This is a genomic window from Anabaena sp. FACHB-1237, from assembly GCF_014696225.1.
Classification (GTDB): Bacteria; Cyanobacteriota; Cyanobacteriia; order Cyanobacteriales; family Nostocaceae; genus FACHB-1237.
The window spans coordinates 1-57,671 of record NZ_JACJPV010000014.1 but is presented as its reverse complement, the minus strand read 5'-3'; the positions used below and the strand labels follow the sequence as shown (position 1 = coordinate 57,671).

The 57,671-nt window shown below is 35.5% G+C and carries 46 protein-coding genes, 2 tRNA genes and 1 pseudogene; 28 read left to right on the top strand and 21 right to left on the bottom strand.

Annotated features, from left to right (window positions below; all coding sequences use genetic code 11):
* Positions 1-632: 632 nt before the first annotated feature.
* The gene (locus tag H6F32_RS09560; protein WP_190369137.1) at positions 633-1,616 is read left to right on the top strand and encodes a sucrase ferredoxin; all 984 of its coding nucleotides are present in this window, start codon (positions 633-635) and stop codon (positions 1,614-1,616) included.
* A 126-nt stretch (positions 1,617-1,742) separates the two neighbouring features.
* Here H6F32_RS09560 and H6F32_RS09555 read toward each other — a convergent pair whose 3' ends face one another.
* Complete coding sequence (locus H6F32_RS09555; RefSeq protein ID WP_190369099.1) at positions 1,743-3,326, bottom strand: helix-turn-helix domain-containing protein; 1,584 nt, start codon at positions 3,324-3,326, stop codon at positions 1,743-1,745.
* Between the two features lie 1,028 nt (positions 3,327-4,354).
* On the opposite strand from H6F32_RS09555, the gene fdxB reads away from it, so the two are divergent.
* From fdxB to H6F32_RS09535, 4 genes are all read left to right on the top strand, one after another.
* A complete protein-coding gene (gene fdxB / locus H6F32_RS09550) occupies positions 4,355-4,648 on the top strand; it encodes a ferredoxin III, nif-specific (RefSeq protein ID WP_190369098.1) in 294 nt (97 codons plus the stop codon).
* Between the two features lie 394 nt (positions 4,649-5,042).
* Positions 5,043-5,975, top strand: coding sequence for a cytochrome c oxidase subunit II (locus H6F32_RS09545; protein ID WP_190369097.1), 933 nt, complete (start codon positions 5,043-5,045; stop codon positions 5,973-5,975).
* 7 nt (positions 5,976-5,982) lie between these two features.
* The gene (gene ctaD / locus H6F32_RS09540) at positions 5,983-7,623 is read left to right on the top strand and encodes a cytochrome c oxidase subunit I (RefSeq protein WP_190369096.1); all 1,641 of its coding nucleotides are present in this window, start codon (positions 5,983-5,985) and stop codon (positions 7,621-7,623) included.
* A 314-nt stretch (positions 7,624-7,937) separates the two neighbouring features.
* Positions 7,938-8,525 (top strand): heme-copper oxidase subunit III, encoded by a 588-nt coding sequence (locus tag H6F32_RS09535; protein ID WP_190369095.1) that lies wholly within the window; start codon positions 7,938-7,940, stop codon positions 8,523-8,525.
* Between the two features lie 435 nt (positions 8,526-8,960).
* Here the strand turns inward: H6F32_RS09535 and H6F32_RS09530 are convergent.
* From H6F32_RS09530 to grpE, 3 genes and pseudogenes are all read right to left on the bottom strand, one after another.
* Positions 8,961-9,034: transfer RNA gene (locus H6F32_RS09530), tRNA-Pro, on the bottom strand.
* Positions 9,035-9,183: 149 nt separating this feature from the next.
* Positions 9,184-9,549, bottom strand: coding sequence for a DUF1818 family protein (locus H6F32_RS09525; protein WP_190369094.1), 366 nt, complete (start codon positions 9,547-9,549; stop codon positions 9,184-9,186).
* A gap of 439 nt (positions 9,550-9,988) precedes the next feature.
* Positions 9,989-10,660, bottom strand: a pseudogene (gene grpE / locus H6F32_RS09520) (nucleotide exchange factor GrpE).
* A 312-nt stretch (positions 10,661-10,972) separates the two neighbouring features.
* Between grpE and H6F32_RS09515 the strand changes: the two are divergent.
* The 5 genes from H6F32_RS09515 to H6F32_RS09495 all read left to right on the top strand — a co-directional run bounded on the left by H6F32_RS09515 (position 10,973) and on the right by H6F32_RS09495 (position 19,645).
* Positions 10,973-11,770, top strand: coding sequence for a DUF928 domain-containing protein (locus H6F32_RS09515; protein WP_190369092.1), 798 nt, complete (start codon positions 10,973-10,975; stop codon positions 11,768-11,770).
* Between the two features lie 31 nt (positions 11,771-11,801).
* The gene (locus H6F32_RS09510) at positions 11,802-14,030 is read left to right on the top strand and encodes a CHASE2 domain-containing protein (RefSeq protein WP_190369091.1); all 2,229 of its coding nucleotides are present in this window, start codon (positions 11,802-11,804) and stop codon (positions 14,028-14,030) included.
* A 60-nt stretch (positions 14,031-14,090) separates the two neighbouring features.
* Positions 14,091-14,903: an MBL fold metallo-hydrolase gene (locus H6F32_RS09505; protein ID WP_190369090.1), complete on the top strand. Its 813-nt coding sequence runs from the start codon at positions 14,091-14,093 to the stop codon at positions 14,901-14,903.
* Positions 14,904-15,880: 977 nt separating this feature from the next.
* Positions 15,881-17,599: a diflavin flavoprotein gene (locus H6F32_RS09500; RefSeq protein ID WP_190369089.1), complete on the top strand. Its 1,719-nt coding sequence runs from the start codon at positions 15,881-15,883 to the stop codon at positions 17,597-17,599.
* Between the two features lie 333 nt (positions 17,600-17,932).
* Positions 17,933-19,645, top strand: a complete 1,713-nt coding sequence (locus H6F32_RS09495; RefSeq protein WP_190369136.1) for a diflavin flavoprotein — start codon at positions 17,933-17,935, stop codon at positions 19,643-19,645.
* Between the two features lie 233 nt (positions 19,646-19,878).
* Here the strand turns inward: H6F32_RS09495 and H6F32_RS09490 are convergent, their stop codons facing one another.
* Positions 19,879-20,673 carry an SDR family oxidoreductase gene (locus tag H6F32_RS09490; RefSeq protein WP_190369088.1) on the bottom strand — a complete coding sequence of 265 codons (795 nt, stop codon included), beginning with the start codon at positions 20,671-20,673 and terminating at the stop codon, positions 19,879-19,881.
* A gap of 687 nt (positions 20,674-21,360) precedes the next feature.
* Here H6F32_RS09490 and H6F32_RS09485 point away from each other — a divergent pair.
* On the top strand, positions 21,361-22,809 hold the full coding sequence (locus H6F32_RS09485; RefSeq protein ID WP_190369087.1) for a glycoside hydrolase family 13 protein: 1,449 nt from the start codon (positions 21,361-21,363) through the stop codon (positions 22,807-22,809).
* Between the two features lie 47 nt (positions 22,810-22,856).
* Here H6F32_RS09485 and H6F32_RS09480 read toward each other — a convergent pair whose 3' ends face one another.
* The 3 genes from H6F32_RS09480 to H6F32_RS09470 form a co-directional block, all read right to left on the bottom strand.
* Positions 22,857-23,102, bottom strand: a complete 246-nt coding sequence (locus H6F32_RS09480) for an HNH endonuclease (protein ID WP_190369086.1) — start codon at positions 23,100-23,102, stop codon at positions 22,857-22,859.
* Between the two features lie 34 nt (positions 23,103-23,136).
* Positions 23,137-23,490 carry a KGK domain-containing protein gene (locus H6F32_RS09475; protein WP_190369085.1) on the bottom strand — a complete coding sequence of 118 codons (354 nt, stop codon included), beginning with the start codon at positions 23,488-23,490 and terminating at the stop codon, positions 23,137-23,139.
* Between the two features lie 89 nt (positions 23,491-23,579).
* A complete protein-coding gene (locus H6F32_RS09470) occupies positions 23,580-25,964 on the bottom strand; it encodes a dynamin-like GTPase family protein (protein WP_190369084.1) in 2,385 nt (794 codons plus the stop codon).
* Between the two features lie 530 nt (positions 25,965-26,494).
* On the opposite strand from H6F32_RS09470, the gene H6F32_RS09465 reads away from it, so the two are divergent.
* From H6F32_RS09465 to opcA, 4 genes are all read left to right on the top strand, one after another.
* Positions 26,495-27,346, top strand: coding sequence for an alpha/beta fold hydrolase (locus H6F32_RS09465; protein WP_190369083.1), 852 nt, complete (start codon positions 26,495-26,497; stop codon positions 27,344-27,346).
* Positions 27,347-27,446: 100 nt separating this feature from the next.
* A complete protein-coding gene (fbp, locus tag H6F32_RS09460; protein WP_190369082.1) occupies positions 27,447-28,505 on the top strand; it encodes a class 1 fructose-bisphosphatase in 1,059 nt (352 codons plus the stop codon).
* A gap of 550 nt (positions 28,506-29,055) precedes the next feature.
* Positions 29,056-30,585 carry a glucose-6-phosphate dehydrogenase gene (gene zwf / locus H6F32_RS09455; protein WP_190369081.1) on the top strand — a complete coding sequence of 510 codons (1,530 nt, stop codon included), beginning with the start codon at positions 29,056-29,058 and terminating at the stop codon, positions 30,583-30,585.
* A gap of 127 nt (positions 30,586-30,712) precedes the next feature.
* The gene (gene opcA / locus H6F32_RS09450; RefSeq protein ID WP_190369080.1) at positions 30,713-32,086 is read left to right on the top strand and encodes a glucose-6-phosphate dehydrogenase assembly protein OpcA; all 1,374 of its coding nucleotides are present in this window, start codon (positions 30,713-30,715) and stop codon (positions 32,084-32,086) included.
* A gap of 110 nt (positions 32,087-32,196) precedes the next feature.
* Here opcA and H6F32_RS09445 read toward each other — a convergent pair whose 3' ends face one another.
* The 4 genes from H6F32_RS09445 to H6F32_RS09430 form a co-directional block, all read right to left on the bottom strand.
* Entirely contained in the window at positions 32,197-32,670 is a 474-nt protein-coding gene (locus tag H6F32_RS09445) for a plasmid segregation centromere-binding protein ParR (protein ID WP_190369079.1), read from the bottom strand.
* A gap of 15 nt (positions 32,671-32,685) precedes the next feature.
* Complete coding sequence (locus tag H6F32_RS09440; protein ID WP_190369078.1) at positions 32,686-33,843, bottom strand: ParM/StbA family protein; 1,158 nt, start codon at positions 33,841-33,843, stop codon at positions 32,686-32,688.
* Between the two features lie 105 nt (positions 33,844-33,948).
* On the bottom strand, positions 33,949-34,563 hold the full coding sequence (locus H6F32_RS09435; protein ID WP_190369077.1) for a DedA family protein: 615 nt from the start codon (positions 34,561-34,563) through the stop codon (positions 33,949-33,951).
* A 641-nt stretch (positions 34,564-35,204) separates the two neighbouring features.
* Positions 35,205-36,275 (bottom strand): Gfo/Idh/MocA family protein, encoded by a 1,071-nt coding sequence (locus H6F32_RS09430; RefSeq protein ID WP_242031096.1) that lies wholly within the window; start codon positions 36,273-36,275, stop codon positions 35,205-35,207.
* Between the two features lie 572 nt (positions 36,276-36,847).
* On the opposite strand from H6F32_RS09430, the gene queC reads away from it, so the two are divergent.
* Entirely contained in the window at positions 36,848-37,522 is a 675-nt protein-coding gene (gene queC, locus H6F32_RS09425) for a 7-cyano-7-deazaguanine synthase QueC (RefSeq protein ID WP_190369076.1), read from the top strand.
* A gap of 601 nt (positions 37,523-38,123) precedes the next feature.
* On the opposite strand, the gene gatC is transcribed toward queC, so the two are convergent.
* A complete protein-coding gene (gene gatC / locus H6F32_RS09420; protein ID WP_190369075.1) occupies positions 38,124-38,414 on the bottom strand; it encodes an Asp-tRNA(Asn)/Glu-tRNA(Gln) amidotransferase subunit GatC in 291 nt (96 codons plus the stop codon).
* 107 nt (positions 38,415-38,521) lie between these two features.
* A complete protein-coding gene (locus H6F32_RS09415; protein ID WP_190369074.1) occupies positions 38,522-39,043 on the bottom strand; it encodes a photosystem I assembly protein Ycf3 in 522 nt (173 codons plus the stop codon).
* Positions 39,044-39,303: 260 nt separating this feature from the next.
* On the opposite strand from H6F32_RS09415, the gene H6F32_RS09410 reads away from it, so the two are divergent.
* The 7 genes from H6F32_RS09410 (at position 39,304) to H6F32_RS09380 (ending at position 43,202) form a co-directional block, all read left to right on the top strand.
* Positions 39,304-40,032: an HAD family phosphatase gene (locus H6F32_RS09410; RefSeq protein WP_190369073.1), complete on the top strand. Its 729-nt coding sequence runs from the start codon at positions 39,304-39,306 to the stop codon at positions 40,030-40,032.
* Between the two features lie 32 nt (positions 40,033-40,064).
* Positions 40,065-40,137: transfer RNA gene (locus H6F32_RS09405), tRNA-Ala, on the top strand.
* An 822-nt stretch (positions 40,138-40,959) separates the two neighbouring features.
* Entirely contained in the window at positions 40,960-41,088 is a 129-nt protein-coding gene (locus H6F32_RS20905; RefSeq protein WP_277875060.1) for a hypothetical protein, read from the top strand.
* Between the two features lie 5 nt (positions 41,089-41,093).
* Complete coding sequence (locus tag H6F32_RS09395; protein WP_190369072.1) at positions 41,094-41,768, top strand: restriction endonuclease subunit S; 675 nt, start codon at positions 41,094-41,096, stop codon at positions 41,766-41,768.
* Positions 41,769-41,776: 8 nt separating this feature from the next.
* Complete coding sequence (locus H6F32_RS09390) at positions 41,777-42,262, top strand: PIN domain-containing protein (RefSeq protein WP_190369071.1); 486 nt, start codon at positions 41,777-41,779, stop codon at positions 42,260-42,262.
* The gene (locus H6F32_RS09385) at positions 42,246-42,470 is read left to right on the top strand and encodes a hypothetical protein (RefSeq protein ID WP_190369134.1); all 225 of its coding nucleotides are present in this window, start codon (positions 42,246-42,248) and stop codon (positions 42,468-42,470) included. The genes H6F32_RS09390 and H6F32_RS09385 overlap by 17 nt, the downstream gene beginning before the upstream one ends.
* A gap of 297 nt (positions 42,471-42,767) precedes the next feature.
* A complete protein-coding gene (locus tag H6F32_RS09380; RefSeq protein ID WP_190369070.1) occupies positions 42,768-43,202 on the top strand; it encodes a M48 family metallopeptidase in 435 nt (144 codons plus the stop codon).
* Between the two features lie 350 nt (positions 43,203-43,552).
* On the opposite strand, the gene H6F32_RS09375 is transcribed toward H6F32_RS09380, so the two are convergent.
* The 3 genes from H6F32_RS09375 to H6F32_RS09365 form a co-directional block, all read right to left on the bottom strand.
* The gene (locus tag H6F32_RS09375; RefSeq protein ID WP_190369069.1) at positions 43,553-44,725 is read right to left on the bottom strand and encodes a Fic family protein; all 1,173 of its coding nucleotides are present in this window, start codon (positions 44,723-44,725) and stop codon (positions 43,553-43,555) included.
* A 72-nt stretch (positions 44,726-44,797) separates the two neighbouring features.
* A complete protein-coding gene (locus tag H6F32_RS09370; protein WP_190369068.1) occupies positions 44,798-46,321 on the bottom strand; it encodes a hypothetical protein in 1,524 nt (507 codons plus the stop codon).
* 622 nt (positions 46,322-46,943) lie between these two features.
* Entirely contained in the window at positions 46,944-48,599 is a 1,656-nt protein-coding gene (locus H6F32_RS09365) for a Mu transposase C-terminal domain-containing protein (protein WP_190369067.1), read from the bottom strand.
* Between the two features lie 203 nt (positions 48,600-48,802).
* Between H6F32_RS09365 and H6F32_RS09360 the strand changes: the two genes are divergently transcribed.
* Together H6F32_RS09360 and H6F32_RS09355 are read left to right on the top strand one after the other, a co-directional pair.
* On the top strand, positions 48,803-49,027 hold the full coding sequence (locus H6F32_RS09360; RefSeq protein WP_395939591.1) for a DUF6883 domain-containing protein: 225 nt from the start codon (positions 48,803-48,805) through the stop codon (positions 49,025-49,027).
* 22 nt (positions 49,028-49,049) lie between these two features.
* Entirely contained in the window at positions 49,050-49,301 is a 252-nt protein-coding gene (locus tag H6F32_RS09355) for a DUF4926 domain-containing protein (protein ID WP_190369066.1), read from the top strand.
* A 65-nt stretch (positions 49,302-49,366) separates the two neighbouring features.
* On the opposite strand, the gene mtnA is transcribed toward H6F32_RS09355, so the two are convergent.
* The gene (gene mtnA / locus H6F32_RS09350; RefSeq protein WP_242031094.1) at positions 49,367-50,428 is read right to left on the bottom strand and encodes an S-methyl-5-thioribose-1-phosphate isomerase; all 1,062 of its coding nucleotides are present in this window, start codon (positions 50,426-50,428) and stop codon (positions 49,367-49,369) included.
* 227 nt (positions 50,429-50,655) lie between these two features.
* Here mtnA and H6F32_RS09345 point away from each other — a divergent pair, with 227 nt between their 5' ends.
* Complete coding sequence (locus tag H6F32_RS09345) at positions 50,656-51,600, top strand: aldo/keto reductase (RefSeq protein ID WP_190369065.1); 945 nt, start codon at positions 50,656-50,658, stop codon at positions 51,598-51,600.
* Between the two features lie 18 nt (positions 51,601-51,618).
* Here H6F32_RS09345 and H6F32_RS09340 read toward each other — a convergent pair whose 3' ends face one another.
* From H6F32_RS09340 to H6F32_RS09330, 3 genes are all read right to left on the bottom strand, one after another.
* Positions 51,619-52,269: a DUF2834 domain-containing protein gene (locus H6F32_RS09340; protein ID WP_190369064.1), complete on the bottom strand. Its 651-nt coding sequence runs from the start codon at positions 52,267-52,269 to the stop codon at positions 51,619-51,621.
* A 44-nt stretch (positions 52,270-52,313) separates the two neighbouring features.
* Positions 52,314-53,390, bottom strand: coding sequence for a heat-inducible transcriptional repressor HrcA (gene hrcA, locus H6F32_RS09335; RefSeq protein WP_190369063.1), 1,077 nt, complete (start codon positions 53,388-53,390; stop codon positions 52,314-52,316).
* Between the two features lie 426 nt (positions 53,391-53,816).
* Positions 53,817-54,164, bottom strand: coding sequence for a rhodanese-like domain-containing protein (locus H6F32_RS09330; RefSeq protein WP_190369062.1), 348 nt, complete (start codon positions 54,162-54,164; stop codon positions 53,817-53,819).
* 295 nt (positions 54,165-54,459) lie between these two features.
* Between H6F32_RS09330 and H6F32_RS09325 the strand changes: the two genes are divergently transcribed.
* Both H6F32_RS09325 and cysE read left to right on the top strand, forming a co-directional pair.
* A complete protein-coding gene (locus H6F32_RS09325) occupies positions 54,460-56,157 on the top strand; it encodes a DUF3352 domain-containing protein (protein ID WP_190369061.1) in 1,698 nt (565 codons plus the stop codon).
* 403 nt (positions 56,158-56,560) lie between these two features.
* A complete protein-coding gene (gene cysE / locus H6F32_RS09320; RefSeq protein ID WP_190369060.1) occupies positions 56,561-57,337 on the top strand; it encodes a serine O-acetyltransferase in 777 nt (258 codons plus the stop codon).
* Positions 57,338-57,671 lie beyond the last annotated feature (334 nt).

The following is a 57,671-nucleotide window of genomic DNA, read 5'->3' as shown; positions in this document are numbered from 1 at the left end:
TACATCAGGAAATTCAATCGTAAAATTGCTAAAATTAATTTTTGTAAAGCAATTATTAAGATTACAATATATGGCACTAAGCTATTAGCATTCAGCTATCAGCCGTCAGCTATCAGATTAAAATCAAAGAAACTGACCACTAATTACTAATTACTGATAACATACTGATAAAATTAGGACTTACCCAAGTGTCACACTAAAAAATCTGTTGTAGGGTGCTGGTTGGTGAGCTTGTCGAACCACACCCTACCAATGTGCCGGTTGCGTAAGTCCTGAAAATGAGAAGAATAAAGTTTATATATCTTTACTCTTTTTATTTTTTCTCAAATTATTGAGAATTTTTTGCAATTAGTAAATAGAATAAATTTAACCTTAATCAAAGCTGAAATTTTTTTTAAGGATAATTTATTGACCGGAAAAACTGTAAAAAAATCTGAATTTAAACAAGTAGATACATTTACCTATTTATAATTGATTAAATTTAATTAAAATAGATAATTGTATAACTTTATTACTTTTATGACAGAATCATAAATTGTTAATGACAATACAACAATGATTTTGTATGATTGTAGTATAAAAACCCATAAAAATCCCTAAGAATTATACTTGAGTAACTGTAAATGAATGCAATGAATAAATTTTTCTGTGCTAACAATTCCAGAGAATTAGAAGAGGATATGATTGGTACTGCTACCAAATATGAAACGTATATTTTAGTAGAATGTCCAACTCCTTGGGGGTATGAAGCATTTAATTCTAAATGGGTACCGGATAATTTAAAAGTGTTAGTTACAGAAGTAGAAAAGAAAAAATTACCGATGAGGTTTTTATTAATAGCGAATGACGAAACTCATCGGGTTAAGGAAACTACTTTGTTAATTTATCAGCAGCAGGAAGGTTTAAGTAGTGGTTACAAAAAGCAGGAGTTTAAACTACCAAATATAGAATTAGTAGCGGGAGTGATCAACAAATGGTTAGCAGGTATTACTAGTAATTATGAAGTAGAAAATCACATCACTAGAGATATTTTAATCTGTACTCATGGTAGTCATGATCAATGTTGTGCTAGATATGGTAATCCCTTTTATTTTCATGGTCAAAAAAGTATAGATGATTTACAATTAGAAAATGTGAGAATGTGGAGATCAAGCCATTTTGGTGGTCATAGATTTGCCCCAACAATGATAGATTTACCCCAGGGAAGATATTATGGAAGATTAGATCAAAATAGTTTCATGGCGATTTTAACTCATCAAGGAAATATAGAGGAATTACTGAAGGTATATAGAGGTTGCGGGATATTACCAAATTCTTTACAGGTGTTAGAAAGAGAGTTAATGTTACAGTTAGGATGGGATTGGTTTAATTATCAATTAAAGGGCAAAATTTTAGAACAAAGTTTAGATAATAATACGATTTTAAGTGAATTAAGTTTTGGTAAACCGGGGGAAGATTTATATACTTATCAAGCGAAATTGATTAAGGATAATTTAAAAACTAAAAGTCTTAAAAGTTCCTGTAATGCAGAAAGAGAAGTGGTTTTTGTTAAATATACTGTAGCGAATTTGTGGTTAATTTCGCATAAAGTAGTAACTACAAGTAGCTTGGTTTGAAAACGCAACCTACCATTACATTACGCAAAACTTACGCAAAACATCACTAAAGTAGGGGTAATTCATGAATTACCCCTACACAATAATCAGGGTTTTCCTAACATCGTGCGTAACTCCTAATTAGGATTAAATATCTAATAATTGTCTCAATAGCATTTGATCATCTAATTTAGCCTTTAAACGACCATTTTCTACATCTCTAATCCAACTTTGACTTTTGCCGATCAACCTAGCAAGATCACGTTGCGAAAGATTCATTTTTTTTCTGGCTTGCATGATTTGTTCCCCTAATAAATTGCCACTTTGTTGATGATTCGTTTTAGTTTTAGAAATACGACGTTGTTGTTTTGATGCTTCTGTACGATTTTCCCAATCTGGAGGTAATTCAAAAGATAAAATTCGCGCATTTAATAGTAAATTCCATTTACCGCGCGGTCCTGCATCTGTTAAACGATTTTCTCCTCCACCATCATTGATCCAAAATTCTAATGCTTCATCGGGATCTTCAGGAATATCTGCTAATTTTGCCCATAGGGGTTGAATTTGTGGAGGGTAGGTAATGGGATCAAAATTTGATTTAATTCCATAATGATTCAATACCTCTAAATCATTTTCATAAGTTTTTAATAGACGTTTCCGATCTTCTCGATGACGGTTAGCTTGGATGACTTTTTCTTCTCCATACGCAACACGCAATAAAGTAGGAACTGTAATTCTTTGTTCTCTACCCATCTTGGTTTTAAATAATAACCATAACATTAATCTTACAGAACCTTCATGTTGTTGCCATAAACTCATTACTGTAGTTAATAAGGATTTTGGGAGACTACCATATTGATAAAATGCAGTTCTTTCTTTACATCCTTGTCTATTGAAAAAATGCTGTGTCCACATTCCTGCTTTGATTTTAAATGTTAAACCAATCAGATATTTACAACCTTGATCATCTTCTTGAAAATGGTGTTGAATATCCATTAAATGCCACAAACGACTATTTTGAATGGCAAAGCTGGGAACACGACCTTGTGATGGCCAGTCAATAGAAAGTATCAAGGAGCAAGCCTGATAAACTAGGTTTTTAATTAACCCTAATTTGGCATTTTTACTCAAGTCCTTACGTTTTTCTAAACCTAGATATTGTTCAATTTGTCGTTCATCAATGGTAAATTCTTCCTCCCAAGGTTGTTCTAAATTGGTAATATGGGCTGCGAAGATTAGATTTATGCAAGCAGCACGAATATCTAAATTTTCAATTACTTGTAGGTTAGTAGCGTGTTGACAAACATGAAGTTTATCTTGTATTTGAAAGGTAATAACTCCTCGACCTTGGTTTACTACACGACGATATTGTAGATTTCCTAATTCATTTGTTTGCCAAGGTAAAGATGATCTTTGTGCTAATAAGTTGCAAGCCTCCCAGATAACAATTGCTGATGCAAAAGGGTTATTTTTGCTATTAGAAAATAAGTCTGGACTGGTAGCATCTCGTGGTTCAATTTTGCATCTGCCTTTTTTTGCTTGTGAAGGTATGGGGGCATTTGTAGGACATACAATTACACATTGTGGTTGTTGATAGTAACCTTCACAATTTTTACAAAGAGTAGGATCAATCCAATATTCATCATTTTCTATTTTAATTGCACCCGTAGGACATAGGGGGCGGCAGTTGTCACATCCCACGCAACTGTTGTTAGGAATTATATAGGTCATAGGAATTTTTCCTACTCTAATTGTTGAGATGTTTGGTTCAAGTTGCCCCTGTTCTTGTCCTGTTGATTCATAACTTGCTACCAAATTCCCTCTATAACAATCAGCTTTCAGCTATCAGTAATCAGATAAGAGAATGGTGGAGAGGTAAGATTTTTTTTCTCTTGTGATGGTGACTGGTAACTGTTTTTTACATACAGATAAGACCCACTTTGATATTTTGTAGGTTGTTTTTTTAGTTTTAATGAAGCTAAGTTATTAACCCAAGTTGCTAGTTATTAATTTTCGGATATTTTGTAGTCTGTAGGGTGCGTCAGACGGAATAACTTAGGTTAAAATTACCAATTTTAAGATTCTGACGCACCCTACTTTATATAACTGGCAACTTACGTTATTACTGAAAAACCCCCGGCTTCATTACTGCTTCATTAACTATAATTTTCATAAAGATTTGAATAAGATTGTTCAAAATGAGCTTGCCAATCTTTTTTTTTAAAATTCTAATATTTCTTAATATTTATGTGTGATTTATCTGACTTTTATAGACAATAATGTCTATTTTTAGCTGTTTCTATTTTCATCAATGTTATCTTTGCACATTTCTAATTTTTGAATAAGTTTTGTAATTGAAAATACAATTAATCTGACTTTATGGTAAATCTTAGTAAGATTTGCAAAATATTGGCAATTAGAGGGTTGATAATGGCAATAGTTGGGGTTGCTAGTTGCTGTTAATTCCTAATAATTTAGAAGAATGTAATTAATTAGTCTAGGTTTTATTGAGAATAATAATTGTTAATATATTTTAAAAATCAGATTAAATCAGGTTTGGAAGATTTTACTTGAGAAATATTTATTAATAATGAATATCATCTAATTATTTTAGGCACAGAAAAATAGATAATATTATTTATCACGTCATCAAAATTTGATAAAAATGTTAAGTTTTTTGATGGAAAATTATCAATATTAGGCTAGGATAAAGATGGAATAATTCACTAATATGTAGCGAAAATTGCTGAGGAATAATTATGGCAGCATTAACCGGATTGACTTTTGGTGGTGGTAGTTGGACTCCTAAATTTGCCCAAGAAATAGATAAGGATAAATGTATCGGTTGTGGCAGATGCATTAAAGTATGTGGCTACAATGTTTTAGGTTTGATGGCTTTAAATGAAGAAGGCGAATTTGTGGAAGATGAAGATGATGAGGAAATTGAACGTAAGGTAATGGTAGTTGCACATCCAGAAAATTGTATTGGTTGTGAAGCCTGTTCTCGTATTTGTCCTAAAAATTGTTATACCCATTCCACATTAGATAAATAATGTGGGTGAATGTTAAGTATTATTAGCTAATTTAGAGGGGAAACTGCATTTCTATATAAATTTAACATAATTGAATAACTGTTTTACTTACCATAAATATAAATGAAAAATTGTAATTATTGTACCAGATTCCCGACTTCTTGAAGAAGTCGGTGATCTGAAATTATAGATATGAAAAAATATGGAAGTTTCTGCTATTTTTGCACAAATATAAGTTAGAAATTTAATAGTACCAATTAATAGCACAAAAATGTCCTGTAGGTTGAAAAACTTGCAGAATACACAGAAGTGATGATCATGTTTAATCTGATTTTGGCTATCGCTAATGTTAACTAAATGCTGATAGCTGAATACTCAATGATCGTAATTACAATTTACACAGCAGGTAGTATTCATGGAAAAAATTCCTATTTCGCTGTGGACACTTTTAGCTGGTTTGATAGTAGCAGCTATTAGTATCTCGGTAGGGCAAAATCATCATTTATTGCCAGAAGCAGCATCTCTACAAGCACCTTTGGTAGATGATTTTTTTAATGTGATGTTAACAATAGCGATCGCTTTATTTCTCATCGTAGAAGGAACGATAGTTATTTTCTTAATTTTGTATCGTCGTAAAAAAGGAGATAATAGCGACGGTGTACCCATTGAAGGTAACATTGGTTTAGAAATTTTTTGGACTGCAATTCCCACTATTATTGTTATTGGTTTAGGCATTTATAGTGTGAACATTTTTAACGAAATGGGCGGTTTTGGTGTTAGCAGTCATAGTCATTCTATGACACAAATGGCGATGAATGTCAGTGATCATAGCAATGAAGCTAATATTGGTTTTGGCGAAAATCCCCAAACTAAAAATAAACCTGCTGACATTATTGTAGATGTTCAAGGAATGCAGTTTGCTTGGATTTTTAACTATCCTGATACGGGAATTTCCACAGGAGAATTACACATTCCTGTGGGTGCGGATGTACAGTTAAATTTATCAGCAAATGATGTGATTCATTCTTTTTGGGTTCCCCAATTTCGACTCAAGCAAGATGCTATTCCTGGTGTTCCTACACAATTAAGATTTGTAGCTACTAAACCAGGAACTTATCCTGTAGTTTGTGCGGAATTATGTGGTGGTTATCACGGTTCTATGAGAACAGAAGTCATAGTTCATGAACCCAAAGATTATCAAAATTGGATAGCAGAAAATCAACTAGCTACCCAACCAGAAGTTAATCATTTAGTAGCAGTTAATTCTGAACAATTTCTTGCACCATACGAACAAGAATTAGGCGTAAAAGCAGCCACAATTCACTCATTAGCTATGAGTCATCAGTGAATTTATTATGATATCCAATCAACATCAAGCACCAACATTATTAATTAATAATGTTCATCCTCCCGCGTGGAAATTACGAGACTATTTCACATTTAATACTGATCATAAAGTGATTGGTATTCAATATTTAGTTACAGCCTTTGTTTTTTACCTGATTGGTGGTTTAATGGCTGTGGCTATTCGCACTGAATTAGCAACTCCAGAGTCCGATTTTCTTGACCCCAATTTGTATAATGCTTTCATGACAAATCATGGTACAATCATGATTTTCTTATGGATTGTTCCTAGTGCAATTGGTGGATTTGGTAATTATTTAGTGCCCCTGATGGTGGGGGCTAGAGATATGGCATTTCCTAAGTTAAATGCTATAGCTTTCTGGTTAAATCCACCCGCAGGATTGTTACTATTATTAAGTTTTATCTTTGGTGGTTCTCAATCTGGTTGGACTGCTTATCCTCCTTTAAGTTTAGTGACTGCTAATTATGCCCAAAGTTTGTGGATTTTAGCAATTGTTTTAGTGGGTACTTCTTCAATTTTAGGTTCTATTAATTTCGTCATTACTATTTTAATGATGAAAGTTCCTAGTATGAAATGGGATCAAGTTCCCCTATTTTGTTGGGCAATTTTAGCAACTTCTATTCTGGCTTTGTTATCCACACCAGTATTAGCTGCTGGGTTAGTTTTGCTATTATTTGATATTAATTTTGGTACGTCTTTCTTTAAACCAGATGCGGGTGGTAATGTGGTTATTTACCAACATTTATTTTGGTTTTATTCCCATCCCGCAGTTTATTTAATGATCCTGCCAATTTTTGGCATTATGTCGGAAGTAATTCCTGTTCATGCACGAAAACCAATTTTTGGTTATAAAGCGATCGCCTATTCCACTGTTGCTATTTGTGTGGTTGGTTTATTCGTTTGGGTACACCATATGTTTACCAGTGGTACACCTGGATGGATGCGGATGTTTTTCACTATTTCCACTTTAATTGTTGCTGTACCTACGGGGGTAAAAATATTCGGTTGGGTAGCGACTTTATGGGGTGGAAAAATCCGTTTTACTACAGCAATGTTATTTGCCATTGGTTTATTATCAATGTTCGTTATGGGGGGTTTAAGTGGCGTAACTATGGGAACAGCACCCTTTGATGTTCACGTTCACGATACCTATTATGTAGTAGGACATTTCCACTATGTTTTATTTGGTGGATCAGTTTTTGGTATTTATGCAGGTATCTATCATTGGTATCCTAAAATTACAGGAAAAATGATGAATGAAACCTGGGGAAGAGTACATTTTGTCCTTACATTTATTGGTACAAATTTGACATTTTTACCCATGCACGAATTGGGTTTAAAAGGAATGCCTCGCCGAGTTGCTATGTATGATCCGCAATTTTCCCATCTTAATCAAATTTGTACCATTGGTGCGTTTTTTCTGGCAATTTCGGTAATTCCCTTTATTTTCAACATGATTAATAGTTGGAAAAAAGGTGCATCAGCAGGAGATAATCCTTGGGACGCGTTAACATTAGAATGGACTACATCTTCTCCACCAATTATTGAAAATTGGCACGTTTTACCTGTGGTTACTCATGGACCTTATGATTATGGTCATAAATCATCAGGAGTCACTAAACTACAATGATTGGAAAATGATTGTTGGGTTTCACTTCGTTCTACCCAACCTCCTTTAAGATACAAGGTTGGGTTAAGCGACAGCGAAACCCAACATTTACAGCAGTTTCCGTTATTATGAGGTACAGATGTTAATGATAAAACCCCTGTAACACAGGCATCTTGCCTGTTCACAGTGTACCTCCTGTATATCTTGTAACACAGGCATCTTGCTGTGTTCATAGTGTACCTCATATAGATGGAATGTGCTGTATCAACAGGACAACCCAACATCACCTAAGATGTATTGATTGTATCTCTTTATTAACTAATAGGAAAAATACCATGACTGCCATTACACCACATCAAAATGATCATAGTGAACATCCAGATTTACGAGTGTGGGGATTATTAACATTTCTCGCGTCTGAATCTTTAATGTTTGGGGGATTTTTTGCTACGTATTTATTTTTTAAAGGTACTACATCTGTCTGGCCACCTCAAGGTACAGAAGTAGAATTATATGTACCCACAATTAACAGTATTATTCTAGTTTCTAGTAGTTTTGTCATTCATTTTGGTGATATGGCAATTAAAAGAAATAGTATAGGTTGGATGCGTTTTTGGTATATTATTACTGCTATAATGGGAGCAACATTTTTAGCTGGACAAATTTACGAATATATCAATTTAGGTTATGGATTAACTACTAATATTTTTGCTAATTGCTTTTATTTAATGACAGGATTTCATGGACTTCATGTATTTGTAGGCTTGTTATTAATTTTAGGTGTTCTATGGCGTTCTTTTAAACCAGGACATTATTCTGCTAGTAAACACATTGGCGTGGAAATGGCAGAAATTTACTGGCATTTTGTGGATATTATTTGGATTATTCTCTTTACTTTGATTTACGTTCTTAGCATTTTTTAATCATGATATAGGACTCGTATTAAAATTTTGGGACTTGCTGAATTAGTATTGTAGGGTGCGTCAGACTCCATAAATTCCATCAATCAACAGATTTATAATACAGCACATTCCATCTATATGAGGTACACTGTGAACACAGCAAGATGCCTGTGTTACAAGGGTTTTATCATTAACATCTGTACCTCATAATAACGGGAATTGCTGTATCTGACGCACCCTACCTATCTTTCCATGAATCAAATATTACTCCTATATTGCCGAATGCTGTTTCAGCAACACTAATTTTATTAATAATTCGGGAATAAGCTGTTGTGCTTTTAATTTGGATAATAGATGCAAGCAAGATGCTTGCACATATTCCTACTATTTAAACCTAATACCAAAAATGTCTAACATAAACCGTAAAAACTAAACACAGTCAGGGTTTGAAATAAATCGGAGCGGCGGGATTCGAACCCACGACCTCCACTACCCCAAAGTGGCGCGCTACCAAGCTGCGCTACGCCCCGCTCACTCAATCTTAATTTAGGTTATACTTAACCTTTGGTTTGGGGATTTTGCCAAAGTATCTAACGTAAATCTGATCAAGTCACTTTTCTAAAGTTATCATAAGTTTAATCAATTGTCAAGAGGTTTATCAAAAAATCCCCAAAATGTTTCAGAAAACTGTTAACGTAGATAATGCTTGCCATAATTGAGGAACTGACTCAGGAAGCCATTCACCTTCCACACCACGCCCTGTAAGCAGAATAAATCGCAAACTGTAGGCATGAGAATAACCTTCCACTTCCATCCACAATAAGTCACTTTCCGCTTCACAAGCAATTTTCTCTTCATCCATTAATTCTGTAGATAAATGCTTTATACTATTTACAAGCTGTTGTAATAACCGAATAAAATCGTTTAATTCTGCTTCTGTTAATTCTATTGCCCAATCTTCCGTGCCAATTAATCCTTTAAATACTTGAGCATTTGGATTCCAGCCTACTCGCCAACCAGTACCGCTTTTAACTAATTGTTCCATTGGTTTTTGTTTAGTGAATTTTTTGATAAGAAAAAATATTTATTAATAGTTCTATAAGTATATTACGTTGAAGGCAATCAAGTTGACTAATATACCTGTGGTGAAAATTACATAAGCGTTTTGTAAAACCTTTGTAGAGACGTGATATAGAACGTTTTTACATTAATTAACACCAAATGTATAGTGACTTGGCGATCGCCTGCTAAAGGATGTTCTTGTAAACTTTCAGCAGCAGGATCAATTTCATCATCTTAGTTAGCTATGTGGTAGCGGAAATAAGTTAATTATTCCAGGTAGGCCATAATAGCCGAACCTGGTTGTGATCAGTAGACACCTACAATAATTAAAATTATCTGACAGTAGATAAGGCTTCTGACCTGATTTTTGGAGATGTCCAGTAATAATTAATCAGTAATTGATTAACTATGAATCGTGATTTTTATTCTTCTTGTGGATCTGAGTTTGAAGATACATCTTCTGGAGGTGCTGCTACTTTGACCATCGCATGACGTAATACGCGATCGCCAAAATAATAACCTCTGACTAATTCTTCTAAAACCGTTCCTTCTGGATGTTCATTGGTTGGTTCTCTCATCACCGCTTCATGCAAATTAGGGTCAAACACTTGACCTTCTGGACGCATTGGTGATACCCCTAAACGTTTCAAGGAATCTACTAATTGTTTATAAACTCCTTGATAACTTTTGTGAATTGCCATTTCACCTTCCTTTTGGGGTTTCAGATGCGCTCTAGCTCTTTCAAAATTATCCACTACAGGCAGCAATTCGATAATTGTATTGCGTTTTACCTGTATGTCTAATTCTTCTTTTTCTCTAGAAGTGCGTTTGCGATAATTTTCAAAATCTGCTGCAATACGCATATATTGAGTATTACGATCTTCTAATTGCATCTTGAGAGATTCAATTTCCTGGGCTAATTGTGCTAATACAGCAACATTAACTTCTTCTGACTGTACCGCAGTATCGCCACTGTCTTCTGTCAGCGTAGAATTTTCCTGTTCTTGAGATGTGGTCACTGTTTGCTGAGTAACCTCACTTTCAGGATGATTAAGTTTAATTTCAGACGTGGACTCACTATTCATTATTTACATCACCTTTGTTGGCTAACCCAATTCTTGGCTAATATAGTTTACCTGTTTATTTTCATTTATCACTATCTACTTATCCATATCCGATACTTTTTTACTAGATAGTTCTAATAAATACATTAGTTTTCATATTTTCCCGAATTATCAGTATAAATTAATTTCCGTAAACGGATTATTTGCGAGATATGATACCAGTTTGGATGGTTAGGACAGAAAGTTAAGAAACGTTACATAACTAATTTTTCAGTAAAGTGGTCAAAAAATCAAGAACCCTGATACAATAGGTCAAGAAAGTAAAAATTAAGAGACAGTGCCATGAAGTTACAAAAATATATTCAACCCCTGGGTAAGTTGCCCCTTGTACTTGTTCCCAGCTTAGTAATTTTATCAGCATTTCCGGCGCAATTATTAGCACAGTCATCGCCAATGCAAATAAGCCTCAAATTTCCCCAAGCAGAAGATAGGGGCGCACCTGACAAAACCATCGGCGGAGGACGAAGAGGTACTTCTTGTATAAAATTAGACCCAGGTAAGCCATCTTTAACAGCTTTGATGCCCAATAGAAAGAATACAGGTAATACCGCTAAGGATGGAACTAGCTTGTTTGTATACGTTCCTAAAAGTACAGCGAAAACTGCGGAGTTTCTCGTAATGGACGAAGAGGGAGAGGAAATATATAAACAAGAATTAAAGATGACTGGTACATCAGGAATTATGAAGGCATCAGTACCAGAAAAAGTACCGTTAAAAGTAGGCAAGAGCTACACATGGTATTTTACGATAGTTTGTAATCCCGAAGATTCCAATAGCAATGAGTCTGTAAAAGGGATGATCAATAGGGTAGCCTTAAAACCATCTGAACAAAAATTACTGCAAAATAAGGACTTGTATAAACAAGCAGAAATCTATGCCCAAAATAATTACTGGTATAACACTTTAGAGGCTATGATGGAAATACGGAAAGAAAAACCTAATGAATGGAGAGAATTATTATCATCAGTAGGATTGAAAGAACTAGCAGATGCACCAAATTTGAGTGAAACAACACCAAATAAACCAAATTTGAGTCAAACAACACCAAATAAACCAAATTTGAGCAAACCAAAACCTTAATTGTAAATTAATTCTCAGATGATATAAAAGTATGAAATCCCAAGAGTGGAAAAATTGGTTTTGGCAATGGCGGGGCGTATGGATGGCTACACCTGCGATCGCAGGTCTAGTGATCCTGCTCCGCTTTATTGGGTTATTGCAGGCATGGGAGTGGGGAGCTTTTGATCAATATATGCGTTGGCGATCGCCTGCAGGAAAGGATAATAGAGTAGTAATTGTAGGTATTACTGAATCTGACTTGCAAACATTAGAGCAATCTAGTGTGAACGATGCTAAACTAGCAGAACTGATTAATAAGCTTAAAGCTAGACAACCAAGAGCGATTGGTTTAGATGTATATCGTGATTTGCCAGTAGAACCAGGATCAAAAGAACTAGCAAAGGTATTTAACAGCACACCCTATTTAGTAGGGATTCAAAAAGTAGTCAAAGATGACTTAGGGAATGTAGTTGCGCCACCACCAATATTAAAAGCTAAAAATCAAGTAGGATCAAATGATTTAATATTAGATGCAGATAATAAAGTTAGAAGAGGGTTTTTCTATTTAAAAGATGTCAAAAACAATGAAACAGTATACAGTTTCGCCCTACATTTGGCCTTACTGTATTTGGATAAAGAAAAGATTAGTGCTAATGAGAAATGGCAAATAGGGAAAGCCAAATTTTCGCCTTTAGAAGAAAACGATGGTGGTTATATTAGAACCAACAACAGTGGCTATCAAATATTAATTAATTATCGTGGGGGTAGTAACTATTTTGAAACAGTCACCATGACAGATATTCTCCAAAATAAAAAACCTCAAGATTGGGGACGCGATCGCGTAATCTTAATTGGATATGCTGGAGATAGTTTCAAAGATTCCTTCTTTACACCCTATAGTAGTAGTTTAATTGGTTCACCATCGCCAATGAATGGAGTAGAAATCCATGCTAATCTAGCCAGTCAAATTATTAGCGCGGCCATGGAAGATCGTCCCTTATTTAAAAGTTGGACAGAGCCACAAGAATATTTATGGATCTTATTATGGAGTGCTATAGGAGCTACATTAAGCTGGTTATTAAGATCAGAAGAATTTTCCGTGAAAAAAACCAGTACCTTTCTACTAGCATTTATTATACTCATCGGCAGCACCTATATCGCCTTCCTGTATGGTTGGTGGTTGCCCATAGTGCCAGCATTTATAGCTACAAGTGGTTCTATGCTCACCATTACAGCTTACATTGCTCGCAGTGCAGGTGATATTAGAAAAATTTTCGGACGCTACCTTACAGATGCCGTAGTTTCTAACATCTTAGAAAACCCAGAAGGACTAAAATTAGGAGGAGAACGGAAAGAAATTACTATTTTTACCTCGGACTTACGTGGTTTCACAGCCACGTCAGAAAGACTTCAACCAGAAGAAGTTGTAAAAATACTTAACTTTTACCTAGAAAACATGGCCGATGTGATCACGAAATATCAAGGAACAATAGACGAATTTATGGGTGATGGTATTCTCGTACTTTTTGGCGCACCCACAACCAGAGAAGATGATGCTGTCAGAGCAGTAGCCTGTGGTATAGAAATGCAAATGGCCATGGTGAAAGTCAATGCCCAAATGAAAGAATGGGGTTTACTACCCTTAGAAATGGGAATTGGCATCAATACTGGTGCTGTAGTAGTAGGAAATATTGGTTCAGAAAAACGTACCAAATATGGTATAGTCGGAAGTCAAGTCAATCTGACCTATCGCATAGAATCTTACACCATTGGCGGACAAATATTTATTTCTGAATCTACATTTAAACAAGTAGAATCAATAGTGAAAATTAACAGTGAACGTCAAGTTACACCCAAAGGAGTTAAAGAACCAATTACAATTTATGAAGTGGGTGGTCTTGCCGGAGAATATAACCTGTTCTTATCACAAGAAGAAGAAGAATTATATACTCTTCCTGAACCAATTGCTTTCCAATATGCCAGTTTAGATGGTAAAGATATTAGCAATAAAGCGCATAAAGCCAGTGTAATTAAACTATCACTGCATGAAGCTGAGGTAATTATAGATAATTATCCAGAACAGTCTCCACCTCCAGGATTAACCAATCTAAAAATTAACCTTTTAGCAACCACACAACCAGGAGAAAATGAAGATATTTATGCCAAGGTGTTGGAGAAAAAATCAGACAGTGGTAAATTCTACATTTATTTTACACTCAAACCACCTGCCGTCACTAGCAAGTTTAATACCCTCATAGAATTAGCAAAAACAACCCACTAAAGCTAAATTTGATAGCTAAGAGATCATAGCTACTACATTAACAATTAACAAGTATTAAAGATGACAAAATTAATCTTCCTAGGTTCTGGTTCGGCGTTTACTGTAGGTACTGACAACTTTCAGTCCAATATTCTCATAGTCAATGAACAAAACCAAAAACTCCTGGTTGACTGCGGTACAGATATTAGGTTTTCACTACATCAAGCGGGTTTTTCCCATCTGGATATTACAGATATTTATATTAGTCATCTTCATGCTGATCATGTGGGTGGATTAGAATATATTGCCCTTAGTACATTTTTTGACCCTCGTTGTCAAAGACCAAGATTATATACCAGTAAAGATATTGCCAGTGATTTATGGGATAGAACCTTATCAGGGGGGTTAAGATTTATCAGTGGAGAAATTGCTGAATTGGAGAGCTTTTTCGCTATGGAAAAACTTAAATACGAAGGTTCTTTTTTCTGGCAAGGAATAGAATTTCAATTAGTGACAGTGACTCATGTTGATAGTGGTTATTATCTTATGCCATCCTATGGTTTATTTTTTGAAGTGGAAGGTGTGAAAATATTTCTCACGACGGATACCCAGTTAGTGCTACATCAAAATAGACGGTTTTATGAAGAAGCAGACCTCATTTTTCATGACTGCGAAACCTCCCTTTATCCTAGTCCAGTTCATGCTAGTTATAAACAGTTAACTAAATTACCTAACTCTTTGAAAAACAAAATGTGGCTCTATGGTTATCAACCTACAGTTTTACCTGACGCTGAAAAAGATGGCTTTTTAGGGTTTGTGAAACGTGGCCAGATTTTTGAATTTTCTGCTTTGGAATCTGTGGTTAGTTATCAACCTTCAGTTGTTAGTTATTAATTACTATCATTAATTACAAAATATCTTTTTATTTACTATATTTACTATTTTGGTCTATCGCTAATTTCCAGCCATATTAAGCTGTTGTGCCTTTAACTTGAATAATTAATACAAGCAAGATGCTTGTGCTACTGTAACTTCAGGTTTTTTATTTATACAGTGAGTGCTGCACATTAGCTTACTATTTTTTAATAGTTGTTTAATAGTTTGTAAATAGTTTTTAAAAACTATTTCTTCAGTATTTTCAAAGTATTTATAACTACCTACAACAAATAGTTAAAATAAATTATAATATCTTCCACATTGTACACTATAAAAATCATACAAAAAGAGGGGTTAAATGTCAAGAGTCTGAAACCCTTGAAAACTCGTAGGGATTATTGAGAATATTGTCAAGAATCTTGAGAATATACCCGACTTTTTCTCAATAAATTTCTTTATGTTTTTTTAATAATTATGGATAAATACTTAATTCAGTATTGTGATGGTATTTATGAATACGATGTTGTTTAGATTATTGTTATAGTAAAGCTCAAATTTTACACTATAAAAATCATACAAAAAGAGGGGCTAAATGTCAAGAGCCTGAAACCCTTGAAAACTCGTAGGAATTATTGAGAATATTGTCAAGAATCTTGAGAATATGATCAATAAGTTGTGAATAAATATTCTTTATATTTTTTTAATAATTAGGAGTGAGTAAGGGTTTAACATATTAAACCCCTACAATTAGTCTGGAGTAAGTAGTGATAAAATCAGTCCCTTAAAACCGACTTTTTAGATAAGGAATTTATTCCCTGGGTAATAAGTAACTAATATCAATCTGGCTAATAGTTGACCACTGATAGCAGATAGCATCATTAGCAACAAATATTAGTTTCATAAATCTATTATTAATTACAGCTTTATTAAAGATTTATCGAGAAAATGGGAGCAGAATAAACGACTATTAATTTTGAGACTAGGAAAGTATAATAATGGTAACGATCGCAGGAAATATCGAGCATCGGTTAACTATACAAACTGTAGAAATTGCCCCTAATACCACAGCAATTCGTTGTCTGGACTGGGACCGCGATCGCTTTGATATTGAATTTGGTTTGCAAAATGGTACAACCTATAATTCTTATTTAATTAGAGGAGAACAAACAGTTTTAATTGATACTTCTCATCAGAAATTTCGTCAACTTTATTTAGATACCCTCAAGGGTTTAATTAATCTCAAATCTATTGATTATATCATTGTTAGTCATACCGAACCTGATCATAGTGGTTTAGTGGAAGATGTGTTAAGATTAGCTCCTAGAGCCACTGTATTAGCTTCTAAAGTAGCATTACAGTTTTTAGAAGGATTAGTTCATGAACCTTTTTCTAAACGAATTGTCAAAAGTGGCGATCGCATAAATATTGGTAAAGGTCACGAAATTGAATTTGTCAGTGCGCCTAATTTACATTGGCCTGATACTATATTTAGTTACGACAAAAAAACAGAAGTAATTTATACTTGTGATGCTTTCGGAATGCACTTTTGTGATGATCGTACTTTCGATGAAAATTTAGAAGCAATTGAGACAGATTTTCGTTTCTATTATGATTGTTTAATGGGACCAAATGCTCGTTCATTATTAAATGCTATGAAAAAAATGAACGAATTAGGAAATATTAAAATCATAGCTAATGGTCATGGTCCTTTACTTTATCATCATTTAGAAGTATTAAAAGATTGTTATCATAATTGGAGTCAAAAACAGGCAAAATCAGAAACTACGGTAGGATTATTCTATGTTTTTGGTTATGGTTTTAGTGATCATCTAGCTCATGCTATTGGGGACGGGCTGCAAAAAGCTGGTGTGGGTGTAGAAGTATTAGATTTGAATACAGCAGACATTCAAGAAATCCAAGAATTAGCAGGCCGTGCCACAGGTTTAATTGTAGGTATGTCTCCTACCAGTGCATCCACAGCACAAGCTGCCATTAGTTCTTTATTAGCAGTGGCTAAAAATAAACAAGTGGTAGGTTTATTTGAATGCTATGGTGGTGATGATGAACCTATTGATACCCTAAGACGTAAATTTATAGATTTAGGCATAAAGGAAGCATTTACAGCAATTCGTATTAAGGAAACTCCCACGGCAAATACTTATAAATTATGTGAAGATGCAGGTCATGATTTAGGACAGTTGTTGATTAGAGAACGGAATATTAAGCAAATTAAGTCTCTTGATGTAAACATGGAGAAAGCATTAGGTAGACTTAGCAATGGTTTATATATAGTTACAGCTAAAAAAGGTGAAACTAATGGAGCAATGATCGCTTCTTGGGTAGTACAAGCTAGTTTACAGCCATTAGGTTTTACTATTGCTATAGCTAAAGATAGAGGGATAGATAGTTTGTTGCAATTAGGGGACAGGTTTGTTTTGAATGTTTTAGAAGAAAGTAACTATCAAGACCTGAAAAAGCATTTCCTCAAGCGTTTATTACCCGGTACAGATAGGTTTACAGGAGTGAGAACCCAAATTGCCAAAAACGGCTCACCTATCCTTACAGATGCGTTAGCCTACATAGAGTGTGAAGTAGTGAAAACTATGGAATGTAGCGATCATTGGATCTTATACTGCGTTGTTGAAGATGGCAAGGTATCCAACCCAGATGGACTTACAGCAGTGCGTCATCGCAAAGTAGGGAATTACTATTAACAGGAGATCGAGGAGTCAGGAGATAAAGAAGTCAGAATCAAGAGTTTTCTCCCTGTTTCTTGTTTGCTGCACTTATTTTTTAGAAAGTCCTAATTAGGGTTTTCTAAATAAAGCTAATACTATCAAAAACCTATTTCTCAGATGTGAAACTATTTTAATTCTTTCTTACAACTCCTAACTCCTTGATCTCCTGACTCCTCAAATTACTAAATTCTTTTCAAGAGTTAATAATTAATTATCATGCCAATTCCAGATTCATTTTCTCACGCTGTAACATCAGCTAAAAATTGGTTTTCTCAAGTTTTCTCTGCACCCCAAACATCCTCCAATTCTATGATAAATTCCAAACCAAGAGATGTACAAGTAGTCCCCATTGCTACAAATACTAAAGTTTTAAGATCCCGTAGTTGGTCGCGTTTACGGTTTGAAATAGAATATGCACTTTGCAGAGGAACTACTTCTAATAGTTATTTAATAGCAGGGGAAAAAATTGCTATTACCGATCCCCCACCAGAAACTTTTACGGAAATTTATCTCCCAACTTTACAACAAACAATTCCTATTTCTCAGTTAGATTATGTCATTTTAGGACATTTTAATCCTAATCGTGTTCCTACATTAAAAGCCTTATTAGGAATTGCTCCCCAAATTACTTTTGTTTGTTCTCTTCCCTGTGCAAATAATTTAAAAGCAGCTTTTCCTAACCAAGATATTAGAATTTTCACTATGCGAGGTAAGGAAACTTTAGACTTAGGAAAAGGTCATATTTTAAAGTTCTTTCCTACTCCTAGTCCTCGCTGGCCAGAAGCACTTTGCACTTATGATGAAAAAACCCAAATTCTTTACACAGATAAATTATTTGGTGCTCATATTTGTGGTGATGAAGCCTTTGATGAAAATTGGGAAACTTTCAAAGAGGATCAACGTTATTACTTTAATTGTTTAATGGCTTCCCATGCTACCCATGTAGAAACTGCTTTAGAAAAAATCTCTGATTTTCATGTGAGAATGTATGCAGTAGGTCATGGTCCAGTAGTACGTCATAGTTTACTAGATTTAACTAAGTCCTACGCTGAATGGAGTCACGCTCAAAAGTCCAGAGAAATATCTGTCGCTTTATTGTATGCTTCTGCCTATGGTAATACTGCTACATTAGCACAAGCAATATCTTTAGGATTAACAAAGGGTGGAGTAGCGGTTAAATCTATTAATTGTGAATTTGCACCTCCTGAAGAAATTCGTGAAACGTTAGAAAATTGCGATGGTTTTATCATAGGTACACCAACTATAGGGGGTCACGCACCCACACCTATTCATACCGCGTTAGGAATTGTCTTAGCAAGTGGCAATAATAGTAAACCTGTGGGAGTATTTGGTTCTTATGGTTGGAGTGGTGAAGCGTTAGATTTGGTAGAAGGTAAATTAAGAGATGCTGGTTATCGTTTTGGGTTTGAGACTTTAAAGGTTAAGTTTAAGCCTGATGGAGTTGCGCTGAAATACTGTGAGGAAGTGGGTACAGATTTTGCTCAAGCATTGAAGAAGGCTAGAAAAGTGCGAGTACCTCAACAAGCAGCTACACCAATGGAACAAGCGGTAGGCCGCATTATTGGTTCTGTGTGTGTTATTACTGCTAAACAGGGAGATTTTTCTACGGGAATGATGGGAGGTTGGGTGTCTCAAGCGACGTTCAACCCCCCAGGAATTACGATGGCGATCGCTAAAGATCGAGCCATAGAATCTTTACTCTACCCCGGCGGTAAATTCGCGCTGAATGTGCTTCCAGAGGGCATTCACACCGAGTATATGAAGCATTTCCGCAAAAACTTCGCTCCGGGAGAAAATCGCTTTGCTAACTTCTCTACAGCCGAAGCGGATAATGGTTGTATAATTCTTACTGACGCACTGGCATATTTAGAATGTACTGTACATGAACGAATGGAATGTGGTGATCATTGGGTAATATATGCCATTGTAGAAAATGGTAAGTTATTACAACCCGATGCTATCACAGCTATTAACTATCGCAAAACAGGGACGCATTATTAAGGACTGCTGTAGGGGCGAACGGCTGTTCGCCCCTATAGCAGTCAGGAGATCAAGAAGCCCGACTGGGAATGAATTCCTGTTGTTACAAGGGTTTTATCGTTAACATCTGTATCTCATAATAACGGAAACTGGTGTAATTGTTTAAATCCTTAGTTTACTAAAGTAAACTTTAGCTATTAGTTCTGGGCGGGCGTGGAAGCCAAACCAATAAAAACATCCTTATTAACTAATGCTTACACGGAAGCAGTATGAGGAATTGATTTTTTTGGTCTAGCAATGTGTAAGATCATTTCCATTAACCAAGGAGCAAGACGTTGACACCATACGGCTAAGTGAGACTGCCATCCTACTAAAATCTCTGGTACGTTATTTTGTATTCCTCTCACTAGTGCCTGGGCGACTTGTTCAGGATTCATAGCAATAACGCCATGAAATAATTTGAGGTTTTTTGTCATGTCCGTATCTGTAAGGGAAGGTAGCAAAGCAATAACACGGATATTATGTTCTGCCAGTTCTTGACGCAATGCTTGAGTAAAACCGACAATGGCGAATTTTGTCGCGGAATAGGTGGCCATGGTAGGGGCAGCCACTTTTCCCATGAGACTGGAAACATTAACAATGATCCCTTGTTTTTGACTAGCCATACGACGGGCTATCAAATTTGTCAGAGTGTACATTCCCAACAAATTAACAGATAATTCCTCTTGTAATTGGGGAATTTTTGATTGTAAAAAACTATTTTGATGGGCAACTCCAGCACAATTTACTAGTAAATGAATTGGTCCATAATTACGCCAGAGTTGGGCTATGGCTATGTTGACATTTACTGTATCAGTCAGGTCTAAAACCATAATTGTGGTTTCTACTCCCAAGGCCGCAATTTCTTGAGAAACCTCGGTTAATTTTTGACGATCGCGTGCTATTAATATTAATCTTTGCATTCCTTGTTTAGCTAATTCTAAGGCGATCGCCCGCCCAATTCCACGAGAAGCACCAGTAATTAAAGCAACTTTTCCTTGAATATTCATCGCTTTTTACCTCTAAATTCTCTGTCTTCTGTTTTTCTTTGTTGCTATTAACAGATAAGACAATTCATGATTGTAATTTGGTCGGGTATCAGTAATCAGTTTTCAGCTGTGGATAGATAGGTTTTTCATCATTAGTAAGACTATGGGCAGAATGGATAAAGCTCATTATTTTATAACCTCTCTTTAATTTGAGCAGTTACCAGTGCTGTCGTATTTACATACATTAGCAGTTAAATGAAGTTATGACAACATTTTTTAATAAGTATTTCTTAACAGACAATTAGGACAAAATATATAGCACTTAACTGTTAACAGTTAACGGTTAACGGTTAACAGATTGATTACTGACTGCTGAAAGCTGATTTCTGATCACTGAAAGCTGATTGCTAATGATAAGTTTTTCTTAACAATAGTTAATAAATGTATAGATTTGATCACAATTATGATATTTTTGTAACTAATATAACTAAATTTAATCTCAATTTCATCGGAAATAAATATTTAGAAATACTAAAATTTAATGCAAAATCCTAAGTAATAGTAGCAAGTGACACAATTTAGTAATATGATCAATAGATATCTGGTGTGAATTAATGTAGAGACCTGATATAAAATGTCTCTAGAAGGGTTTTAAACAACGCACATTTAATTTTCACCAGATGTCTAATAAGAATAGAGTAAAAATGTATGACAATTCAAACACCAGATTGGGTTAAACACGCCGTTTTTTATCAAATATTTCCTGATAGGTTTGCCAGAAGTGAACGTTCTCGTCAGAGTTACATCAATAATGCGAATTTAGAAGATTGGGAAGCACCACCAACACATCAAGGTTATAAAGGAGGAGATTTTTGGGGAATACTAGAAAAGCTAGATTATTTGCAAGATTTAGGAATTACAGCAATTTACTTTACACCTATTTTTCAGTCTGCTAGTAATCATCGTTATCATACCCATGATTATTATCAAATTGATCCCATTTTAGGAGGAAATGATGCCTTTAGAGCATTTTTAGATGCTGCCCACGAAAAAAATTTAAAAGTGGTATTAGATGGAGTATTTAATCATTCGAGTCGAGGGTTTTTCTACTTTAATGATGTATTAGAAAACGGTCCTAATTCACCTTGGTTAAATTGGTTTAGAATTATTGGATGGCCACTTTCTCCTTATGATGATACATTACCAGCAAATTATGATGCTTGGGCAGGAGTCAGATCATTACCAGTATTTAATCATGATCATCCAGATGTGCAAGAATATATTATGCAAATCGCCGAATATTGGTTAAAATTCGGCATTGATGGTTGGCGATTAGATGTACCATCTGATATTAAGACTCCGGGATTTTGGCAACAATTTAGACAGCGAGTTAAAGCAGTTAATCCTGATGCCTATATAGTAGGAGAAATTTGGGACGATGCGAGTCAATGGCTAGATGGAACCCAATTCGATGGAGTCATGAATTACCTATTTAATGAAGCTGCAATTGCTTTTGCAGTGGGCGATCGCACAGTTTTAAAGCATGTACAATCCCGCAATTATTTCCCCTATCCAACAATTAACGCAGTTGGCTATGCGGATAAAATTGACAAGCTACTCAAACTATACGATTGGCAAATTCAACTAACACAATTAAACCTTCTTGGCAGCCATGATACCACTAGAATTATCACCATAGCTGATGGCGATCAAAAAAGTGTAGAATTATGTACGTTACTACTATTAACATTTCCTGGGGCTCCCAGCATTTACTATGGGGATGAGGTGGGATTACCAGGAGAAATAGATCCAGATTGTCGGCGAGTATTTCCTGTAGAAAGTGCATGGAATCAAGACATTTATCAAACCCATAAACAATTGATCGCATTACGTCATAAATACATAGCCTTGAGAGTAGGAAACTATCAAACAATTCATGCAGAAGCATCAGTTTATGTACTTACAAGAACTTGGGAAAATCAAGAATTAATTATTGCCATTAACGTGGGAGAAGAAGCAGCAACAGCAGATATTGATGGTAGTAAATTACAAAATCAACCAGATAAATTATTGTTTGGAAAGGGTGCAGTTAAATGGGATGATCAGAAACATTTACATTTAGCAATTCCTGCACGTACAGGTTTGATATTAGGTTAATTTACCTCTGGCTAATCCTCTCCTGATAGGAGAGGAACGTTAGGTTCTTAAATGTGAAAATTTCGACGAAAACGACGATCAATCTTATTTGTTTTCCGTTGATTACAAGTTAAACACAAAGTTTGTAAATTACTAATATGGTTTTTTCCACCACGAGATAAAGGGATAATATGATCAATACTGAGATTAACTTCTTGGGAATTTTTACCACAGCTTTGACATTGAAATTTATCTCTTTGGAAAACGTAACTTCTCACTTCTGATGGTATGGGAATACGAGGAGTTTTATTCATGATTTTATTTCAAGTCACAGAGAGAAAATCGAGTTTATGATGTGGTTTCGTTGATCATTCTTCGTAAATCATCCAGTGGTGATTCTGGTTCATCAGGAGAAAATTCTATAATAACTTTCATTCTTAACTTTCCTGATTGCCAATTTTTACTAGGTTGTAAAATCTGACAGTCAACACCTTTATCCAACCAATTAGAACTATCTTTAATGGATGGTAGATTACGACTGTTTATAGATTTTAGTTGTTCATTTAATTTGTTTAAACTACCATTATCTAAAATAACTCTTGATAAAGCTAAATCCAATTGACTAACTTTTACAATATAACCGTTAAAATCAATTACGATGTCACCTTGATCACAATTTAAAATTTTAAAATTATCTTCCATTTTATTTCTTCCTTTGTCTATTTGTATGAAACATTAAAATTATCCCAAGATTACCGACTTCTTGAAAAAGTCGGTAGTCTAAAACACTATTATAGGTCTTCCATCTCAATTACTGGTAGTAAATGTTCATATAACTGCATCCCTTGTAAACAACTATTAATCCCCAAAACCGCCATATTATATTCTTGCATTTTGCCCCGAACTTGAGTTAACAACCTTTGATTATTCGCAATCTTTTCTTCCACTTCCTGTTGCAAGGTATTTTCTAAATAAGCCTTAGCATGAGGATATTGTTGTAATATATCATCTGCTAATTTTTTCCCCATTGGTAATAACTGGGTTTTGATAGTTTGGTTGATAGTTTGTCGAAAAGATTGACGAATAGTATAGGAGACTTTCGGTTCAAAATCTAACTTTAACAATTGTCTAATTGCAGGTTCAGCATCAATCACACTTTCTGCATCGTAACCTTGAGAAGTTTGTTCTAAGACTTGTCTAAATTGATAAATAGAAAATGTTCCTTCATTATAAAATCTAGGACTTTCTCTCACAAACCTATCACATTCTACTCTAGCAGCACTAACTAACGCTTGAGAAATTACCTTTTCTATCAGTCTAATTTCTGCTTCAATTCCGCCATCATTGCCTAATAAACGACACAATTGCCGATAAAATTCTGCTTTTCTCATCTTATCCATAATCTTATTAAATAGATTACAAATTACCTGTTCACAAGATTCCGTTAAAATATCTTCCAATTGATTTGATAGATAATAAAAAGCCTCCACCAAAATGGCTAATAATGGTGCAGTAGCATTTCTAGGATGACTTAAAGTTGCCCGACGATAAGCATCAGGAACGGAAAATGTATCCAGTAATTCATCTAATCTGCGAATCATTCTCGACTGTAATTGACGAAAATCATTTTCAAAATCTTCGCAATTATTGTTAATTAATTTGTTGATTTCATCATTAATATGATCACTAAAATCTCTCCCCACTTGTTGAAGTTGCTGATTTAATTTTTGCAACTCATATTCTTTCATACTTTCGATTTCTCGCGGTTGACTATCCAAGTCTATTTGTATATTTTGATAGTATTTTTTTAGTTTAATACAAATATCTTCTAAATCATCCGCAAGGTTCTTAAATAACTGGGGACGTTTTTCTTCTGTCAGATATTTAGTAATGGCATTTCTAAACTCTTCAATACCACTATCTTGAATTAATTGCTTAATTAATTGTGTTCCCTGTTCAGCTAAAATTCTCACATAGTTTTCATTGGGAGTTTCATAACTATTCACAGAAATTCTAAATTGACTAGGAGACAATTTTCCAGAATTAGCACAATAACGGTTAAATTCATTGACAAATTGTGGGGTTTCTTCTCTACCATCTAAACCTTTAACACTTGCAGCAAAAATTGAATCTAAACCAAATCTATCTGCTATACTAGTGTGTTTCAATTGACTACCATAAAATCCTAGTAAACCACTGGTTTTATGCACTCTCTTGCTATCTCGAAATTGCCCATTAATTAAGTCTTCTAATCTTTGTCTAAGTTGGTTATTGTACCAAGTTTCATCTATCCTATTGAAAATATAAAATACCCTATCCCTAATTCCGGTATTTTCCCGCATAGTTTCTAATAGTTCAGTTTCTTCTTTTGTCATATCTCCTGCAGATGCTGGTTTAAGAACACAAACTACTGCGGATGTATCTGGATGTTGAATTTTTGCATAAGTTAATTGTGCATCTTTGTCCACTGGTGCATCAATTCCTGGTGTATCAATGATGATATTACCATCTTCTAAAAGTGGATGATAACAATAATATTCTATTCTTTTTAAAACCGCACTATTACTACCTCTTCTGGCGTAACTAGCAGCTTCTTTAAGGTTATTAAAATCAAATTGCTCCATAGAATAAGTAGCATTATTCATGCTATTAATTCTATCTTGATTGTCCATATATCCTTCTAATAACAAAGTTAATGCTTTTGCTTGTTTAGCACGTTCTGATTTACTTTCTCCTCCTTCTTGTTGAATAATTACTTGACAACCTTTATTTAGTAAATCAATTACATCTTTTTCATGAATATTATTAACAGAATTAAATCCTAATTGTTGACATAAAAAAACCACTTGTTCTTGAATTTCTAACTTACTCAAAAAGGTTAAAACTACTTTTTCTTGATTTAATGCTGCATATTCAATTTTACATTCTGTTCCTGTGGCGTGTCCTTCTGCACTATATAACAATTCTCTCTCTAATAAAGCGTTAATTAACATTGATTTTCCCGCGCTAAAAGCACCAGCAAATACAATTTCAAACCGAGGAGAAATAGCTTTATCTAATGATATTTTAACTGCTGTGATATCTTGCGATCGCAAACTAGGTTCTTGATGTAGCAGTTGAAAAATTTTTTCCACTTGTGCTTGTAATTGCTGGCATTGAGGTAATAAAGTTGACATAGTGGTATCATCGAAAGTATTTACGGTTATGGAAAGATTATACATCGTTCATATTCATCGTGACTCTACTCAGATCACCGACTTCTTTAAGAAGTCAAGGATCTTTTTGTGTAGAAAATATTGTATTATTTTATTGACATTTTGTAGTATGTATAATACTATAGATGTAGTAATATATTACAACCTCTAGGTTAAATATCAGCATAATTTAATTTATGTAATTTATGTAATTTATGTAAATCTCATGAGATTAAAATTCAAAAGAGCCAGAGGATCAGGAATAATAGAAGTAGGAAGTAACTCTCATGGGGATTAAATTTATTCAGTCTTGACATAGTAAAACAAAATTTAACCAGTTTAAGCAAAAAAGTTAAGTGCAATGCTGATAACACAGATACAGTATGGTGTTACTTAGTCAGTAAATTTTTATACTTATTTAATAGATACCCGATTTTTTAGAGAAATCGGGTATCTTGACAAACTAAGCTATTTATTGTCAAATAAAAATAAATTTGGTGAATGTTAAACCAATGTCAAAATTTGCAGATCAACCCTATTTTTTCACACCCCAAACAGTAAATTTACAATATCCTTTGTTGATTTATTTACCAGGAATGGATGGTAGTGGTAAATTATTCACAAGACAAATACCAGATTTAAGTAAGTTTTTTGATATTCGTTGTTTAGTAATTCCTACTAATAATAACAGTGGATGGGATGATTTAACCACAGATGTTTTAAATTTGATTCATGCAGAGTTAGAAAAAAGTAGTTTTCGTCCTGTGTATTTATGTGGTGAATCTTTTGGTGGTTGTTTAGGACTGAAAATAGCTTGTAAATCACAAAATTTATTTAAACGTATTATTTTAGTTAACCCTGCATCAGTCTTTTCTTTATTACCTTGGTTTAGTTTATTGACAGATGCTTGTCAATTTGTACCATCGTTTTTATTTGATGTGGGGGCTTTGGGATTATTACCGTTGTTAGCGAATTTGGAAAAAATAGAAGCAAGCGATCGCCAAAATTTATTAAATGCAATGCGTTTATTACCTCCAGAAATCATTAATCATAGATTATGTATGTTAAGAGATTTTAAGATTAGTGAAGTAGAATTAAAGAAAATAGAGCAACCAGTATTATTAATTGGTAGTGAGAGCGATCGCTTATCACCTTCGCTTAGTGAAGTAGAAAGGCTTAATCAAATATTACCTAATACTCAAAAATTTATCTTACCAAATAGTGGTCATGCTTGTTTATTAGAGACACAAGTTAATTTATATCAGATATTGATAGAACATAGTTTTTTAACAAGTGAACAACCACAACAGATGCTAGAATTAACTAGCAGTATCACGGACTTCTTAAAGAATTCGGGGATCTGATTATTTCTGATTCTTTAGTTTATATAAAATCATATTTAACTTATCACAATAGCTTTTTAAGATAGAAACGGGAAACTATCACCACAAACAAAGGATAGCAATGACAGAAACACCACAAAATTCCACCACCAATAAACACCCAGATCAACACCTAGATAAAACCCTAGATCGGGATTGTACCACCCTCTCTCGTCATGTACTGCAACAACTTCAAAGTTTTGGACCAAATGCACAGGATTTAAGTGCATTAATGAGCCGGATCGCTTTAGCAGGTAAACTCATCTCCCGTCGCTTTAGCCGTGCTGGTTTAATGGAAGACGTGCTAGGATTTACAGGAGAAGTAAACGTACAAGGCGAATCAGTCAAAAAAATGGACATTTACGCCAACGAAGTATTTATTTCCGTATTTAAGCAAAGTGGCCTAGTATGTCGGTTAGCATCGGAAGAAATGGAACAACCGTACTACATCCCTGAAAATTGTCCCATTGGACGTTATACCCTCTTATATGACCCCATAGATGGTTCATCTAACACAGATATAAACCTCAGTTTAGGATCAATATTTTCCATTAGACAACAGGAAGGAACAGACTTAGATGGAGAAGCTAAAGACCTCCTCCAAAATGGACGTAAACAACTAGCAGCCGGATACATATTGTATGGACCTAGTACAATGCTAGTTTACACCATTGGGAAAGGGGTACACTTCTTCACCCTTGATCCCAGTTTAGGTGAGTTTATTCTCACACAAGAAAACGTTAAAATACCCAATCACGGTGGAGTATATAGCGTCAATGAAGGTAACTTTTGGCAATGGTCAGAACCATATAGAGAATATATTCGTTACGTTCACAGTACAAAGGGCTATAGTGCGCGTTACAGTGGAGCAATGGTCAGTGATATCCACAGAATTTTAGTACAAGGTGGTGTATTTCTTTACCCAGGAACCATAGAAAAACCCCAAGGTAAATTAAGGTTATTGTATGAAACAGCACCATTGGCATTTTTAATAGAACAAGCCGGAGGCAGTGCCAGTACAGGAGAAATAGATATTTTAGAAGTAGTTCCCACAAAACTACATCAACGCACACCATTAATAATTGGTAGTCCAGAAAATGTAGAAAAAGTTAAATCTTTTGTTAAAGCTGTAGAGGTTTAGCAACGCTCATGGGTGTCAATTTTTTAAGTTACAGATCGCTTATTTGTTGTCTTGCATACCCGCCCAGAAATGAACTATGGCTTACGCACGCCCTGGGGCTAATAGCTAAAGTAAACAATTTAAAAATCTTCTGCTTATTTAGTCATCTTTAGATGAATTTTGCTATTAGACACAGTAATTTATTGCCAGTCCGGCTATGGGTGTTAGGTTAATTTGACACTTATGGACACTGCTAAACCGATACTATCATGACTTATAGGGTCAATATGAAATTGACCATATAGATACCATCAGCACTGCCAAACCCCTACCATCAGTCATCAGCTATCACTTAATACTGTTTATAAACTGAAATTAAGGTATTGTCTATGAGGTAATAGGTAATAGTTCTCAGACAAATCAATCAGTTTTGAGACTCAGTAATAATATCAGGAATAATACAAATTACCTGGAATTGAGTCGCTAGTTAGTTCACAGTGATTACTACCATAACCACAAAATCTACCACTGCTAAAGTAAAACTAACTCTAAATCTAAAAGCTAAAGTCCTATGATCAATTTGTTAGAAAATCCCCTGCGTCTTGGTTTGCAACAACAAGGGATGCCAGAGCCCCAAATAATTGTTATTTTTGGTGCTTCAGGCGATTTAACTTGGCGGAAATTAGTACCCGCATTATTCAAATTACGTCGAGAAAGACGCATTCCTCCAGAAACTACCATTGTGGGGGTTGCGCGTCGAGATTGGAGTCATGAGTATTTCCGTGAACAAATGGAAAAAGGCATGAAAGAAGCCCATGCTAAAGTACCTTTAGGAGAACTGTGGGAAGATTTTTCCAGAGGTTTATACTATTGTTCCGGTGATATTGACAACCTCCAAAGTTATCAAAAACTCAAGAACTTCCTAGCAGAATTAGATTCGCAACGGGGAACACGAGGAAATAGAATGTTCTATCTTTCCGTAGCCCCTAACTTCTTCCCCGAAGCCATTAAACAATTAGGATCAGCGGGGATGTTAGATGATCCTTACAAACATCGCCTAGTCATAGAAAAACCCTTTGGCCGGGATCTGTCCTCAGCCCAAAGTCTGAACCAAGTAGTACAAAAGGTATGTAAAGAAAACCAAGTTTATCGGATCGATCACTACTTAGGTAAAGAAACAGTACAAAATTTATTAGTGTTCCGCTTTGCCAATGCCATTTTTGAACCATTATGGAATCGGCAATTTGTGGATCATGTACAAATTACCGTAGCAGAAACCGTTGGGGTAGAAGATCGAGCAGGATACTATGAAACTGCTGGGGCTTTGCGGGATATGCTGCAAAATCACCTCATGCAGCTTTATTGCTTAACCGCTATGGAAGCCCCAAATTCAATGGATGCCGATAGTATCCGCACAGAAAAGGTGAAGGTTTTACAAGCCACTCGTTTAGCAGATGTGAATAATCTCAATAATTCTGCCATTCGTGGCCAATATAGTGCCGGTTGGATGAAAGGTCAACCAGTGCCAGGATATCGCCATGAACCAGGGGTAAACCCCAACTCCACCACACCAACTTTTGTGGCCATGAAGTTTATCGTGGATAATTGGCGTTGGCAAGGTGTACCTTTTTACCTGCGAACTGGAAAACGGATGCCGAAAAAAGTGAGTGAGATCGCTATTCACTTTAGAGAAGTACCTTCGAGAATGTTTCCTTCAGCTGCATTACAAAGAAATGCCAACGTTTTAGCTATGCGGATACAACCGAATGAGGGTATTTCTTTAAGGTTTGACGTAAAAATGCCTGGTGGTGACTTCCGTACTCGTTCTGTAGATATGGATTTTACTTATGGTTCATTTGGCATAGAAGCGACTTCTGATGCTTACGATCGCCTATTCTTAGATTGTATGATGGGTGATCAAACCCTGTTTACCAGAGGTGACGAAGTAGAAGCAGCATGGCAAGTCGTTACACCAGCATTATCAGTATGGGATATGCCCGCAGATCCGGCCATAGTTCCCCAGTATGAAGCGGGAACATGGGAACCCACAGAAGCAGAATTATTACTTAACCAAGATGGCCGCAGTTGGCGCAGACTCTAGGTAAGTGCGGAGTGTGGAGTGCGAAAATTCTTTATTCTGACTCCTGTACGGGCGAACGGCCGTTCGCCCCTACTGACTCCTCGATCTCCCGACTTCTTTACATACTCTATTTTCCCCACAAATCACTATGGTTTCCCAAGCACCTACAGTTTTTTCCCTCCAAGATCCCAAAGATGTCTCTCTCACAGACATTGAACGAGAACTTAACCAAGTCTGGCAAAGTTACGGTATTGAAGGCGGCGAAGGTGGCCTACCTGCTGCTACCCGTGCCACCACTTTTACTTTAGTAGTTTATGAACCCGAAGAAACCCAGTATTTATTAACTGCCACTGGTTTTTATAATGGTCCGATTGATGGTATTTTAGGACCCCAAACCCAAGCTGCTCTACGGGAATTACAGAAAAAACACCATCTCCCGGAAACTGGTAGTCCTACGGAGGAAACGATCACCGCTTTACGTTCCGAATATTTTCAAATGCAACATAGTGGACCTCATGGCGATAAACATGGATCTGCTATGGGTTATACTTTCAGTGCTACTAGTCCCACCATCGCTGATGAAATTGCCCTGCGTAACCCCTGCCGTATTATCGCTTTATGTCCCATTGCTGGTGAAGATGAAGGGGTAAAAGCCCAGGTGTCTGCCTATTGTCCCATTCAAAAGCAGTCTTCTAGTACCCTAGTCTGCTGTGAATATATCACTCTCACTGGTACTACTACAGCTTTGGAACGTATTGGTGGTATGATTCCGGCGTTATTAATCGGAGGTTTACCTAAATTCCTCTGGTGGAAAGCTACTCCTGACTCGGATAATCCTTTATTTAAACGGTTAGCGTCTGTTTGCAATAATGTTATTGTAGATTCTTGCAATTTTAATACTCCAGAAGATGATTTATTAGTATTGCAAGACTTAGTAGAGAGTGGTGTACCTCTAGCTGATCTGAACTGGCGACGTTTAGCCGCATGGCAAGAATTAACAGCCGAATCTTATGATGCTCCTAATCGTCGAAACGCACTAAAAGATATTGATCGAGTGACAATTGATCATGAAAAGGGTAATTCAGCCCAAGCTTTATTGTATTTAGGTTGGTTAGCTAGTCGTTTACAATGGCAACCAGTGGCCTACAGTCGGGAAAATGGCGATTATGATTTTATCAGAATTAGATTTGTCACTCAAGATCAACATCCTATAGAAGCTGAATTAGTAGGTGTTCCTGTGGCAGATGTGGGCGAAATTGTGGGTGATTTAATCGCTTTACGTCTCAGTTCTACTAATCTTAACGCCAACTGTGGTACTGTGATTTGTTCAGAAGCAGGTGGCTGTATGCGGATGGAAACTCATGGCGGCGCACAAGCAGCAGGTTTATATCAACAAGTGAGTTCACTTTCAGAACAAAAAGCAGAAGTGCTATTAAGTCAACAAGTGCAACGTTGGGGAAGGGAGGCTTTATTTGAAGAAAGTTTAGCTGTGATTACCAATAGTATCAAATTAGCTCATTGATACAGATAATTGTGGATCACAGGCATATTGCCTGCAATCAATATCCATAAATACAGATCCCCAAACTCTGTAAAAAATCGGGGATCTGCATCTATTAAACCATTATGAACTTAAAAATCATCAAGTAACTTACCAATCCTGAGAATATCAGGATCTTCCTCTTGGGGTAATGCTTCAGATACGGGAGAGGGTTGAGATACAGTTGTAGGAGTATAGCTAGTGGGAGGTTGTTGATTGAGCAACATAGTTAATATAGCTACCTGTTGCGTCAACTGCAACATTTGACTTTCCATCAAGTCTATACGATTAGACTCCTTAGCAAAATAACGCGCTTCCAGACTCGTCATTTGACGCTGAAGATCAGCAACTTGCTGTTCTAAATGGGAGCGACTTGCTGTATTTACAGGAGGCAGGGTAGACTCTGGTACACATAAAAGTTTCCACAAAGCCTCCTTACAAAGATGGCTAAATGTTTTATCTGGTTGTGATTCCAAATAGTTTTCTACCTGCGCTAACAAGCTCTCATCAGCAATTTCAGTATCAAATGTTACGGATTTAACTACTTTTTTTGACCATTGTAACATTAGTTTTATGCCTAGCTATGAATTAGCAGCGCGAACAGCAGCAGATAATTGTGCTTCTCCATAAATATATTGACCTAAAGCATTAGCTTGACGAGAAGGTGCAGCTAAATAAGCATTAATGTGAGCATCTTTAAGAAGACGTTGCACATCTTCCCAGAAAAATTCTCCTCCACCACCAGTAATAATCACATCAGTTACCCGCTCTGGCAACCAGGCCAAGACACGGGAACAAATTTCTCGGGAAAACATTTCTGTCAAATTGGGCAGAAAATCATCTAAATTAGTAGGTTTACTCTCACCTTTAGGACGATAGAATCTTTCTCCTTTAGGCTTATTTACAGCTTCAATTAATGCTAAAGACTGACTATCAGCACCATTAATTTCATTAGCTACTCTGGTATAAAACTCACTCATACCAAAGTCTTCACTTTTAGAAGCACCTCTAGCAAAGCGGAAGTTATCAGCCATAATCATATCAATGGTTTGATGGCCGATATCAATAATACCCACAGCAATTTTGGTAAAGTCCGGTACTGTTACTGCCTTATTAGGTTGAGTTTCTGTCCATAGCAAACTGCCATAGCCTTCTGGCATTACCCAAACTTTGGCAACATTTAAGCTGATGGGTTCTCCGCGAAAGCTCATCCGATGATTTCCAGTAATCAAAGTAACAAGCTGTAACTTTTCCTTTTCAAACTGTTCTAAGGAAAGGAAGGGTAGGCCAATAACCACATAAATTTCATCTTTGAGTTGAAAATAACCTGCGGCAGCTAATACTTTTACTAGAGCATCCTCTACTTTAGATTGACCAACTCCCAAATTAGCACCAAAATCTGCGGCTAATTGACCTACAGCATAACCACTATTTTGGTGCTCTAACCACAAATCTTTAATCACATCTGTAGCCTTAGCTTCAAATACTCCACCGCGAATTTGCTCAATGGGCATTTGCTTGACGTTAGCAGGGATGAACACTACATTATTTGCATCACGACTAATACAGGTTTTTGTGGAAGTTCTACCTAAATCAATACTGAGAATAGTTTTACCACCAAGAGTAACAGTGCTAAGATTGCTTGGTTTAACTGTATTAATTGCTGTAGCAGATGCAGGACGATTCATAGGAATAGCTGCTGCGTTAATAGGACTAGCGGCGGATGGTTGATCTGTCATGAAAGCTCCTAACTTTAAAAAGTTTCCATGCTCATCTTACAAAAAGGTGAGCTAAAAAAAATTATAGGTTTGGTTCAGTGTAACTAGAAATACGGGAAAAGTTTTTTATGCTATGGGTTTTTTGCGTTTGCGTTTGAGAATCCAAAAAATAAATCCTACCACAACGACTACTAAAACTATCTTGGACACGGGAGCTAAATATTTATCTACTATTTCATATTGACTGCCTAATAAATATCCTGAATATGTAAGTAAGCCTACCCAAGCGGCGCTACCTATAGTAGTATAGCCTAAAAATGGCAATAGGGGCATATTGGCAATACCCGCAGGTACAGAAATTAAGGTGCGAATACCAGGAACAAGTCGACCAATAAATACGGCTTTTCCGCCTTGTTTTTCAAACCATTGTTTAGCTTTGCTAATATCTTTACTAGATATTGTCAACCATTTACCATATTTATCTGCTAAAGATTTTAAGCGTTTTTCCCCTAGTATTTGACCGGGATAATACCACACTAATGCACCTAGTACAGACCCTACTAAACCAGCGAAAAATACACCAATGATATTTAGTTTTTCCGGTGTCGCTCTAGCTGTAAATCCGGCTAGGGGCATAATTAATTCTGAAGGAATGGGAGGAAATAGGTTTTCTAAGAACATTAGTAATGCTATTCCCACATAGCCCATTGAGTTAATTGTATTGGTAATCCATTCCAGCATTTAGTAAATCCTATGATATTGTAGTGTGCAAAGTGAAAATTATTATTCCTAGATTTATTCCTAGATAAATTAGGTTTAGCAGTGATCATTTGGTGTCAAATTAACGTAAAGCCCATAGCCTGAATGGGAATGAATTCCTGTATTTAATAGTCTAATAGCAAAATTCATCTAAAGATGACTAAGAATTATCCAAATCCTGAGAGGTTGTTTTAAAAGTTTTTGGCGAATATAATTCGCTACTATACAGGCAAAGTCCACACTTCGACAGGCTCAGTGACTACCTGGGTGGACTAATGAAACATTAAGGATATTTAACCTGTTTACGCAGGTTTTGCCTGTGTAGAGGCGATTTGTAATCGCCCTGTTTTCTAGTCAGATGCAAGATAAGCTGTTGTGCTTTTAACTTGAATAATTAATACAAGCAAGATGCTTGTGCTAATGTAACTTCAGGTTTTTTAATTATACAGTGAGTGCTGCACATTAGCTTATTAGCCTGTGAAATATGGCTTACGCCGCGCTGCTCTATCATTTTTAGGCGGGCGTATCAGCCAAACAAATAAACCACTTATACTGACCTTAGGGAAGTATCTGTAGATTAAGTTGACACTTATCAGCACTACTAAACCCCTATTGTGTAATTATCAGCAGTTCTGTACTGTGGATGTGAAAGATTCTAATCTTTCTGAATTCCACTCTAACGGATTCCATACCCTTTCTTCTACAGCCATCTGTTCAATTAAACTGGCTAGTCTCAGAGCTTTAAGTGCTTGTTCACCACCTACTGATGGCTTATTGCCACCACGTACACAGTTGACAAAATGCTCTAGTTCTGCACTGAGGGGTTGAATATTTGTCGTAAACACTTTTTCGATAATACCATCTTGTCTATACAGTGCTTTTTGATGATCTACTAGTGGGTTAATGGCTGTTTGCCGATGTACTAAAATTTCGTTTCTAAGAAAGTCAGCTTCAGTAAAAGAATTTTTACAATGCGCTGCTAAACGCCGAATCTTGCGATGGGTGACTTTACTAGCGGTTAATGTGGCAACAATGCCATTAGCAAAGCCTAGTGTGGCGGTTACGTAGTCTAAATATCCTGAGTCTAGAGAACGAGTACCATTAGCAGTGAGTTTGACTACTGGCGAACCTGCTACTTCTAACATTAGGTCAATATCATGTATCATTAAGTCTAAGACTACAGATACATCATTTGCTCTAGCGGAATAGGGACTCATCCGTTGGGATTCTAAAGCTAATATTTGTTCTGTTTTCAGAACTTGACTCAATTCTTTGAATGCAGGGTTGAAGCGTTCTATATGTCCCACTTGTAATATACATTGGGATTCGGCCGCTGCATTCACTAAAGATTCTGCTTCAGATATACTTGCAGCTATGGGTTTTTCAATTAATACATGAACACCTGCCAATAGACAATTCATGCCTACTGCATAATGTAACCTTGTGGGTACTGCTATACATACTGCATCTACATGGGGTAATAGGTCACAGTAGTCTTCAAAAAACCTAACTTTATAGTTACTAGCTGTTTCTAAACCACGTTCAATGTTAATGTCTGAAACTCCTACTAGTTCTACGTCTTTCATCGAACTTAACACACGAGTATGATGTTGCCCCATGTTACCAACCCCAATTACGCCTACGCGTATGTGTTGTGTTTGGCTACGCTGTGTGTACAGATTTGTTTCGGGCATGTATATGCTATTTTGCACTATTATTTTCTCCTCAACCACCAAATTTAGACACGCTATGGTCATTGGCATTTAAGTATAAATGCCAGTTTTTATTTGTCTTACACCATCCTGATGGTAACATAATGATTATGTTTATGAAGAATTTCTGTTTGTTGCTGGAGTTCCCACCAATAAAGTTAGGAAATAAGTCATGGGTAATAGGTAATGCGTGATTGAGGACATTATGGGGACATTATTTATTTGTCTATGTAAGTGAATTTTTTTACTGTAAGTAAAATGACTAAAATGGTGAATTTCTAAGTATCATGTTGGATTTTGGATATATGGGGCATGGTTTAAATTGCTCAAATTATTGATTGTTGCATTTTGTTAATCATTTCATGTTTTGGGCATAATTGATTAAAACTTTGTAATATTTTTCTGGATCTGGTTTTTTAGATGAGATAATGGTTGTCTGGGTAAATTTTTTTGTGTCGGGAGTCAGAAGCAAGAATTTACACCCCCCACTCCCCACGGAAAACTTATATGATTTTGTTTAAATATAATCTTGTGTAAATATCCAATTATCTATTATGAAAGCTGTTATTTTATTATCAGGTGGTTTAGATTCTTCTACTGTACTTTATCAAGCTAAAGCGGATGGTTATGAATGTTATGCTATTTCCTTTGATTATCAACAACGTCATCGTCGAGAATTAGAATCTGCTTTATCTGTAGGTAAGGCTGTTGGTGTGGTAGAACATCAGGTAGTGAGTTTTGATTTACGTTTGTGGGGTGGTTCGGCTTTAACAGATAATAATATGGTTTTACCTGTACAACGTTCTATTACAGAGATGGCCGACAATATTCCCATTACTTATGTTCCAGCAAGAAATACAATTTTTTTAAGTTTTGCTTTGGGTTATGCGGAGGCTATTGGTGCTGAAAGAGTATATATAGGTGTTAATGCTTTAGATTACTCAGGATATCCTGATTGTCGTCCTGATTATATTAATGCTATGCAAAATGTGTTTCGTTTAGGAACTAAACAGGGTAGGGAAGGAAAATCTATTGCTATTGTTGCGCCTTTAATCAATTTGAAAAAGACTGAAATTGTTAGGCTTGGTAATGTCTTGGGAGTGCCTTGGCATTTAACCTGGTCATGTTATGCTGGAGGTAATCATGCTTGTGGTGTTTGTGATTCTTGTTTATTAAGATTGGCGGCTTTTAATGAGTTAGGATTGACTGATCCTATTAAATATGAATAATTGGTGATTGGTGATTGGTGTAAAATAATTGATAATTAATTATTAACCGAAAATCTCAAGTTGTAGGGGAATTATGTCGGATAAGCTAATGTGCAGCACTCACTGTATAATTAAAAAACCTGAAGTTACAGTAGCACAAGCATCTTGCTTGTATTAATTATTCAAGTTAAAGGCACAACAGCTTAACACTAGTTAAAATAAACATCAACACTATTTAGGTGGGTCATGCTGCGCTATCGTTTCAGGAGTTCAAGGGGTTTTGGCATTGCCGAACTAGGGTACGATTTTTAAAAGAGCGATCGCTGACAAGCTAAATAATTTCGCCGTTGCTGACATGGGCTATAATTATGATTATGATATATATTTATTTCTTTATTAGCGATCGCTGAAAACTAAATGCTGTAGCCACTTTTGTGATGATTTTACGGATAAACATCAAGAATGTTATCACAGTGGGTTTATTAGCTTAGTGAAATAGTTTAGGCAATTAATTAGAGTCAATAATTGAAATGGCTATACTTATACTTATTAAATTACTTTACTTTGATATAGAAGGGAGGTTATATAAAATCATACTCCCTTTTTCCCTATAGACCGAGTATTAATCAGCATTAAGGATTTTAGGCACTTTAAAGAAATCTCCTTCTTGTGCGGGGGCACATTCTAAAATAGCATCTCGTTCGGTGTAGGGTTGCAGCTGATCTGGTCTGGTGATATTAATTACATCAATAGCTCTGGTGGTAGGTTCAACATTAGTAACATCAAGTTTGTTTAGTTGTTCGACATAATCAAGAATATCACCCAGTTGTGTAGTGAATGTACTTTCTTCATCTGGTGTTAATTCTAACCGTGCGAGATTGGCAACTTTACGGACTAATTCAGTATCAATCATAGTTTGATGGTAATTGGTAATTGGTAATTGGAGTGTGAAGTGGGGAATTTCAGAGTTTAGCAGTGCTAAACCCCTACTATTCTCTTATGGTAAAAGCTGATAACTTCTTAAAAGAATACATCTATTTGCGATCGCCCTGTAGTTTTTAACCAGTTTTGAGCTTCAATATAGTTATTGGGGGCCATGCGAATCGCTCTGATCCAATAGTCTGCCGCTTGGTCAAATAGTGCTTCTCCACCATCATGATCTCCTGCTTCCTTGGCTTTTTCCCCTTGGAAGTGATATATTACCGCTATATTGTTGAGTGCTTGCGGTAAATTAGGATTTAACTCAATAGCTTGATGATAAAATTCTAAAGCCTTATTATGATCACCATTACTAGCATAGATTAAACCCATATTGTAGAGGATATAACCTCTATCGTTCAAGTCTTCTTCAATTGTTAAAGCCTCTTCATAATAATCTAAAGCCTCTGCATATTCACCTTCAGCTTGTGCCGACATTCCATCACGGTAATAGACAAATGCTTCCTTGGCCTTTTTATTAGTTGGCAGAATTTTGAGGATAATATCTGCCATCACAGTAAAAGACTTGTCAATAAAGTTATCATTCTTCTGGGTTCTTGGCATAATAGCTCCTATGATGATTTTGTTTATGTGAGATTAGCATAACTTAGTTTGGGGAGCTAAGGCAAAAAAGAACTGATAAGATTATACAGCACTTCAAAGTCTTGTAGAGACATTTGATCAAATGTCTCTACATTATTCCTTACAAGATATTTATTTAATACACTTTATTGCTGTGGTAATTACTAAGTTCTGACAATCTGGATCTCACAAATTGACAACTAAGGTAAAATGCTATTATCTGAGGATAGTTTGGGATTATCATGAGTTTAAAGGCTGTTCTATTTGATTTTAATGGTGTGATTATTAAAGATGAAGCTATTCATCTGCGGTTGATAGATGAAATTCTGATTCAGGAAAATCTTCAACCTCAGCGAGTACAAGAACGTCAATCTTCTTTAGGGAGGAGCGATCGCGCTTGTTTTCAAGAATTATTTGCTAATCGTGGTAGGATTTTAACAGAAGCATATTTAATGCAGTTGCTTAATCGCAAAGCTCAAGCCTATATTTTGGAATTAGAAAAACTGGATAAATTACCGTTATATCCAGGAATTGAAGATATAATCTTTCAAATTCATTCCCGTGATCTGAAATTAGGTTTAGTTAGTGGTGCTTTGAGAAAAGAAATAGAATTAGTGTTACAACGTGCTAATCTGATAGAGTATTTTCCTGTGATTGTTTCTGGTGATGATATTACCACAAGTAAACCAGAACCGGATGGTTATAAACTATCAGTACAGAGATTAAACCAATTATATCCCGACTTAAATTTACAACCTAATCAGTGTTTAGCGATAGAAGATACTCCTGTGGGTATGACAGCAGCTAAACGCGCTAGAATGCAAGTTGTCGGGGTAGCTAATACTTATCCCTTCCATATTTTACAACGTCAAGCTAATTGGACTGTGGATTACTTAAATGATTTGGAATTGGAACGAATACAAGAAGTTTATTTACAGAAAAATGTATCATCCACCGTACCACAATGTTAGAATATAATGTTAAAATATAATGTAGTTGGTTTGGGGAATTAGCTCAGTTGGTAGAGTGCTGCGATCGCACCGCAGAGGTCAGGGGTTCGAGTCTCCTATTCTCCATTTGTACATTAAATAATTGTTGTCACTTTTAAAGAATTATTGTCCAATTTTCCAGAGACAAGTGACACAAGCTAAGCATTTTCAGGGATTTCAGCTATTGAGCCAGTTTTAAAGAATTTTTGTCCAAAAAAAGATGGACAATTTACACTAGACAAAACCAGACAAGTAAAATTTAACTTCAAACCATGCACCAATGGTAAGATCATTTGGTTAAAAATTATTAAGATCATTAAGCAAACTCGCATTACCTAAAAATTTTACATGAGATTTTAGGCATATCCCTAAAGTCGTTTATCCAGAATTTCACTAGAAAATCCTCATCTTTCCGGTGCAGCTTTCACTACAGCAAAGCTGGTTTACCAGGAAAAACCACTATTTTGTCGTGCGATCGCAGCACTCCTTTCATAACCACCCTAATCAGTTATCCTACCATAAAAAGACACAAGCCTTTTATTTTCTTTCAACCCACCACCTATAGATAGGACGGTTGAAACCGCTCCCATCAAAATGCTTATCTCTACTGGTTTCTACAGGCAATTTTGGCAGATGTACTTCAAAACTTGTTTTCCAGCACCAAAAAGCGATATTAGAATCGCCTTCAAAATCTTGAAAGTCAGTTAGGATAAGGTTTTAAAAGATTTGGCAGATCCCCAAGGTTTTTGACCCCACTTTGATTTGCCAAAAATAAAAATTAGGGGGTGGTAGTTCAGTAGCCACCATGACGGTATACCCGTTCCCTTACTTTTGTAGTAAAATAAGAGATATTGATAATCCTCGTACAACCAAAATTCAGGACTTCGATAGGATCGGATTTCGCAACGGTTGACGCAAAGAATTAAGGAGTTAGCAGAACAACGGTATGATACACCTTTACCAGAGTTGACAAGTAGGGTGGATAAGTTGACGGCTAAGGTTGAAGGACATCTTCAGAAAATGGGGATAGTGTGGTAATAAGCATGAAAATACAAGAAGGCTATAAACAGACTGAGGTGGGGATTATTCCTGATGATTGGGAGGTAAAAAATTTTGAAGAAATAGGTAAAGTAATAAATGGAGATAGAGGAGCTAATTACCCAAGTAATAATGAACTTTTTGAGAATGGGTACTGCTTATTTTTAAGTGCTAAAAATGTAACAAAAGAAGGGTTTAAATTTTTGGAATGTATGTTTATTACACAAGAAAAAGATAGGCTTTTAGGAAATGGTAAGCTAATTAGAAATGATGTGGTTTTAACGACAAGAGGAACTGTAGGCAATATTGCATTTTTTGATGATTCGGTTGGTTTTAATCATGTTCGCATAAATTCAGGAATGGTCATTTTAAGAAATGAATCTAAATATTTAGATACTTCTTATCTATATGGCATTTTAAAATCAGATATTGTACAAAATCAGATTGACAGAATTGTATTTGGAAGCGCACAACCTCAATTAACAGTAAAGGGAATTAGTCAGTTCAAAATACCTTGTCCTCCTCTTACAGAACAAAAAGCGATCGCCCAAGTTCTCAGTGACATAGAGGCAGAAATTGAAGCCTTAGAAAAAAAGCGCGATAAATACAAAGCCATAAAACAGGGGATGATGCAAGAACTTCTTACTGGAAAAACTCGCCTAAAATATAATTTAGATTAATAAACCCTATGACAAATCAGTATAAAATATATCTTGATGTTTGTTGTTTAAACCGTCCATTTGACGATCCAACCCAACCACGTATTTACCTAGAAGCACAGGCAGTAATAACAATTCTGAGTCAGTGTCAATCAGGGACTTGGAAACTAATTAACAGCAGTGCTTTAATCGCCGAATCAAACCAAACCCCCGACTTAGAAAGACTAGAAAATGTTAAAAAATTACTCTCCATTGCTAAAATTAAAGTTATTAGTAGCCCTTTTATTGAAAACAGAGCTACCCAACTCCAAAAATTAGGATTCTCCAGTTATGATGCTACTCACATCGCCAGTGCAGAAAGAAGTCAAGCAGATGTATTTCTCACTACAGACGACAGACTCATTAAAAAAGCAAAAACAAATTCTCAATTAATTAATATCAAAATTAACAACCCTGTGCAATGGCTGGCAGAAGTAACACAAGCAGAGGAAAATAATGATGAAAACTCAAAATGAAATTATCAAACAAGGCTACGATGCCCTAATTAACTCTCTGGGAGTTGCCGATACCATTCGATTTATTCAATATTTCCATCCCGGCAAGGGAGACTATACCAAAGAACGTCATCAATGGCTAGATGAAAAAACTTTAACAGATGTATTAGCAGAGATAAAACAATCTCAAGCAGACGACACCAATCAATATGAGGAAATTATTGATTAACCGGAAAAACGAGATTAGTTAACAATTCTTAATCAACGTCAGAATCACAGATTAGACAGATTAAAGGATTACACAGAAATAAATATGTAAAATGTTATTACTTGGATTTTTATGTATAAATAAACGTAATACATAGGATAAATCTTAGCCTGATACCTACAGGTAAAAGATCACATCAAAAAACCTACACAGCCCAAAACCCGATCCCTAACCCATCCACTCCACCATTTACACCATTCCATCCGTGTAATCCATTAATCCGTATTAATCGGTGATTCTGACAATGAGGGTAATATAATGAGTCAAGTCGGTGCAAAAGAACGTCAAACCCAAAACCGTGTGGTGCAGTTATTCCAGCACCAGCTAAATTACCGCTATTTGGGAAATTGGCAACACCGACTGATGTCTTGGTATAGACAGCAGCTAAAACAGGAAATTCCCCGATTGATCGCTAAGTGGGAAAAGAACATAGGCGTTACCGTCAACGAATGGGGGGTAAAACTGATGAAAACCAAATGGGGTACTTGCAATATAGAAGCCAAACGCATCTGGCTAAATCTCGAATTAGCGAAGAAGGATCAGCAATGTTTAGAGTATGTAGTGGTACATGAGATTGTACACCTCCTAGAAAGGAATCATGGCGATCGCTTTGAGGCTTTGATGAATAAATTTATGCCCAATTGGAAATTATATAAGGATGAGTTGAACCGTTCTCCCTTGAGTAGTTATTGAGTTCGATTGCTGTTGATATTTTTAGATGAATAGGCGCGATCGCACAACACATAATATTTAAGTTTGCTGTCTGAGTGTCCTAATTGCGGGGCGTAGGTTTAAAGTTCCAGCGTTGTGGGTTGATGCCTGGTGTCATCGGTGTTTTACTACGTTTGGGGAGATGATATAATGATATAACATCAGAAGAAAATTTAGGATATTGAGAACGTTAGCGTAGCTTATTGTAGATAATCGCTTGCTATTTTCTAGTAAAAAGTAACCACCGTAAGGTTTTCCATGAATTGATATTCAAGTACAATTCTATTTGATAAAATTATATTTTTAAAGCAAAAAGTATAATTTAAGTATATTTACTCCTCTATGACTTGTAAGACTTGTGGCGCAATAAATACCTTACCGTAAGAACCTTCACTTACCTGCAACAAGATACCAGCGTTAACAAGTTTTTCAACATTTTGTTGTGCGGATCGATATGTAACTTCCAGAATTTCCTGAGCTTGGGGAATAGTAATAATAGGTGACTCAAACAAGCTGTCTGCAAGACGTAACAATAAGGCAGTGGCACGGGCTTGAGTTAATTCGTTTCTCCATTGAATTTGTAAATCTTGTAACTTTTTTGACCGAATAACCGCATCTTTTGACTGTTCTGTGACACCTTGTAGAAAAAATATCAGCCACTCACGCCAATTACCATGCTTACTGATGCCTAACATAAAGTCGTAATATTTTTGTCTATGTCTCTCAAAGTAAGCACTGAGATAAAGTAAGGGTAATGGCAATAAATTCCAGTTCAATAAAAGTAGTGAAATTAGTAATCTTCCGATCCGTCCATTACCATCCATAAATGGATGAATGCTCTCAAACTGATAATGAATTAAACCTATTCGAATCAATGGTGGATAATTACAATTATCATGTAAATATTTTTCTAGTTCATTTAGGCATTGGTGCATTTCGGGTACAGGAGGAGGAATAAATCGAGCATCGTTGATAATAGATCCTGATTGACCAATGTAATTTTGATAACGACGAAATTCTCCGGGAGCCGCATTTTTGCCGCGCACACCATCTACTAAGCGTTCATGAAGTTCGCATATAAAACGTAAACAAATTGGTAAGCTACTAAGTCTATCTAATCCGTACTCTAGTGTACGCACATAATTTAATACTTCTTGTGCATCTCCTTCGGGTGCTGGAGGGACAACACCAGGAAGTGAGAGTTGTCCTGTTTCATAAGCATAAAGATTAGTTATATTTGTTTGCGTTCCTTCAATTCGTGAAGAAAGAACAGCTTCACGACGAATAAATGGACGTATAAGTAAAGTAGGATTTGGCATGGTACGTCCTAATCCGGCAAGTTCACCTAAAGCGCGGTCTGCATCTGAAAGAGTACGCCAAATTTCTATATCCAGTTCAATTATTGGTGGTAGGGGATTAGGAACAAAAGCATAACAAGGATTTTTACCTTCTTCTATTTGTACTAATCTACCTGTAGGAGTATTTTGAAAGTCTTCGGGGTTCATACTAGGTTTCGATTTTTTTCTAAAAAATGGATGTTAAAAGAATTTTGTTGTCGTTTGTCGGTGTTACTCCTGTTAGTCGGGAATACCAAGACGTTGATATAGTTCTTCCTGCTTAGGATAGAGAAAAGAGTCTTTATATGTTTTTTGAGTTTTTGCAGTCAAGTCTTCTAGTACATCATTAAATGTTTTTTGTTCTAAATCTTGTAGAACTTGAGATAAGTGAATTCCTTGTGATAGATGGGGTTGTAACTCTTCTAGTTCACCTATTGAAAGTATTTGCCAATCAAAGCAACTAACTCCTTTTTCTTTCAAAAATTTATTTATATAATCTCGAAAAAAATAATCATTAATTAGATAAAAATCTTCAAAAGTTATTAATACTGGCTTAAAAATTTTATATTTATCAAATTTTTGAAGATTTGGCAAGTTAGCTTGACAATTCTTTGTAAATTCATCTATCTGTTGTATTCCATCTATGACATCATTTAGAGTCTTATTAATTTCTTCTTCAGTAGCCATAGTCTTAGCATCTTTTCTGAATTTAATTGCCTTACATTCAAAAAGAATAACTAAACTGCCGTCAATAATTGCATAATCTGGTTTCTTTCCTTTATAAGATTCATCGAGTTCACGGTCAATATCAATTAGCGTTTCTGAAGTGATAGAATTTTTCAAAACTGTCTCTACATATTTTGCAAATACATGACCAAAGTATGTAGAAAATTTAGTTTTAAAGTTATTAAATAACTGATAATATATCCCAATGGAGTTTCTTTGGGCAATTAAATCAGGAATGGGCGAGCTTATAATATCATTACCAAAATCGTTAAAGCCTCTATTTGTACAAGGATAAACTACAGGCAACTCAAAAAAAGGACTTAAATCATACATTTTAAATCGGCGGTCTTTAGTTTGCCGTTTTCGATAAAGATTAATTAACTTATTTTGATCTCCTGCCAATTGGCTCATGATAATAGATATACCTTTATCGTCAGGTATATTAATTCCATTTGATCGTGCCTGACGTAATATATCATCCAGAGAAAAAGTCGAATAAACTTTTAAATATGACAGTAGTACAAATAGAAAGTTAGTAAACTCAGGAATAGATACACCATTAAGATTTTGAAACTCCTGAATAATGTCAAAAGATTTATGAATTTCTTGATTAACATTTAAAGCAGCAGGAATTTCATAATATATTAATATTGGTCTAGAAAACTGGCTATAGGGGTAAACTCGAAATGGAAATTGTTTATTTGCAATTCTGAAAAGCAGAAATATAGGATTAGACTCAATGAATTCATCCTTTAGGGTTTGATCCAAAGCAATAGGATCTGTGCTGAGATATTGCCCAACTAATTTACATAAATATGTTAATTGTTCAGATCGTATATTCTTTTTTAGTTGTATATTCTTCTTGCTTGGCGAGCAATATCTAATAGCAAATAAAGCTAATTCTGCTATTATAAAAGGCTCTATTTGTTCTCGTTTAGAATGTAAAGAGTGTAAAATATCCCCTAGTTTAAATTTTCTGAGATGCTGACCTATTTTAGATTCCAGTCTATCTAGATCATCTAAGCTATTAATTCTCATTACTAACAAGACTCCTTTTTAACTTTACTTCTCATCTTTCTCAATCAGGTAGATAAGCTGATATGAAATACTTAAATAGCTTATCGTTATTATATACAAGTAAATGCACTAATTCGGTTTATTTGAGCTTTTAATTTTTTTGTAACTCCTGATAAATAATATCTAACCACACAGGAATCACAGATTTACCTTCATCCAGAGATGCGAGCGCACTTCATTATACCTTACAGCGAGAAAAACCTAATTAAAGCATTACTTAGTAAGATTTTTGTCGCTTTTTCATACTTCTAAAAGGCGCATGACACTTGTTGCATTCTCCCTGTTCCCACAAAGCAGGAATAGGAAAACGCTCTTTGCAAAAGGGACACTCTGAAAGCAAACGCAGCTTGTGGCACTCGCACCCCACAGTGGATTGAAACTGCCACTCCAATCTATGATATGGCTGTTCTGCATAACACGCAGCACATAACAGTCAAACAATTCCGTATCGCGGTCTAAGGGAAGGTAAGTGTTAGCTGTACCAATCCGTTCAACTTCAGCCGATGTTATTGAATGGGATGGCGATCGCCGTAACTCCTCAACTAGTTGGGAACTGGTATTAGACTGCTGCTTAAATTCTAGATCAGCATGGGCTAAGTTCGTTTGTGACACGTTGTCTACGTCTCTCCTTGCGATTTTGTTCAACATCCTCAAATCTAGATAACCGCTCGTTTAAAATAGATGAATTATCCACGTATTTACCAGATTCACGCAATATTTTCTTGGTATAATTTAACTCGGCTAGAGACATCCTTTCTCGTTTGCAATTTTTAGCTTGGATAATACCAATAAACTTTCCAGGTTCGCCATTGATAGGGTGAGAGTAAGCCAAAACTGTGGTAATATTTCGCTTATCATATCTTAAAGAAACTTGCTTACCTTCATAATCTAATAAACAATCTCCTTCATACACCCAACCTTGAAAATTAACAGAACCATATTTTTCCACATTGCGTATGGCAACTTTCATTAAACAAATATCTAGTTCACGCTCATCAATAAGTTCAGGTTCTTCCAGTAAAAAACTAGATTTCCATCGCTCAATACGTTTTTGATTTTTTACTCTTGGATAATCATCACAATGATAGTGATCTACAAAATATTTCACCAATATTTTCTCTAGTTTATCCAGGGTCAGACAGGCAGTTTTTTCAGCTTCAGGAGGACGTTCCTCAATACTTGATCCAGTGTATCCACCATACAAAGACAGAATTTCTTTATTAATTTTGTCAAAAATAGACTCAATTAAACCACCTGCTGATGGGAAAGCACGTAACCGCCGTATAAAACCTAACTGTAAGGAAATTTGTCTTAAATGTTCAGACTTAAATTCCTTCGCACGGTCTGTCATTATATATTCAGGTATTCCACAAATCTCCCATGTTTTTTCAAGTTCGTACTCTTGTCCATAATGCTTTGGTAAAATTCCATGACGCAGAGCTAAACCGACTTCATGAGAACCAGCAGCTTCAAAACCCAGATAAAAACCTGTGACACAACCAGAATAACTATCCATAACCAAGGTGATGTATGGACGACCAATTACTGTATGGTCTTCTTCGTCAACTAACAAAATATCTAATTTAATATGGTCTATTTGCCAAATTTGGTTACTGTGGGTGATTTCTAAAATACCATCAGTTGTTTGTAGAATTTGCCCTTCTATCGGTGAACCTGGATGACGAACTTTTTTATGTTTAGCTTCTAAATAGGAGTTGATCACTTTATAAACAGTGACATGAGAAGGGTGTTTACCTAATATTAGGTCTTCCCTTACTTGAGAATATCCCTTAAATTTCTCATGATGTTTCTTATCTCGTAGTTTCTCTCCTTGTGAAGCCAAGGCTTTTAAATATCCAAAAATCTGATGGTGATTGATCCGAGAACCTTCTCTATTACCCCACTGATGAAGGCTAATAATAAAATCATGCCACTCCTTAGAAATACGATATTGTCCTTTGTCTTTACGTCCAACAGCTAAAGTGGCTACTCCTACCTGTTCCACTTTCTCGATCATGCGCTTAATAGTTCTAGTGCTTTTCCCCAGAGCTTTCGCTGCATCTGCGATCGCATTCTTACGAGCTACCTTGTCAGGTGCTTGACGAATGGCATCAATCAATTCCACCTTTTTGAGATACTCTGGAGAATCTTCATTAACAAGCAGGTTTTTGTCTTCCGCCCCATCCTCCTCTTCAGTCTCGAATCCTGGAAAGGCTTTATTTATAGGCTTTTTGGGCATAAGCTCACCTCTAAAAATTATGTCATCATTTAATTTAATATTTTACAATATTTGTGACATCATTTGCTTTAAAAATAAGGATAAGATATAATTAAAAGCAAAATCGCCAAAACCATTCATGAGTAAAGATTTTAGCGGTGAATAAAAATTGGACAGTAATTCTTTAAAATGGACAATAATTATTTAATGGACAATTTTCATCCATTTTAGGTATGACTGCTGAAAATGCTGAGGAATTACGCCAAATTATTTTAGAAAAAGTAAAAACTCAAGAAGTTAGTTTGAATAGGTATGATGAATATGGACAACGCTACACACTAGACTTTACTCTGGAATGGCACAATAGAACTGCAACTATTCGCACTGGTTGGATTATTAAATCTGGTTCTGAAATTCCCAGCTTAACTTCCTGTTATCCTTTAGTATAAAAATACATGGAGATTATAGAAAATGAGTAAAATTACTGCACTCGATCTACTAGACGTAGTAGCATTAACAGTTGACTTACCTGAATATAACTTGTTACGTGGTCAAGTTGGTACAATAGTTGAATTATTAGCTGATGGTGCTGCGTTTGAAGTAGAATTTAGTGATAGTAATGGACAAACATATCAATCTGTTGGGTTGCGTCCAGAACAAATTATGGTTTTACATTTTGATCCAGCACCACCTAATTTAGTACAGGAAATGGTTACAGTATAACTAATTGTGGGTTGGGTTTCACTTAGTTCTACCCAACCTAGATTTTTAGTCTGTGCGAGGTGTAGTTAGTTATTGTTACCTCCATTCGCCTTATACAACTCCTGGGGAGCAAAAGCCCCATTCTCAGTAATAATAGCAGTAATTAATGCTGCTGGTGTCACATCAAAAGCCGGATTATAAAATTCCACGCCCGGCGGTGTCAAAATAGTATCACCAACTTGATAAATTTCGCCAGGATGACGCTCTTCTATGGGTATCTGACTACCTTCTGTGAGTTCAAAATCAACTGTGGATAAAGGTGCAGCCACAAAAAACGGAATATTATGGGCTTTAGCAACTATAGCTAAACTATAAGTACCAATCTTATTCGCTGTATCACCATTAGCTGCAATACGATCTGCACCTACAACTACAGCATCTATCAAACCCTGCTTCATACAGTGAGCAGCCATATTATCAGTAATAAGAGTGACTGGTATTCGTTCCTGGACACATTCCCACGCTGTCAGTTTTGCCCCTTGTAAACGCGGTCTAGTTTCATCTGCATATACTCTAGCTAATCTTCCAGCACTCCAAGCGGAACGCACTACCCCTAATGCTGTACCATATCCTGCGGTTGCTAAAGCTCCGGCGTTACAATGGGTAAGAATAATTAATTTATCTGGTTTGCTTGGTAATGCTGCTAAACCGTGATCTCCGATGGCTTTACAGGTTTTAATATCTTCGGCGTGTATGGCTTGGGCGGTGGCTAAGAGTGCTTGTTGAATCTCTGATACTTTCCCTACTGTCTCGTAGGCAGTTTTTAACATTCTACTAATTGCCCAAAATAAGTTTACCGCAGTTGGACGGGTAGCACGCAGTAATTTAGCGGTTTCTTCTAGTTTAACCAGAAATTGTGAGCGATCGCTTGTCTCTATTTCTCTTGCACCTAAATAAATTCCATATCCTGCTGCTACACCTATTGCTGGCGCACCTCTAACAATCATATTTTTAATTGCTTCTGCCATATCCTCACTACGATTAATCTCAACTAATGTATATTCATTAGGTAAGCGAGTTTGATCAATTAATAATACAGAATTATTCTGCCAAATAACTGGATATACTTGATTCATAACTTGATTCATAAGTTTATACTTGATGATTCTTAAAAACTAAAAGGTAGTATACCAGGTACAAGTTTTATCAGTTAAAATATACCCGATTTCTTGGGATCTGAACATCAAAAAAACCTGTTATAATATATTTGATGAGGAAGGACTATCTTTATCGCAAAAGCAAGATAAATCTGGTCGAATCGCTACTATTAAAGCTAAAGCTCAACTACTATCTATTACACTAAAATCTTACCACTGTGCAAACTACTACTCTGGGAAAAAACGGCATTACTGTTAACCAACTTTGTTTAGGAACATGGGCTTGGGGTGATAAACTATTCTGGAATTATGGCGATAATTACGGAGAAAACGAACTATACGCAGCTTTTACTAAGGCTTTAGATGCTGGAGTAACTTTTTTTGACACTGCGGAAGTTTATGGGTTAGGACTTTCTGAACAATTTTTAGGAAAGTTTATGAAACAAACATCCCAAAATGTGCAAATTGCTACTAAGTTTGGACCATTACCTTGGCGTTGGGATGGCAATTCTGTTTCTGAAGCATTAACAGCTAGTTTGCAACGTTTACAAGTTGAAAGAGTTGAATTATATCAAGTTCATTGGCCGTTTGCGTTTTTTCTTAGTCAAGAAACATTAATGAATACTTTGGCTGATGAAGTCCAAAAAGGACGCATAGGTGCAATTGGTGTCAGTAATTATTCGGCATCACAAATGGAAGAAGTATATCAGATATTACAGGCTAGAGGAATACCTTTAGCTGTGAACCAAGTCCGTTATTCTTTACTTACTAGACAAATTGAAAGTAATGGTATTTTCCAAAAAGCCCGTGATTTAAATGTAACAATTTTAGCCTACAGTCCTTTGGCTCAGGGATTATTAACAGGTAAATATACCGCATCCGACAAACCTACGGGAGCAAGGAGCATAGATCCGCGATTTAGTCAAGATGGATTACAAAAGATTTCTCCAGTGTTATCATTATTGCAAGCAATTGGTGAAAGATATCAACGCACTCCTGCCCAAGTTGCTTTAAACTGGTTAATTGCTCAAGGTAATGTTATTCCCATTGCTGGAGTAAAAAATGCTGCACAGGTTCAACAAAACGTTGGCGCTTTAGGTTGGACAATGACGGATGATGAGTTAATGCAGTTAGAACAAATTACCCGTCCTTGGTTAAAGTAGGTTAAAGTAAATGTAATGTTATTTGCTGGACGTTATTTGTGGACGCAAACACAAATATATTAAAGCTCCAACAAAGGGAATTAATGACAATTGAGAAATGATTTTTTGTGTCATTTCTTTATTTTTAAAGTCTCTTTTTGCCAGATCATCTGTTACTAATGTAGGAAATAAGAGACTCAACATGATAAAATCTAAAGTCATGACATGAATAAATCTATTGTTGTGCCATTGTTGCCAAAAATTACTCCAGTCTCCTGAAAATGCTAAACTTAATGTTCCTAGGGATGTTAATGTTAATAAAATAGCCAAAATGCGAGAATCAAGTATTGTTAAAAACAGATTTTTTTGACCTGTAAATTCTCGATTTTCTGATCTCAATGCTAAATAGGGTAATAATGCAAATGCACCTAAAGCAAAGGACGCTGTAGCAAATGGCCAAGCAGGAATTTTTTGATTTCTACCATCAATAAACACTATTGTACTGTAGATAAATGGCCAAATTCCCATAATATTAAATAAGGCAATAATGATGGGATTAATATTTTGCCAGTTTCCAGTGGACAGGTTTTTAATTAACTCGAAGGTATGGGGATCTTCAGGAGGTGCAAATACAAAAGCATAGGAAATAAATCCTATCCATAATACACCAAATGTAATTTTTCTTAACATATATTCTCAAAGGGTATGGGGTGCTAATAGCTAATTAATAACAGCTAACTAAACGCTTCTGAAAGATAATCTGCTGCTGCTGCAACTAGAGCGATCGCATTTTCATAGTCTAACCTAGTTGGTCCCAAAACTCCCACACTTCCCACAGGTATAGATCCCCGACGATAATTAGAGGATATTAAACTATAACTTTTTAGAGGTTCTAGAGGGTTTTCTGCACCAATTCTTACTGTAACTTTTAGTTTACTGCTATCTTCTATTTCTGAACTTGCAAAAATTAATCTCCATAATTGTTCCTGTTCTTCTTCTAGCAATTGCATGATATTTTGTACTTGTTGAACTTGGGAAAATTCCGGTTTTCTTAAAACTTCCCCGACTCCACGTACCATCATTTGTGTTGTTGTGGGAGCGATCGCTCGACGAGTTAATTCTACCAAAGAATTCTTTAAAAATTCTCCATAAATTTGAAATTCTTGATCTATTTTACTCCAATCAATCGCCGCTAATTCTAATAAACTTTGTCCTTTTAATTGACTATTCAAAAAGTTAGAAACTATCTGTAATTGATGATCAATTACCTCTGCTTCTAATTCCTCTTCTGAGGATATCAGACATACATCCATTAGTTTAGAATATGTCTCATAATTATCTGTCACCATAATTAACATGATTTTGCCTGGTTCCATTTGAACTAATTGCAAATGGCGCAATTTCGCTGTATTTAGTTGTGGCATCGTAATTAATGTAATACAACCACTTAAAGTAGCTAGAATTTGTGCTGCACCTTGCAACAATGCTTCCAAACTCCAATCTTCCCAGTGTAAACGCTGTTGTAATGTCGCTTCTACTTCTTTCGCTAAAATATCTGATGGCGTAATTAATTGATCTACATAAATACGATAACCTGAATCAGAGGGAATCCTACCCGCAGAAGTATGGGGTTGATACAATAAACCCGATTTTTCTAACATTCCCATCACGTTACGTATAGTAGCAGAGCTAATACCTAAATCAAATTCTTCAATTAGAGCTTTAGAGCCTACAGGTTCAGCAGTAGCAATGTAATGACGTATAGTTGCCCAAAGTATATGTTGTTGGCGATTAGTTAACTGGACTTGCATAGGTTATGTTTGTGCTGACGACAAATTTTTTTCAAAGGTTTATTAAAGGTTGTTAAAAATTCGTGGTTTACACCACAAAAAGGTTAATTATTAATTAATCCCAGATTATAAATTATTTATACTACATTTAGGTTCGTTTACAACTTCCTAGCTGGGGAAATATTATGTACTTATTGATACTCACACAGCTAAAGAAAAATTATCCAATAATGAATGATAAAATAGGGTTAATTCCTATGTTATCTAACTTATCTAAGATTCTATCTCATTGATGAGAAAATTTGTTGTAAGTTTTACTACAAAATAACCTTTTCATTCCGTTACATCGCTGATAGCCTAGCGTAGCGATCGCCATATATAATTAACAAAATGAAAAGTAATTATAAGTAGTCATAACAATTAAGAATTGATTAAAAATTGACAACTCTAATACTGAGGAATTGTCGGATCTACTCTAATAGAATATTCTGATATTCCACCTATAATATTTTTTACCTTGGTAAATCCTTGATCTACTAACCATTGACACATTTGAGCAGAACGCATTCCATGATGACATAGAACAAACGTTTCTGCATTCATATCAAACTGAGTAAATATGTTTTCACTCCATTGAGAAAATTCACTCAAGGGAAGATTGACAAAACCTGGTAAACGTGATAGTGCCAATTCTTGAGGTTCACGCACATCTATCAGTTGAATTGTACCATCATTTGTTTTTAAGTATTCAGCTAATTCGGTGACGCTAATTTGAGAGAAGGTTTGAGAAGTCATCAACTTTATTGTGAATGTAAATAGAATGGAAATATTGTCAAAATTATAGGATTGTTTGCCTAAAGTAGCAACATTTTTTCATCTAATCAAGTACAAAATCATCTGCGGTTATCTACATTTAATTACTTATAAATGTATTTATTATCGCTGATAATAAGTTGCTATTTACACATAATACACCCTAGTATATAATAGGGATAAATTTATTTTCTGTTGCTACTTTTATAAATAGCTTACATTAATAGTAAAATAAAAATCATAATTTGAGATGATAAAGTGGAAGTAAAAAAGTCAAATGAAAAAACAATCAAATAATCAGCTAAAAAGTCAAAACAAAAACCAAGAGAAGAGTGAAAATTTTGTTTTTCGTTTATTAGGATGTATTATCGTAGTGTTAGTTATTAGTATTATTGGATTTTACGTTTTTCCCAAAAATTCAATTAATATAGTGGTTAATAAATCACAACCTAGTGCAGCTATATTTATATCAAAATTAGCACCAGCAACAGTATCTTTATTAGGAAACTATGATGATTTTCAGAAATCAACAAAAATCGCAGAATTTTCGCAAATTAAAAAATTAATTTTCCCAGAAAATAATATAGACTATCTCCAAGATATTCAGTCTTGGTTAAATGATGAAATTACCTTGTCTATTACCAATATAGACTTAGATCGTAATCCTGAAAATGGCTTACAACCAGGTTATTTAATGGCTATATCCACTGCAAAAGTAGATAGAAGTCGGGAATTTTTGGAGTTACTATTTTCCCAAAGAGCTTTATCAGGAACAAATTTAGAAATTGCTCATTATAAGGGAATAAAAGTAATTTATGATACTCCTGAAACATCACTACCAGTGAAGATTAAAAAACCTTTAGCTGGTGCTGTGGTTAATGATTTTCTGTTATTGGCTAATGATGTAAGAGTAATTAAAGAAGCTATTAATAATTTACAGGTATCGGATTTGAATTTAGCTAGTTATTTAGCATATCAAAAGTCTATTAAAGAGCTACCTGAAAATGCTTTAGCGATCGCTTTTTTCAACTTACCAAATTTAGCCAAATTACAAGGTTTAGAATATCATGGAAATTACGATCATGAATTACTATCTTTAGTAATAAATAATCAAAGTTTATTAGCAGAAAGTACATTTGTGAGAAATACAAAGAAAGTAAATATAACTTCTGCATCTTTAGCTAATTCTTCATCATCAGCAATATTAAAATATATTCCTGAAACAGCAAAATTAGTGATTAAAAGTAGCAATTTAAGTAATTTAGGTAAGAGCGATATCTCTCAATTATCCCAGGAATTAATAACTAGTATTTATGGAGATAAGGAAAATATTACTGCTAGTTTTTTACCATCTTTACAAAAAATTCAAACAGCATTGCAAGTAAATTTTGATCAAGATATATTTCCAGCAATATCCGGTGAATATGCGATCGCATTATTACCAAATTCCTGGATATTTGTAGTAGAAAAAAATCCCCAGCTATCATTAGGAATTACTAGGTTAAATGAAATTGCTAATGATCTAGGTTTAAATGTAAATTCGTTAAATTTAGGACAACAAAAAATTTCTGTATGGGATGAACTGACTGCTACAAATAACCAAGATGAATCTACTAATGTAAATACAAATATTAGAGGTTTACATACCACAATAGATAATTATGAAATTTTCACTTCTGACTTAAAAACACTGCAAAAAATCACAAGTCAAGTTACTAGTAAAGACAAAAAAACCCTACTAGAAAATCAGGAATTTATCAAAAGTATGAAAATGTTACCTGCTTCTAACCAAGGATATATTTATATTGATTGGCAAAAAAGTCAAGATATACTAGAACAAGAATTACCTATACTCAAATTTTTAGAAGTGTTAGGTAAACCACTATTTGAAAATTTGCGATCGTTTACCATAAGCAGTTATAGTAGCACACCAGAAATACTCAAAGGTGGCCTATTGTTCCATTTTAATGATTAAAAACAGCGATCCTCAAATTAGAAAATATTCGAGGATCTCACATCACAAAGCAGATACTGTTACTGTATTATTTGTGCAACATCCAGATTAGGAAACTATTGGCTGTGGTGATGATAATGGTAAAATTGCAGATCCTAGTGTAAGCGATCGCCAATGGAAAAAAGGCACTTATCGGATCTGGGTAGGTACAATTGATTTGACAGGTACTCAAATACAATACTTTAACTGTAAAACAAAGTGAGTAGCAAGCAAGGAGCAGCGAGAAAATTGTTTATTCTGACTCGTGAAAGGGTTTAGCACTGTTTTACCCCTACTGACTCCTTGAACTCCTGACTCCTATTCTTACCAACTTGCGATAAAATTAAAAGTGTAACTCGTTTTACCTAACAAGGTTACTATCTCGATGCTATCTACACTTAAAACAGACTTCCGCATCATTTTTGAACGTGATCCAGCCGCCCGTAATTGGTTAGAAGTATTATTCTGTTATCCTGGCTTACAAGCTCTCCTCTTCCATAGACTGGCTCACTCATTGCGGAAAATTGGTATTCCTTTCATACCCCGCTTAATTTCTCATATCGCCCGCTTTTTCACAGGTATAGAAATTCACCCCGGCGCAGTTATTGGTAAAGGTGTATTTATTGATCATGGTATGGGTGTAGTTATTGGTGAAACCGCCATAGTTGGTGACTACGCGCTTATCTATCAAGGTGTCACTCTTGGAGGTACTGGTAAAGAAAGTGGTAAACGTCACCCCACTTTAGGGGAAAATGTCGTGGTTGGCGCAGGTGCAAAAGTTTTAGGAAACATTCAAATAGGTGATAATGTCCGCATTGGTGCGGGTTCAGTAGTTTTGCGAGACGTACCTTCGAGTTGTACAGTAGTTGGTATTCCTGGCCGCATTATTCACCGTTCTGGAGTGCGTGTTGCTCCCCTAGAACATAATAATTTACCTGACTCTGAAGCTCAAGTCATCCGCACTTTAGTAGATCGTATTGAAGCCTTAGAAGCGCAACTTCAAGAGCTTAAAGATATACGGTCAAATAGTAAAACTCCTGTTTTAGTCACTGCTATGGATATCTTAGATGAACAATTAAAACATCAAGGATATTATCAAGCACCCGCTTGTAATATCAGAGACAAAACCATACAAGAATTTTTAGATGGTGCAGGAATTTAATATTTAGTTATCAGCAGTTTATATTCCGTACTCTATCGTAATTTGGTGTGGATAGGTTTTGAATCCAAATTTGAATTTTCTTCAACTACTGAAAACTATTTAAAAACTCTATGGTTGAGAAACATCCAATAATTAATACAGATCCACATCAAACAACAAAATATCAATAATGTCAACTATTGTTTTATCTATTGTTTATTGACTGCTATATAAAACCTAGACAAAACTAGACTTTACTTTCTACTTCAATGGGAGCATGGGAGCGGTTATCCCTCAGTAGACTTACACGCCTTAGCCAGACGCGATAAATTAATTGCGGCATTTAGATCCCTAT

What these genes read in the sequence shown, in the direction of transcription:
- H6F32_RS09560 (WP_190369137.1), top strand. Translation starts at nt 633, where the DNA reads ATGAATAAATTTTTCTGTGCTAACAATTCCAGAGAATTAGAAGAGGAT.
- H6F32_RS09555 (WP_190369099.1), bottom strand. Translation starts at nt 3,326, where the DNA reads ATGACCTATATAATTCCTAACAACAGTTGCGTGGGATGTGACAACTGC.
- fdxB (WP_190369098.1), top strand. Translation starts at nt 4,355, where the DNA reads ATGGCAGCATTAACCGGATTGACTTTTGGTGGTGGTAGTTGGACTCCT.
- H6F32_RS09545 (WP_190369097.1), top strand. Translation starts at nt 5,043, where the DNA reads ATGGAAAAAATTCCTATTTCGCTGTGGACACTTTTAGCTGGTTTGATA.
- ctaD (WP_190369096.1), top strand. Translation starts at nt 5,983, where the DNA reads ATGATATCCAATCAACATCAAGCACCAACATTATTAATTAATAATGTT.
- H6F32_RS09535 (WP_190369095.1), top strand. Translation starts at nt 7,938, where the DNA reads ATGACTGCCATTACACCACATCAAAATGATCATAGTGAACATCCAGAT.
- H6F32_RS09525 (WP_190369094.1), bottom strand. Translation starts at nt 9,549, where the DNA reads ATGGAACAATTAGTTAAAAGCGGTACTGGTTGGCGAGTAGGCTGGAAT.
- H6F32_RS09515 (WP_190369092.1), top strand. Translation starts at nt 10,973, where the DNA reads ATGAAGTTACAAAAATATATTCAACCCCTGGGTAAGTTGCCCCTTGTA.
- H6F32_RS09510 (WP_190369091.1), top strand. Translation starts at nt 11,802, where the DNA reads ATGAAATCCCAAGAGTGGAAAAATTGGTTTTGGCAATGGCGGGGCGTA.
- H6F32_RS09505 (WP_190369090.1), top strand. Translation starts at nt 14,091, where the DNA reads ATGACAAAATTAATCTTCCTAGGTTCTGGTTCGGCGTTTACTGTAGGT.
- H6F32_RS09500 (WP_190369089.1), top strand. Translation starts at nt 15,881, where the DNA reads ATGGTAACGATCGCAGGAAATATCGAGCATCGGTTAACTATACAAACT.
- H6F32_RS09495 (WP_190369136.1), top strand. Translation starts at nt 17,933, where the DNA reads ATGATAAATTCCAAACCAAGAGATGTACAAGTAGTCCCCATTGCTACA.
- H6F32_RS09490 (WP_190369088.1), bottom strand. Translation starts at nt 20,673, where the DNA reads ATGAATATTCAAGGAAAAGTTGCTTTAATTACTGGTGCTTCTCGTGGA.
- H6F32_RS09485 (WP_190369087.1), top strand. Translation starts at nt 21,361, where the DNA reads ATGACAATTCAAACACCAGATTGGGTTAAACACGCCGTTTTTTATCAA.
- H6F32_RS09480 (WP_190369086.1), bottom strand. Translation starts at nt 23,102, where the DNA reads ATGAATAAAACTCCTCGTATTCCCATACCATCAGAAGTGAGAAGTTAC.
- H6F32_RS09475 (WP_190369085.1), bottom strand. Translation starts at nt 23,490, where the DNA reads ATGGAAGATAATTTTAAAATTTTAAATTGTGATCAAGGTGACATCGTA.
- H6F32_RS09470 (WP_190369084.1), bottom strand. Translation starts at nt 25,964, where the DNA reads ATGTCAACTTTATTACCTCAATGCCAGCAATTACAAGCACAAGTGGAA.
- H6F32_RS09465 (WP_190369083.1), top strand. Translation starts at nt 26,495, where the DNA reads ATGTCAAAATTTGCAGATCAACCCTATTTTTTCACACCCCAAACAGTA.
- fbp (WP_190369082.1), top strand. Translation starts at nt 27,447, where the DNA reads ATGACAGAAACACCACAAAATTCCACCACCAATAAACACCCAGATCAA.
- zwf (WP_190369081.1), top strand. Translation starts at nt 29,056, where the DNA reads ATGATCAATTTGTTAGAAAATCCCCTGCGTCTTGGTTTGCAACAACAA.
- opcA (WP_190369080.1), top strand. Translation starts at nt 30,713, where the DNA reads ATGGTTTCCCAAGCACCTACAGTTTTTTCCCTCCAAGATCCCAAAGAT.
- H6F32_RS09445 (WP_190369079.1), bottom strand. Translation starts at nt 32,670, where the DNA reads ATGTTACAATGGTCAAAAAAAGTAGTTAAATCCGTAACATTTGATACT.
- H6F32_RS09440 (WP_190369078.1), bottom strand. Translation starts at nt 33,843, where the DNA reads ATGACAGATCAACCATCCGCCGCTAGTCCTATTAACGCAGCAGCTATT.
- H6F32_RS09435 (WP_190369077.1), bottom strand. Translation starts at nt 34,563, where the DNA reads ATGCTGGAATGGATTACCAATACAATTAACTCAATGGGCTATGTGGGA.
- H6F32_RS09430 (WP_242031096.1), bottom strand. Translation starts at nt 36,275, where the DNA reads ATGCCCGAAACAAATCTGTACACACAGCGTAGCCAAACACAACACATA.
- queC (WP_190369076.1), top strand. Translation starts at nt 36,848, where the DNA reads ATGAAAGCTGTTATTTTATTATCAGGTGGTTTAGATTCTTCTACTGTA.
- gatC (WP_190369075.1), bottom strand. Translation starts at nt 38,414, where the DNA reads ATGATTGATACTGAATTAGTCCGTAAAGTTGCCAATCTCGCACGGTTA.
- H6F32_RS09415 (WP_190369074.1), bottom strand. Translation starts at nt 39,043, where the DNA reads ATGCCAAGAACCCAGAAGAATGATAACTTTATTGACAAGTCTTTTACT.
- H6F32_RS09410 (WP_190369073.1), top strand. Translation starts at nt 39,304, where the DNA reads ATGAGTTTAAAGGCTGTTCTATTTGATTTTAATGGTGTGATTATTAAA.
- H6F32_RS09395 (WP_190369072.1), top strand. Translation starts at nt 41,094, where the DNA reads ATGAAAATACAAGAAGGCTATAAACAGACTGAGGTGGGGATTATTCCT.
- H6F32_RS09390 (WP_190369071.1), top strand. Translation starts at nt 41,777, where the DNA reads ATGACAAATCAGTATAAAATATATCTTGATGTTTGTTGTTTAAACCGT.
- H6F32_RS09385 (WP_190369134.1), top strand. Translation starts at nt 42,246, where the DNA reads ATGAAAACTCAAAATGAAATTATCAAACAAGGCTACGATGCCCTAATT.
- H6F32_RS09380 (WP_190369070.1), top strand. Translation starts at nt 42,768, where the DNA reads ATGAGTCAAGTCGGTGCAAAAGAACGTCAAACCCAAAACCGTGTGGTG.
- H6F32_RS09375 (WP_190369069.1), bottom strand. Translation starts at nt 44,725, where the DNA reads ATGAACCCCGAAGACTTTCAAAATACTCCTACAGGTAGATTAGTACAA.
- H6F32_RS09370 (WP_190369068.1), bottom strand. Translation starts at nt 46,321, where the DNA reads ATGAGAATTAATAGCTTAGATGATCTAGATAGACTGGAATCTAAAATA.
- H6F32_RS09365 (WP_190369067.1), bottom strand. Translation starts at nt 48,599, where the DNA reads ATGCCCAAAAAGCCTATAAATAAAGCCTTTCCAGGATTCGAGACTGAA.
- H6F32_RS09355 (WP_190369066.1), top strand. Translation starts at nt 49,050, where the DNA reads ATGAGTAAAATTACTGCACTCGATCTACTAGACGTAGTAGCATTAACA.
- mtnA (WP_242031094.1), bottom strand. Translation starts at nt 50,428, where the DNA reads ATGAATCAAGTTATGAATCAAGTATATCCAGTTATTTGGCAGAATAAT.
- H6F32_RS09340 (WP_190369064.1), bottom strand. Translation starts at nt 52,269, where the DNA reads ATGTTAAGAAAAATTACATTTGGTGTATTATGGATAGGATTTATTTCC.
- hrcA (WP_190369063.1), bottom strand. Translation starts at nt 53,390, where the DNA reads ATGCAAGTCCAGTTAACTAATCGCCAACAACATATACTTTGGGCAACT.
- H6F32_RS09330 (WP_190369062.1), bottom strand. Translation starts at nt 54,164, where the DNA reads ATGACTTCTCAAACCTTCTCTCAAATTAGCGTCACCGAATTAGCTGAA.
- H6F32_RS09325 (WP_190369061.1), top strand. Translation starts at nt 54,460, where the DNA reads ATGAAAAAACAATCAAATAATCAGCTAAAAAGTCAAAACAAAAACCAA.
- cysE (WP_190369060.1), top strand. Translation starts at nt 56,561, where the DNA reads ATGCTATCTACACTTAAAACAGACTTCCGCATCATTTTTGAACGTGAT.